The sequence below is a fragment of the Lacticaseibacillus boliensis genome (assembly GCF_054784775.1).
Genome location: NZ_BAAIHN010000026.1, coordinates 1 through 41,575, shown reverse-complemented (window position 1 = coordinate 41,575; position 41,575 = coordinate 1). Strand labels below are relative to the sequence as shown.

Sequence of the window (41,575 nt, the reverse complement as noted above, 5' to 3'; positions counted from 1 at the left end):
ACCTCGTTCGACTTGCATGTATTAGGCACGCCGCCAGCGTTCATCCTGAGCCAGGATCAAACTCTCATATAATGAGTTATTTGAATAGCTCGTTTGTTGTTCTTCACTAAGGCCGAAACCTTAGATCTGAGATTTACTAGCGAAATTGACTTCGCTCATGTTTAATTCTTTTCATTTAAGAAAAGCCCTATCACATTTACGAAACTTTGTTCAGTTTTCAAAGGACTACCTTGTCCAAAAGACAACTTTATAAGTATATCTGATGGATTCAATGTTGTCAACAACTTTTTTCGATTAATTATTCATCAGATGAATAATCTTTCATAAGTTATCCGGTAGGCAACTGCCTTGCCGCTCGACAACAATAGATATCTTACCAGCTTAGCGCCCCCTTCGTCAACACATATTTACACTTTTTTGTTTCAGACGGGCATCTCCGAATTTTATACGTACAGAATGAATATTAACACTATAAAACCCGAACAGCAAAACCGGCACACACGGCCTTTGTTAGTAAAAAAGCAGACTCATTAATGAGTCTGCTTTTCCAAACGTTGTAGATATTCATCGACCCAGCCTTGCAAATGCGTGGCGATCGGTGTGAAACCGGTGTGCACTTTGCGTGTCGTCCAGTAGTGCTTGCGGCGCCGATAGCTTGTCAGCTCTGGTGCCGGCAGCAAAGCCCGCAATGAAAGACTGATCTTGCCGGTGTATTCATCGATGTCGAGAATCACCACCGACAGTGATTGACCGATGTGAAACTGGTCACTGAGCGCTTTGACAAAGCCATGTTGGCACTCAGAAATGTGCACGAGCCCTTGCGTGTGATCATCCAATAGCACAAAGACCCCATACGGTTGAATGCCTGTGACCTTGCCAGTAATGATGTCACCTATGCGATAATTCATCCTGACACTTCATTTCTATAGAGACAACGGGTTATTCTTCAACCGTAACTGAGTTGATCAGGATGTCTTCTGCCGGCTTGTCCCCTGGCAGCGTCTTGACCTTGCTGATCTTATCGACAACGTCTTGGCCTGCCATCACATGGCCGAAAACGGTATGACGATGGTCTAGCCACGGCGTGCCGCCTTGCTTGTAGGCGTCAATGATCGCTTGCGGATAGCCGGCTTGTGGCATCTGCTGGAGCATGTCTTGGTTGAGGTGCTCGTTAGACACGATGAAAAACTGGCTACCGTTGGTGTTAGGACCAGCATTAGCCATCGACAAGGCCCCTTTGAGGTTGAAGACTTCGTTAGAAAACTCGTCTTCAAACGCGTGCCCATAGATGCTTTCGCCACCGGCACCAGTCCCGGTTGGGTCGCCGCCTTGGATCATGAAGTCTGCGATAACCCGGTGGAACGAGACGCCATCGTAATAGCCTTGCTTGGCCAAGCCGATGAAGTTCTCAACGGTCTTGGGTGCTTGGTCCTTGAACAAGGCAAACGTGACATCGCCCATCGTGGTATGCAGGGTCGCTTTAGGACCCTTGAAGTTTGCTAAGTCTAATTGTGGGTACATAATTGCCTCCTATATGATTAATCCTTCCTATTGTACCCGAAGAATGGTCAGATTGCGATGGCACATAGTCGCACAGGCCAAAATGTGATAGGGTAAGGCTATCAGTTTCAGCAGAAATGAGGGATTCTTTTGTCAGCACACACTTATGAAATCACCGTTATTGGCGGCGGCCCTGTCGGCATGTTCTCCGCCTTTTACGCCGGCTTGCACAGCGCAGACGTCTTGTTGCTCGAAAGTCTATCGGAACTCGGCGGCCAACCTGGGAACCTGTATCCCGCCAAGATCTTGTATGATATCGGCGGCTACCCTGCCATCAACGGCCAAGAACTGGTCAAGCGGCTCACCCAACAGGTCACCCACTTCAAACCCACGATCAAAACGGCGACGAATGTCCAGACCATCACCCAGACGCCAGACGGCTTCACCCTTGAAACCACCAATGGCACCTACCAAACCAAAACCATCATCGTCGCCACTGGTGGCGGAGCTTTCACCCCGAGAAAACTCGCCGTGGATTACGACCCGGCGCTAGATGACAAGCAAGTGAACTATTTTGTCAGAGATGTCCAAAGCATGCACGACCTCGACGTCGCCATCGCCGGGGGCGGTGATTCCGCGATCGACTGGGCACTGGCGTTGGAGCCGATCGCCAAAAGCGTGCATCTGATCCACCGGCGCAACCAGTTCCGGGGGCTTGAAGCCAGTGTTGCTTCGCTTAAAGCTAGCAGCGTGAACTTGCACACCCCCTATCTGATCGACAGCGTGACGGCGGCTTCTGGTGATCGAATCGACGTCGGCCTCAAAGAAGTCCGCGGCGACGACACCCAGACGTTGAACGTCGATCGCCTGTTGGTCAACTACGGCTTCATGAGCGAAAACAAGCAACTCCGCCACTGGGGCATCGACTTGGTGCATAACGCCGTGACCGTTGATTCCAAGATGGCGACCAACATCCCCGGCATTTATGCAGTGGGCGACGCCATCACCTACCCTGGCAAGCTCAAGCTGATCGCCAGCGGGTTTGGTGAAGCACCGATCGCGGTGTCTGAAGCCTTGAATTACCTCTACCCTGACCGCCGCCAGGCAACCCACAGCACCCAGTTATATCATTAAGGAGGACGCAATGACCAACGAGGAAAAGCTTTATGAACATACCCATGATCTGCTAGCTGAACGCGGCGTCTCGATCGAGGCGATCGGTGAGTTGGTCATGTTCTTACAATCTAAGTTCATTCCCGACCTCACGCTTGAAACCGCGATGACCAACGTCGACATCGTGTTGAAAAAGCGCGAAGTTCAAAACGCCGTGATGACCGGCGTGCAGCTAGACAAGCTGGCCGAAGCCGGGCAACTCGAGGCCCCGCTGCAAAGCATTATCGCAGAAGACGAAGGGCTTTACGGCGTCGACGAGATCCTGGCGTTTGCCATCGTCAACGTTTACGGCTCGATCGGGTTTACCAACTACGGCTATATCGACCGCGTCAAACCTGGTATCTTGGCTAAGCTCAACGCCCATGAGCCCGGCATCATCCACACGTTTTTGGATGACATTGTCGGGGCGATCGCCGCAGCGGCGGCCAGTCGCCTGGCCCATGCGCATCCGGAGTTGGAAGACGATAATTACTAAGCTTAACCAATTCTTCACCAATCAACGCCGAGGAATACGTATAATAGGGGTACTACAACAAAGGAGTCGGGTATGCAACTGATCGATTTTATTCTGCACATCGATGACCATCTCATCACGATCGTCAACACCTTCGGCAACTGGACCTATCTGATTTTGTTTTTGATGGTGTTCATCGAAACCGGGGTCGTGATCTTTCCGTTCTTGCCGGGGGACTCGCTACTGTTTGCGGCGTGCGCCTTGGCCGCCAACTCGGTTTACCACCTGAACGTCTGGGTCTTCTATGTGATTTTCCTGCTTGCAGCAGTGCTTGGCGACACCGCCAACTACGAGATTGGGAAGCACTTGGGCCTGGCGGCGGAAAACAGTTCGCTGTTTGGACGGCTCATCAACCGAGACAAACTGGCCAGCGCCGAGCATTTTTTCGATAAGCACGGTGGCAAGACGATCGCGATCGCGCGGTTCATCCCGCTGATCCGGACGTTTGCGCCGTTTGTTGCCGGCGGGTCGAACATGCATTATGGCAAGTTCATCCACTACAACTTCTTGGGCGGGTTCTTATGGGTCTCGATGTGTTGCATCGCCGGCTTCTTCTTTGGCAATGTTCCGTTCGTCAAAGCCCACTTCTCCCTGGTCGTTTTGGCGATCATCGCAGTTTCGCTGGTGCCGGTGATCATCACTGCCGTCCGTAGCCGTATCCGCAAACCACAAGAAGCACCGAGTGAAGACTAACGCACCACGCAAAAAGGCCTCGCAGAAAGAAATCTGCGAGGCCTTTTTTAATGGCTGCGGGCATCGCGGCGCCCACGCCAGATGCCGTAAATCATCACGGCTTCAAACAACAGCAAGGCCAGCGCAAAGCAGGCCGAGAAGAAATCTTCGGGCAACACGTTGATGATCGGATCGACCGCGGGGTCAAACAGCCAATCATCATTGCGGAACAATACCTTGTGAAACTGGATGAATACCGCGTTGAAGTTGACCGCCATCAAAGCACCCAACACCAGCGGCACGACCGCCCCAATCTCAAACGGCAACACCAACCGCCAGCGTTCGTGGCGTGCGGCTAAGTGCCGCCAAGCACGCACGCCTGGGATCACCGTCAGGATGAAAACGATAATGTCGAAGATAAACAGCTTCCGCACATCAGCGAAGTGTTGCGCCCCACTAGCAGAACTGGGAAAGTCTTGCATGTGTAGCTTCGGGATCCAAGGGAGCTGCAGGTACGCCATCAGTTGCAGATAGTTGTGATACAGCCGCTCAAACGTCAACCCGCAGGCGCGGGTGAGGCCGTCTTTGAGCACAAATAACGGAAACAACCCGTAAGTCAGCAAGATCGTTGCCCAGACCACCGCGCTGATGATAAACAACCATAAAAGCAGATGCCGCCACCATCTCATGTTCAGACCTCCCAGTCCGCCAGGCTTTCGACTTGATGCGTCGGTTGGATCTTCTGCGCCGCAACGAATTCATGTGTCGAGATCCCAGTGTAAACCAAGAGCTGATCGATGTCGGCGTTGATGCCGGCTTGAATGTCAGTTTTGTAGTTGTCACCGACCATCACCACGTCTTCGCGGCGCAAACCCATCCGTTTCAAACCTTGTTCCATGATGATGGCTTCTGGCTTGCCGATGTAAAACGCCTTTTGTTGAGTGCTACGTTCGACCAAGGCGATCACGGAGCCGGCACCGGGCACGTGGCCACGCTCGTTAGGCAGGTTGGTGTCTGCGTTGGTGCCGATGAACTTTCCTCCACGCTGGATCGCCAGCGTCGCCAGTTCGAACTTGTGGTAGGTGACGTCATAATCCAGGCCGACAACGACATATTCTGGATCGTACTCGTTGAAGGTCAATCCAACGTCGAGCATCGCCTGTTTGAGGCCGATTTCCCCAATGACATACACCGTGTGGCCATGGGCGTCGCCGCCGCAGTCTTGCTGGATCCAAGCCGCCGTCGCCAATGACGGGGTGTAGACCTGGGCCGGCGTCGCGTGCACGTCATGGTTGTCTGCCAAGTTGCGGCACACCGCTTCCGGCGACTTGGTGGTATTGTTCGTTAAGAACAAAAACGGAATGTGTTTGGCCTGAAGGCGGTCGACAAAATCTTTGGCTTCTGGAATGCGCTCCCTGCCACGATACATCGTGCCGTCTAGATCGATCATGTAACCTTTGTAATTGCTTTTCGTCATGTGCTACTCCTGTGGGATTTTTCAGTATAGCTTCTATCCTAACACTAACGCCTGGCCCCGCCTAGAACCCAAACAAGCGTCGAAAGCGCTCAACTTAGAGTTCAAGTCGAGCGCCTCGGCGCTTGTCACTGATCGTTTATTCAGAATCGGTTTCACGCTGGCGGATCGTGAAGTGGCGCTGGCGGGGTTTGGCACCCACCGTTTCCGCCCGGCCGCGTGGTGATGTGGTCGGGCCGGTTTTGCGTTCTTGATACGGCTTGTTCGCGCGCTTACGCCGCCGAGAACGGTTGCCGTCTCGGTGCGGCCGCCGCTTGGGCTTGGTCTCGGGAGCGTCGAGCCGCTGCAGGACAAAGTAGGCACAACCAAAATTGCAGTATTCGTTGAGATAATCCATCAGCGTGTTGATCGTCTGGTCTTTGCTGGCGTGACGGCTGTCAACGTCGTAGAAACCCTTGAGTCGCAACTGGTCATAACCCCAGTCGCCGACGATGTAATCATATTTTTCTAAGATCTCGGTATAACGATTGGCAAACGCCTCGAGATCAAACGGTTGTTTATAGGTGTTGACGACCCGATAGCGCCTGCCGTCGATTGTCAGCAGGTCTTCTGCGACCCGCTCAATGGCAGCCACCGGCTTTGCCGCTGGTTTTTGCACGTCAGTATTCTTCTTAGGCATGGCGTTTTTCCTCCATAGTTGTTCAGTATAACACTACGCCAAGGGGAAATGTTTGGCGAGATAATCGCCAAACACGTCGCGTAAAAACCGCGGGAACAGCAAGTGATTGTCGCCCACGATCTCGATCGTCGGGAAAAACGGAATGAACAAATAATGATCCAAGCCGGTGAGCGTATATGTCTGGGTCAGCTCCAGCGGCTTGCCACAATACAAGACCTGGCGCTTGGGCGTCACCTGCAGCTGGCGCCAGGCGAGCTCACCGAAGACCTTGCCACGAAAGCTCATCCCAATCAGATGGAAATGCTCCAAGAAGCGCCGGTTCTTCTCACCTTCCATCACCAGTCGCCACAGGTCTGCCCCGCGCAACGTGATGGTCATCAAATGCATGGCATGAGGCAACATCGCGTGCAAGTCCGCCTTGGTGACAACGCCTGCTTTCAGCGGTTGCAAGAACAATCCGGCGTTGAGCATCGCCGCTTGGGTGCCGCCGGCTTCAGCGACGGCCTCAAGCCCCAACGTCAACAGCGGTGACGGCCGATCATAGGCGATCGCATAAGCATGCGGGAGCTTGGCCACCGGTTGCGCCGCGAGCTTGGCAATGCCTTTTTCCCGCCAAGCTCGCGTTTGGTCGGCTTCGTCTGCTACCGGCGGTAAGTCTTCAAAAGCTGTCGTCTCTGCCTTGCTGGCCGTGAGATGGTGCATGGCGTCTAGCAAAAGCGTGATTTTGCCCACGTGTTGGCCGTGTTTGCCAGCCGCCGTCAGCAGTGTCTGGTGACACCACTCCCCGTCTGGCAACAGGTGGTGCGTGTGGCCGCCCACGATCACATTGATCTGTGGGTAATGCTCAGCCAGATAGCGGTCTGCCGGCAACCCAAGGTGTGACAGGCAGACTAACACGTCATAGGTGCCACCGATAGTCTGCAGCAAATCTGGCAATACCGCCTCAACCGGCCGCACCTGCCAGCCGTTGGGAGAATAACTCAGAAAATACGGGGCCGTGAAGCCAATGATCGCCACTCGGGTACCATCGTCAGTCGTCTTGTAAACCACCGGCTTGGCCCAAGCCGGCCGCGTACCGTCTTCTTCAAACAAATTGGCCAGCGCCACCGGAAACTGCGCGTCTGCATACAACGCCTCCAGCGCCTGGTGGCTGTTACCAACGCCTTCGTTGTTGCCGATCGTCACCGCGTCATAGCCGGCGGCGTTCAACAAGTCGACGTTGAAGTGCCCGGCGGTCGCCTCTGTCAGCGGATGTTCACGATCCATCGCATCCCCGTCATCCATGATCAAAACCGCTGCCCCGCGAGCAGTCGCCGCCGCCTTTTGCTGGCGCAACCATTGCGCGATCCGCGGCCAGTGCTCGACGTGTGAGTGTAGGTCGTTCGTATGTAGAATCACCAATTCTGCCATTAATCTCCCACCTTCCTACCTTAATAGTAAGGCCCGTCACCAATTCTGACAACTGTAGTCAAAAACACCGCGACACGCCTATAAGGCTGGATCGCGGTGTTAATGCAAAGCGACGCTTGAATTGTCATGATGTTGCTTGCACAAGAGCTTCAAAGCGGGTGGCAAGTTCAGATTGGGCGTCTGGCTGCAACAACGGCATCAACTGCGGCCAAAAGCTCAAGCGAAAATACGCTGACGAAAAGCCGTGGTGTTCCAGTTTGCGAAAGCCTAAGGTAATCAACCCATTGACTTGCCCGAGATTTTCCGGGTCGGTGCTGGCCAAAACATCGCGTCGCAATGATTGAAGCGCGTCGATATCAACTGCTGCCATGATGCCACCTCCAAGCTGGTATAATGACAGTTTATCTAGAATTACATTAAAAATCAATGTGAAATTACTTATTTTTTAACATTTTCTGTTTAGCCTGAAACATTTCGTGGATCTCTGCGGCACTCAGCGGGCTTCCCCAAGGCAGCGGCTGGCCGAGCAACTCCCGCTCTGGCGCATCCACGCCGACGTTGATATTTTCTGCGATTGGGACACTGTTGTGGTGAATATGCCCATGGAGGTTGAGCGTCTGCTTGGTGATGCCCAGCAACAACGGATAATGGGTCATGATGAACTGCGTGTGATCGTCTTTGATGATTGTTCCCACTGAATGAAAGCTGAACTTCGCCTGGCCATGCCAACCCGGGTCGTTTTTGGCTAAAAACTTGAACAGTTGCTGATAGTCATGGTTGCCTTTGATAAAGGCGATGCGGCCGTTGAGTTGCTTCAAGATGGCAAACACCATGGCATCAGTCGGAACGGCTTCTGGGTTCATCGCAATATCGCCAAGGTGATAAACCACGTCGTTGTCATCAACACGGGCATTCCACGCTGTGATCATCGCGTCATTCATTGCGGCTGTCGATGCGAACAGGCGCGGAGCGAAGTCGTTAACCCCGAGCAGATCGTGATGGAAAAAATGTGTGTCTGCGATAAAAAAATTCATGATTGCCTCCTAGCCGCCTGGGCCTGGCGCCTGCGCACGACCCACATCGTGATCGGCACCGTCAACGCGACGGCGATCACGGAAAATAAGACTTGAATTAACTCTCCCACAAAGATCTGATTGTTCAAGATCTGCCACAGCGGATATTTGAGCTGGGTAAACCAGATGAACAAAGCGGAAAAGCCGCCGAAAAAGCCGAAGAACAAGGTGTTTAGTGCTGTGCCGATGATTGTCGTCTCAATTTCACGCAAACCGGCGACCGTCGCCGCATCCCCGAGCTCGATCACGCCAGCGGCAACGGCACACGCCGCTTCTGCGATTGCCCCTAGGGTCCCGAGCAGGCCGGTAGCAACCAGCACCTTCGTGAAGGAAACCCCGATATAAACCGAGAACCCTTCCAACGTCTCCGAGTCTTCAGGCCCAAAACCAGCGGTGGCAGATAGCTTGACACCAACCAGCACGACCACCAACACCCCGGCCATCACCAATAGCGAGGCGACAAACGCCGGTCCGGCGACTTCACTGCGGTCGGTCCCCATGAAGATCGTCGTCGCCAACACCGCCAGTCCGATCACAACAGCGACAGCCACCGGGTCAAAACCTCCGGCCATCAAGACCACCGCGATAATCATCAACAACGTGTTCAGCATCAAGGCGAAGAAATTTTTCAGCCCTTGGCGACCGCCGACCAGAAGCATCAAGACCAACAACACCAAAACCAAAGCCAGCATCGTGCTCATGCTGTCTGCCTCCCTTTACGATCTTGCCACCATGCGGCCGCGGCGGCCAAGCCGCTAGTCAACGGGATCGCCAACACGATGCCAAACGCGGAAATCAGCGATTGGGCAAAGCCCAGCCCCATCACCCAAGACACGGTGGTGCTGATCGCATTGCCGTTGCGCAACCACAACACCGCTTCAGCGAACGTCTCAGCGATAAAAATCATAAATAACACCGCGATCAGCGGCCCCATCACGTTGCGTCCGATCGCCATGCCTGCCTGCATCCGGGCTTTAGCACCGGTTTGCAGCTGCAAGATCGCCACGGCGATGTCAGAACATTCATCGAGCACCGCGCCCAGCGACCCGATGATGATCTGGACGAAAAACAGCAATTGTGGCGCCTGGGTGACGTACTTCACCGTTTCCAGGTGCAGGTCCTTGTACCCGGTCGCGACAAAAATCGCATAGCCTAACAAAACGGCCAGCCCGGTCGCCAAGATCGTCGCCGCGCTGACAATCATCGCCAGTGGCTTGAAGCCTACGACAAACAAGGTCGTAATCACAGCAAACACCACCGCCACGCCGGCAAACAAGGCGAATGCCAGCACCTGATGGCTGGCGATTTCAACGTGCAGCGCCAAGACAAACACCACCGCGTTAGCCGTGATCGAGGCCAAGGTCAGCCACAGGTGTTTGCGCATGATCAGACCTAACAAAACCACCGTCGCCGCCAACAGCCCGAATAACATGGCATCGCGCTTGATGTTTGAAATCGTGTAGTGGCCCGCACTGTTTCTGGTCAAAAACACCTGTGTCCCAACGCCGATACGGGTGTCTTCGGCGCCGCTTCGTGAATATGTGTTCGATAGCGTCAGGCGCTGCCCGCGCGCCTTGGTATTCAACAGATGGGCGGAGAGTTTCTGAGTCGTGGTCCGGTCATGGTTGTTGAAGTTATCGACTTGTGGCGTCGTGCGGGTGACCGTCGCCGCATCGATGCGCGCCAGCGGCTGGGTGTACAGCGGTGCGGTGAACTGCATCCCCAGCCACACGGCCACAAACGCGACCAGCGGCAGAAACCATTTGAGCGCCTTCATCCGATATGATTCTGGCTTAGAATTTCTTCATAAGCCGTCTTGACCGGCCCGTCCGGTTTCTCCCAGACGTCCCATTTGGTCAGGTTCACAGCCGGGATGTCGTAGTGGTCGTTGATATAAGCCTCGTATTTACGCACCGCGTTGGAGCGGGGGATGTTCAACTGGATGATCCGCACCGACTTGATCAAATGCTCCAGCGCCGCTTTTTCCGCGCGTCCATTCATCAAGATGTTGCCTAACTCAAAATAGCGCGTGCCATCGTTCAAGGTGATTTCTTGAACCAGGTCGAACACAAATTTCTCTTCGCTCACAATTGTACCTCCTATGAATTTCGTGATATTGTCAATAGGCAAAGGAGCCTATTATGTCAAAAAGTCTGATCATTGCCGCCTGGTGCGCCTTGTACTTAGCCTTATGTGGCTTCGTTGTCGTTGGCCACCGCGGCGACCCACTGCATGCCCCTGAAGAAACCTTTCAAAGCGATAAAGCCGCCTTCACGGCAGGGGCAAATTATGTTGAACTCGACATTCAAGAATCCAAAGACGGCGTGCTGGTGATCCAACACGACCCGACGCTGTTGCGTACGACCGGTAGCGACGTGACGATTGCCAGCTCAAACTTCGCGCAAATTCAGCAATATCATACCAAAAATGGCGAGTCAATTCACAGTCTCGAGGAACTCTTCAAACATTATCAAGATTCCGACACCAAATTTTTGATCGAAACCAAGATTGAAAAAGGCGTCCCGCATCCTCAATTAGAGAAGAAGCTGGCCGCTTTAGTCATCAAATACCACATGCAAAAACGGGTGATGTTCCATTCGTTTTCACTCAAGTCCCTGAAGCGACTGCAAAAATTGCTGCCAGACGTGCCGCGGATCTTCATTGTCGGTTCGCTAAAGCGGATCACCTTCGCGGTTTTCCCGTATGTCACCGGCATCAATATCTCGAGTAAGTTAGTCACGGCCAAGTTAGTGTCTGATCTCCACCACATCGGCCAGAAAGTCTACGTCTGGGATGAAATGAACGAAAACCGTCAGAAATGGCGCTGGCTGGTCAACATCCCGATCGACGGCGTCGTCACGAACTACCCGCACCTCGCCTACGAATACCAGGCATTGACCAAAGATGCCCAAAGTCATCCGGTGTCTGCCTTGGCAACCAACAACAGTACCCAAAAGCTGGCGGTGTACATGAATCCTTATCAGCCAATCGCGCGGCATGAGCAAGTGGCACCAGGCGCGACGTTCACCGCGCTGAAGGCCGTGACGTCAAAGCATCGCACCTATTATCAAATCGGAGACAACGCCTTTGTCGCCAGCACCACCGTCAACCTCGCACCCTGGGCCGGTTGGGCTAACCTGCTGGTCGGCCAAGCCGCGCGGATCGCCAGCACCCCAGCTTGGCGGGTCCCGCTACGCGCCGCGCCGACTGCAACGAGTGCGCAAGTCGGCTGGGCCCAAACCAACACCCGCGAGTCGATCCAAGCCGTCAAGCTGGTCGGCCACCAAGTCTGGTGTCAGCTTTCCAGTGGCTGGGTCAAGGCCCAACAACTCAAGGTTGCCCCACGTCTGAGTGACGCGACCACCTGGCTGCAGCAATTCAACCAGGCACGAGAACTCACCCATCCGCAGCTCGGCCTCGGCCAGATGCCTGACGATGTCTGCTTGAATCTCGAAGCGCTTGGCATGACACTACCGTAAGCATGTGCTACGCTTAAGTTAATCTTACAATAAAGGCGGGATCATTATGACCATCAATTGGCAGGCAGAAGCAGCCAAATACCAAGATGCCCTGATTACAGACCTCAAGACCCTTGTTGCAATTCCTTCAGTCCGTGACATCGACAACGCCACCTCAGATGCCCCGCTGGGCCCAGGCCCGGCAGCGGCGCTCAACGCGATGCTGGCGCTTGCCAAACGTGACGGGTTTACCACCAAGAACATCGAAAACGTCGCCGGCCGCATTGAATTTGGCACCGGCACTAAGACCTTGGGCATCCTCGCGCACATGGATGTCGTCCCGGCCGGTGACGGGTGGACCAGCGATCCTTTTCGCGTCGAGATCCACGGCGACCGCATCTACGGCCGCGGCACCGCCGACGACAAGGGTCCGAGCTTAGCGGCCTATTACGCCTTGCGCCTGCTCAAAGACCAAGGCTTCGTGCCGAAACAGCAGATTCACTTCATTATTGGCACCGACGAAGAGTCCAACTGGTACGGAATGGATCGCTATCAGGCCAACGCCACGATGCCAGATTACGGCTTCTCGCCTGACGCGGAATTTCCGATCATCAACGGTGAAAAAGGCATCAGCACCTTGACCTTGACCTTCAACGCGACCCCAGAGGCGCCAAGCCAAGTGCAACTGGTGGCTTTTGATGCCGGGTTGCGCGTGAATATGGTACCCGCCAGCGCCGACGCCGTTTTGCTTGGTGAACTACCGGCGGACTGGCAACAACAAGTTGCAGATTACGCCAGCGCCCACCACCTCACCGCCAGCATCGACGACACCGCCGACGGCTGGCATCTGCATCTAAACGGCGTCGGGGCGCATGCGTTAGAACCCAACGCCGGCGTCAACGCCGCCACGCACCTGGCGAACTTAATTGCCCCTTGGGTCGATGATCCGAGTGGGCGCCAATACCTCACGACCATCGCCGATTTCTTACACGAAGACTCCCGCGGCCACAACCTGCACATTGCATACACCGACGCGGTGATGGGCGAACTTACCGCCAGCCCGGATCTGTTCACCTACCAGCCGGAAAGCGAACAGTCGGTCGCCATCAACGTCCGCTATCCGCAAGGCACTGACTTGGCCACCATCCAAAAGCAGATGCAAGAAACGCTTGGGCCCATCGCAGAAGTTACCATCACTGACGCCGGGCACACTCCACATTATGTCGCCGGCGACACGCCGCTGGTCCAAACCTTGTTGCAAGTCTACCAAGACCACACCGGCCACGCCGGCCATGAACAGGTCATCGGCGGCGGCACTTACGGGCGGATCTTACCAAACGGGGTAGCTTTTGGCGCGATGATGCCCGGCCGTGAAAACGTCATGCACCAAGCCAACGAATACATGCCGCTGTCGGATCTCTCGGCCGCCGTTGCGATCTACGCCGATGCCATCTATCGGCTCACCAAATAGGAGCTAGTCATGTTCACTGCTGAAAGTCTCAAGCGCCGGCTGCCATCAAGCCTTGCTGACGTTGCAATCACCACTTATGACGCCATCACTTCAACCAACAAAGTCGCCGCCGACAAGCTCGTTAAAACGCCTGGACGGCTGTGGCTAGTGGCGGATCATCAAACCGCAGGCGTCGGCCGACACGGCAAGGGCTTCTTCTCACCGGCGCACACCGGACTTTACATGACTTACGGCGGCTTCACCACCACCCCGGCGACGTTGTCGTTAATCACCCCTGCCGCAGGCGTCGCCTTGCAGCAAGCCGTGCAAAGCGTGCTGGGTGTGACTACTGCCATCAAGTGGGTGAACGACGTGTTGCTAGACGACAAAAAGGTCGCCGGCATCTTAGCAGAACGGCTGGGCAACGGCCAGGTGCTGGTGGGAATCGGGATCAATGTCGCCCCGAGCACAACCCGGCCTGACGTCCCCATCGATCTGCCGGTGGGTAGTTTGTTGTCGGCGCTCCCAACAAAAGCCTGTCGTGAAGCCCTCGCAGCAGCGTGGCTGGTGACCTTCGACCACTTATTGGCGGCACCTGCAACCATCATGCCGCAGTACCGCCAGCACGCCGCGTGGCTACACCGCACCGTCACGCTCTCCGGCCTGCATACGCCACAAAGCGGCACGATCGCAGGCTTCGGCGATGACGGCGCCTTACTGCTGAAAACCGTCGAGGGCATCCAAGCGTTCACCAGCGGTTCGATCCGCTTAGCATAGTTTGACCATGCAAAAAGGCTGTGACTTTTGTCACGGCCTTTTTGCAATATTCAGCTTACTTTAAGCAACCTGGGTAGCTCGGTTAACGCCGACAACGTGTAGGTCGGTTGATGCGGTCCAACGTTGGGCAAGCGGTGCGGGTTGAACCACGCAGAATCCATGTGGGCGTTGTAACCACCTTGAATATCAGATGTCAGCGAATCTCCGATGATCAAGCTGGTGTGCGGGTCGTAGTCTGGCACCCGCGTCGCCACATGCTTGAAAAAGGCCGGTGACGGCTTGGGCGATCCGATCGTGTCGGAAACGAAGATATCTGTAAAATACCCGATCAAATGACTCTTGCGCAACCGGAAGCGCTGGGCGGACTCGAAGCCGTTGGAGACGATGTAAAGCTTGTAAGCGGCCAATTGTTGCAACATCGTCGACACGCCGGGCAACACCACTGCCTGCTGGTTGACCGTCTTAAAATAATATTGTTCCGCAGCTTGTGGGTCCCCTGACAAGTGCAAGGCGGCAAACGTCTGCGGCATACGCTGGGCAAAAATCGCCTCTCGTGAGATCTCACCGCGTTCATAGCGCCGCCACAATGCGGCGTTGATCTTCAGATACGTTGCTTCCAGCTGCGGCGTGTAAGCAATGTGTTGGCGTGCGAAAGTCAGCTTCAAGCTGGCGAGCTCCCCTGCTTCAAAGTCCAACAGCGTGTCATCAACATCGAAAAATAAATTGCGATACATGCGGTTTCCTCCAATAGTCGTTAACCTTAAGCTAACACACGCGATGAACGTTCGTCTAGATGTAAAAGGACTGTAATCACATGGTGTTGCGGGTTTAATGGCACTCGAGGGCATCTAATGATAAAATGAGCCATATTGCACAAATTCAAAAGGTGGGAAAAATGTGAAGACGCTCAAAACGTGGTTGAAAGCCCGGTGGGACGCATTAATCACTCGGCTAGACACGCGTGTCCGCGCCAATAAAGCGGACCCGGCACTACCGCCGTTGTCCGGTAAGACTTGGTCGTTATATGTCGATATCGTTTTACAATCGATCAAGACGATCGTCTATTATATCGCGGCAGTTGTCGCCATCGGTGGCGTTTTTGGTATCGGGTTGTTAGCCGGCTATTTTGCCGCGATCGTCAACGACACGCCTGTGCCTAGCCGCACGGCGATGCAGCGGACCTTAAGCAATGTTGAACAATCGACAAATCTTTATTTTGCCGACAATGTGGAACTCGCTCACGTGAAATCCGACCTGATCCGCGACACCACCGACTTGAGCAACATATCGCCGTGGGTGCAAAAAGCGATCATCGCAACCGAAGATGACGACTTTTATACCAATTCTGGGGTCTCCCCGAAATCGGTCATCCGAGCCGTGTTCTCTGAATTCTCCGGCGTCGGTAGCCAAACCGGTGGCTCGACGTTGACGCAACAAGTGGTGAAGTTGCAGTTTCTTAATTCTGAAACGACGTTCAAGCGCAAGGTGACTGAAATCATGTACGCCTTGCGGTTGAATCACTTCTTCTCTAAGAAAAACATCTTAGAGTCGTATCTGAACATCGTGACGCTCGGCCGTAACAACAAAGGCCAAAACATCGCCGGGGTGCAAACCGCGGCTGAAGGGTTGTTTGGTAAATCTGCCAAAGACTTGAATATGCCGGAATCTGCGTTTATCGCCGGTTTGCCGCAGAGTCCGAGCGTTTACACACCGTATACCGCAACCGGCAAGCTCAAAGCCGATCTGTCTGCCGGCATTGCTCGCCAGCACACCGTGTTGTTCCGAATGTATCGTGACGGCTCGATCAGCAAGAAACAGTATGACGACGCTTTGGCGTTCGATCTGAAGGCTGACTTTAAAGGCCACGACACGGTCAACGACGACAACACGACCAAGTACGCTTATGTGTATAACATGGTGACGTCTGAAGCCAAGTCGATCTTGGCCTTGCAACTGGCCAAACAAGACGGTCTCACCCAAGCCGATCTCAACAAAGACACGGCTTTGGACAATCAATACCTCTCGGCCGCGGAAGTGTTGCTGACAACCAAGGGTTATCAGATCCACTCGACGATCAACAAGCAGGTCTATGACAGCATGCAGTCGGTCGTCAAGAGTAGCGCCAACACCTTCGGGACGACTTACACCAGCAGCGACATCGATCCGGAAACCGGCGAGTACACCACCACCGAAGAACCGGTCCAAAACGGCTCCGTCTTGTTGGACAACAACACCGGCGCGGTGATTGGCTTCGTCGGTGGCGTGTCTGGCGAGTTGAATCACATCTACACCACCCGCTCGCCTGGGTCGTCGATCAAGCCACTAGCCGTATACGGCCCCGCCGTCGAAAACCAGCTGATCGGTTCACAATCGATGCTGGCCGACTTCAAGACCCACTTCCCCAACAACTATTCTGTGACTGACTACGGCGGTCAGATCCAAAACAAGTTCATCTCCGCCACCGACGCGCTTGCGCAGTCGTACAACATCCCGGCGGTCAACTTGTATGACAAGGTGCGCCAGTCCGTCAACGTCAAGTCCTACATGACCAAGTTAGGCATCCATACGCTGACTGCCAACGACTACTCCCAACTCGGCCTCGCCCTTGGCGGGACCGACTACGGGGTGACGGTCGAAGACCAGGCCAGCGCGTATACCACCTTTGAAAACAGTGGGAACCACACCGACGCGTTTGTCATCGATAAGATTGTCGATCCCGGCGGCAACGTCGTTTATCAACATAAAACCAAGAACACCCGCGTCTTCAGCCCAGCCACGACCTACATCATGCAAAAGATGATGCACCAAGTCGTCGCCAAAGGGACCGCGGCCAGTCTCAACTATCAGTTGAGCTTCAACACCAACAACCTGATCGGTAAAACCGGGACGTCTAACGATTACAAAGACATCTGGTTTGTCGGCGCCACCCCTGGTGTCACCTTAGCCAGCTGGATCGGCTATGATAACGCCAATGGCACCCAGTACAATCTGTCGAGTTCCGCCAGCGACATCAACCTCACTTACTGGGCGAAGTTGGCCAATGCTGCTTACCGGATCATTCCGAACACCTTCAAAGCGGATGACACGGCATCGATGCCATCAACGGTTCGCAGTGAAACCGTCAGCAAGCAAACCGGTCAAAAGACCGGTAACGTCACCTTCGATGGCAGGTCTTATAACACCGCAGGCGACACCACGACCAGCTTGTTCAACGATACTTCTGCAAATTCCGCGAGTCCGGAATTTGCCATCGGTGGTACCAGTGAAAACTATAAGCAATTCTGGGATCATCTCGACGGCACCAGCAACGGTTACGGCAACGTCACCACTACCGGCTCATCGAGCACAAACCAATAGTATTCAAAGAAGCCTCCGCAACGCGGAGGCTTCTTTTTGTTGGTAAGTATAAAAAAACAACCAGTCGCAACATGCGCCTGGTTGTTTGCGCTTAACGCGTTGACTTGCGGCTGGTGATGTCGAAACCGAGGCGAATGGTCTTAGCGTCGATTTCTTCTTTATTCATCATCTTGGTCAACAAGCGCATCGCAACCGCACCGATATCATACAGTGGCTGGTCGATGGAGGTCATCTGCGGACGCGCCATCTCGGTGAGCTTGGTGTTGTTGGAAGTGATCAGCTCAAAGTCGCCCGGCACAGAAACGCCTGCGTCAAGCGCACCGTCTAACACCCCGAAGGCGAGCTCGTCGTCGCCAACCAAAGCGGCGGTAGCACCAGCCTTTTGCAACTGCTTGAAGACCGCCAACCCGGCGTGGTAGCTAGCTTCAGATTCGAAGACCAACGATTCGTCGTAGGCCAAGCCGGCCTTAGACAGCGCCTGCTTGTAGCCTTGCAAACGGTATTGGCCGTTGATCGGCTGGGTCAGCGGGCCGGTGACCAAGGCTACCTGCTTGTTGCCGGAGTCGATCAGCTGGGTCGTTGCGGCTTCAACTGCAGCAACATAGTCGATGTTGACGGAACCGACTTGTTCGTCAGGATCAACCGAGCCAGCCAAAACGATTGGGGTCTTGGAGCGGGAGAATTCTTGGCGGATGCTGTCAGAGATGTCGTGACCCATGTAGATCAAGCCATCAACTTGCTTGGCCAGCAAGGTGTTGAGCACTTGCACTTCTTTTTGTGAGTTCTCATCAGAGTTAGCCAAAATGATGTTGTACTTGTACATTGTGGCCACGTCGTCGATCCCCCGCGCCAGGCTGGAGAAGAACATGTTGGTGACATCAGGGATGATGACCCCAACGGTCGTGGTTTTCTTAGAAGCCAAGCCACGTGCCACGGCGTTAGGCCGGTAATCAAGCTTGTCGATGACTTCCAAGACCTTCTTGCGGGTGGCCGGCTTAACGTTCGGATTGCCGTTAACAACCCGTGAAACTGTAGCCATTGAGACGTTGGCTTCCCGGGCCACGTCATAAATTGTAATTGTTTGTTTTTCCATGATTGTAACTCCCTCGGTTCGTTGAATACACTACATGTGCTTAATTTACAATTCACTCTAGCAGACTATATACGGGAATGCAAGCGGTTTACTGAATTTTTCAAAGAAATTTTCATGTAGGCTTTTCAGAAAGCCGTCATAACAGCTTTCATGCTATACTGGAACAGAATAAGTCACCATTAAAAAGGAGCGCGATCTGTATGAATCAACAACTCACTATGTTGCAGCAATGGGTCCAAGATCAACACTTAGATGTTGCTTACATCTCCAATTTCACCAACATCAACTACTTCACCGGCTTCTTCCAAGATCCCGAAGAACGGGTGACCGGCCTGTTCGTTTTTCCTGATCACGAACCGTTCCTGTTCACCCCGGCCTTGTCGATGGAGGCGGTGCGCAAGGCTGGCTGGCAATATGACGTTTTCGGCTATCTGGACCACGAAGATCCTTTTGCCTTGATTGCGGAACACATCCGCGAGATCAACCCGAACCCACTGCGTTGGGGCATCGAAAAGCTTGACTTGGCGGTCGGCAAATTTGAAGCCATCATGAAGCAGTTCCCGCAGGCGACCTTCCCGGCTGATGCCAGTACCAAGATCCAGCAATTTCAGTTGGTCAAGACGCCAGCAGAGATCAAGCTTATGGAAGAAGCCGGCAAGCAAGCCGACGCCGCTTTTGCCGCTGGGTTTGCCGCACTTGAGGCTGGCCGCTCTGAACAAGCGGTGGTCGCGGAAATCGAATACGCGATGATGAAACAAGGCGTCATGCACATGTCGTTTGACACCATCGTCCAAGCCGGCGTCGACGCCGCAGATCCTCACGGCGGTCCTGAAGCCACACCGGTTCAACCCGGCGAGCTTGTGTTGTTCGATCTGGGCACCAACAACCACGGCTACATGTCAGACGCCACGCGGACGATCGCGTTTGGCGGCGACGTGTCCCCGAAGGCCAAAGAGATCTTCGATGTCTGTTTAGAAGCCCAGCTAACCGCCCAAGCCGCTGTACGCCCCGGCCTCACCGCCGCTGCGCTTGATAAAATTGCCCGCGACGTGATCGAAAAAGCCGGCTATGGTGAATACTTCAACCATCGTCTCGGCCACGGCATCGGGATGTCTACGCACGAATTTCCTTCGATCATGGAAGGCAACGATATGGAACTCGTACCTGGCATGTGCTTCTCCATTGAACCTGGCATCTACATTCCGGGTGTCGCCGGCGTCCGCATCGAAGACTGCGTCCACGTCACCGCCACCGGTTGCGAACCGTTCACGCACACACCTAAGGAATTCCAAGTCATTAAGTAACGTACAAAGAGGCCTGCTAGAGGCCTCTTTTTTTTTGCTGCCGATTTGATTGATTATATCCTGATATTCACCCAGGAGAAGGGCTCTGCGATAGAAGGCTAGCTGGAACGGAAACGATGCGCCTGAGCCCGCCTCCCGTCCCTTACGTTGGCATCTCAAACACCCAAAGTGACAGTTATCAAGATCGTAACATCTATCGTTTACATGAATTTAAGCTATTCTCTATTCGCGTATGATCAATGCATTAATCTGCAATCGCTAAAGCCGGCATGTCCACAAAAATGAAAAACAAGCAGTCTATCGAGTGGGGGCGCATGCAACGGAAGCAGGTCAATCTGACGTGGTGGCATAGTTGTTGGCGACTCGTCGCCACACAACTAGCGCAGGTGAAGATCCACTCGTAGCGTAGCGGAGAGTTAGCTTCACCGAGCACCGCCTCCACGACGGATTGAACCTGCTGGAGTTGCTTGCACCCCCCACGGTCTCTATGCGCCGACAATCAACGCCAAACAAAAACAGGGCAAGCCGCAATGGCCTGTCCTGCTGTTTACATCATTTTAAGCTTAAGCTTCTGGTTCGTCTGGTGTGTCAGTTGTGTCAGCCGCCGGTGTTTCTGGGGTTTGGGCAGGCTTTTGGGCTTCTGGCGTCGGGTCTGGTTGGGCGTCGTCTGTGTCGGCCGGCTTGTCGTCATCAGCGTCTTTGGCTTGGGCGAAGGCGCTCTTGCCGTCTAACACGATGTCGTCAAAATCGTTGTCTGTCGCTACTTCTGGTGCCTTGGTCAGCTCTTCTTTGAGCGCGTCGGTTTGGGCGTCGTAAGTCGCCAAGTCGTCGTCTTTGGTGTGCACCTTGTCTTTAAACGTACCCACCAGATCGGTAGCAGATTCGCGCCAGTCTGCGGTAGCGTCTTTGGCATAATCATAGTAATTCGCCGCGCGGTCAGCCAAATCGTCTTTCTTTTGGCCAAACTTGCGCCGCAATTCGTCTGATGTCTGCGGGGTCAGTAAGTAGGTCGTCGCTAACGCACTGGTTGCGCCAAGAATGAAGCCTAAGAAAAAGTGTCCTTTTTTAGCCATAAAATTGCCTCCCTTAATCGCGTCCGTCTTTCTTCTTCAACATGTTCATTGCTGCCTTACCAACTTTTGCTGCAACGGTCACTTTAGTCGCGTTGGCGGCGCCGGTAGTCACCTTCTCCGCCAGATTACGGCTGGCAGTATTGAGATCCGAAACGCTTTCGCCAAGTTCACCGATCGCATCAAACACCGGGTCGATAGCGGCGACTTTGCCGTTCACATCCGCCAACAAGGTGTTGGACTTCGTGAGCAATGCCTCGACTTCTCCAGTCAGCGCGCCAAGCTCGCCGTTGACAGTGCCTAACGTCGAATTGACCTCAACCACCGTTTGTCGTACCTCTTTGGTCACGCCGGCGATTTTGACCCCGATGACAAGGACTGCCAAGGCGATGATCAAAAATGCGATTGCCGCGATTAACCCGGCAATTCCTCCTAACGTCATGCAACACCCTCCTTATCCGCAATGCGTAAACCGCATACACGGCTTAATACTTTAAGAATATCATCATTGCCAATGGCGTTCAAATCATAGTCGCTTTTTGGTACTATTGTTTATATCAACTTAGCTCCCGAAAGGACCGCCATGTTTCTTCTGACCCAAACCAAAAACCTCAAACAACAAACCAACATTCTCATCCGCTACTTCGATAAAATCGACTGGGACGCGGTTTTCAACCGTCTCGTCACCGTCGTCGGCGAGATCGTCTTCTTCACCGTCTTGTTTCTTGTCATTCGCAGCATCGGCAAGCGGCTGATCACCCGCGGCTTTTTATCTTATAAAAATCGCAGCCGCCTGAGCAGCACTCGCGTCGATACGATGCGGACGTTGATTACCAACATCTATTCCTACACCGTCATCTTCTTTTACTTCTATGCAGTGTTGTCGGTCCTCGGCGTTCCCGTCGGCACCCTGATCGCCGGCGCCGGGGTCGTCGGGATTGCCTTAGGCTTAGGGGCACAAGGCTTTGTTTCCGATGTTGTGACTGGGATCTTCATCATCTTGGAAGGCCAGTTCGACGTCGGCGACGCCGTGAAACTGGGTGCCATCTCCGGCACCGTTACCTCTGTCGGCCTGCGCACCACCATCGTCAAATCCAACGACGGTACCGTCAACTTCATCCCCAACCGCAACATCACCATCGTCTCCAACCTCTCACGCAGCCAGATGCAGGTGCTGATCGACCTGCCGGTTGCGCCTGACGTCGACCTAGAAACTGTGCGTTCGGTACTCAACGACGTCAACGCAGAGCTGACGCCGCAAACGCCCAGCATCGCCGACGGCCCTGACCTGTTGGGCATGTCTGCTGTGGGCGACGGCACGTTCGTTTTCCAAGTCGTCATGCACGTCAACAACGGCGAGCAGTTCGCCGTCCAGCGCAAGTTCTTGGCCGCTTATCTTAAAGCCTTGGCCGAAGCCGGGATCGATATCCCCTCACCAAAGTTGAATCTGTCTAGCGGCAAGGACTAGCCGTCGCAATGGGGCTGTGGCTTTTGTCACGGCCCTATTTGTTTGGGCTTCGGCTAGGACAGCACACGCCGATATGTATAATTATATCATCGTTATGCCACATTATTATGATGTAAAGTATTATGAAAGAGATTTTTAAAGCGTTATTTCCGATTAATTGTTTATTGTATTTTCATGTGATTCACGTTAAAATATGACCAAGTTCTCGACTCATCTTGTCTCAGGTTGGCCAACCGCTCCGCCGTCGAGAACCAAACATCATCACGGGGAAGGACTTTCATTATGAGGGAACAGCAAGATCATCATCCGACCACTGATCCGACACCTAATCCACAGGTGACGATCAATAATCAAGTTGTTGCACCACGCAATTCACTCGGAACTGCAGGTTTCATTCTTGCACTTATTGGGATATTCACGAGTTGGGTCCCGGTTTTAGGCTGGTTGGTCTGGTTGATTGGGGCCATCTTATCAGTCGTCGGCCTTTTCCACTCGCCAAAGGGGATGGCGATCGCCGGTACGATCATTTCATTCTTCGACGTCATAGTCTTGGTTGCCTTAGTTGGGACGTTAGCGGCGCTATTCTAAAGTTCAAAAATCCCGCGCTGCGAAATTAATCGTAGCGCGGGATTTTTGTTTCGTGTGCTCAGTGCGTAACTTTCTCACGCGGTTGGACGCAATAATAGCGGTCGAGGTTGTGACCGATATAATTGATGCCTTTCATCACCTCACGCCGCGTCACGATGCCGGTGAAGGTGTGATCGGCTTGGACGACAGGCAAGAAGGGATGGTCGACGAGCAGGTGCAAGACGTTTTCGATGTCATAAGGGTTGTCGATCGTCGGGACGTCGGTTTCCATCACGTCGCCGACGCAATGCTGATCAAGCGCGTCGATGTTGAGGTCGTCGAGCCCCAGCATCGTGTCGGTGATCATCGCCAGCGACAGCAGGCCTTTGAAATGGTCGTCGTTGTCGAGCACCGGAATCTTAGCGTAGCGCACCTTCGTCAACACCAAGAAGGCGTGGCGCAAGGAATTGTCGCAGTTAACGCTGGCAACCACGTCCCCTGGGATCATGAAGTGGTTGCGGTTTTCTATCATCATATGGTCGATTGCTTGGTTGAGCATGTACACACTCCTTTTTGTTCCTTCTTCATTCTACATCATCGAAGCGTGGTAGCGCATCCATTAGCAAAAAACTTTACAGAGGCTTAATCGTCCTATACTATAATTCTATAAGTTGGTAAAATGTTATCGTATGCTAACTTTTACACGGAGGAAAATAATGACATACGACTTAGGCGTGCGCTTAGCCGCAGAATTCATCGGGACAGCGATCATGGTGGCGCTCGGCAACGGAGCTGTTGCAAATGTTGATTTAAAAGGCACAAAAGGCAACGGCTCGGATTGGATGCTGATCGCCGTCGGGTATGGCGCCGGGGTCATGATTCCAGCGATGATCATCGGCGGAATCTCGGGCAACCACATCAACCCGGCCTTCACCATTGGCTTGGCGATTTCAGGCATGTTCCCGTGGGGCGAGGTCATGCCTTACGTCCTGGTCCAGTTTGCCGGTGCGATGTTCGGCCAGCTCGCCGTGGTGGCGGCTTACAAGCCTCACTACGATTTAACCACCAACCCGCAACATATTCTGGGCACGTTCAGCACGATCAATGCTACCAAGAGCCAGTTCAACGGCTTCATCAACGAATTCATCGGATCGTTCATCTTGTTCTTCGGGGCGCTGGGCATCACCAAGGCGCCATTTTTCGCGGATAACCTGGGCACCGCGCACATGGCGCTGGGCTTTCTGGTGGCAACCTTGGTCGCATCATTTGGCGGTCCCACCGGTCCTGCCTTGAATCCCGCAAGAGATCTCGGCCCCCGTCTGTTGCATCAGCTCCTACCGCTTAAGCACAAAGGTAGCTCGGATTGGAAATACGCCTGGGTACCGGTCGTTGCCCCAACCCTGGCCGGGATCTTAGCCATCGCGTTATACAAGAACGTCTTCATGTAAGCAAAAAATCCTGTCCTCAACCGAAAATTTGAGGACAGGATTTTTTTGAGTGCTAGGCGTCGTTGGCCATGGCCGTCATCGTCTTGCCTTCGATGGTGACACAGTTGCGCCCGCGACGCTTGGATTGATACAAGTAATGATCCGCCCGCTTGAACATCCCCGTCGCATCGCCTGTGCGCTCCGCGGTGGCTTCTGCGAGACCAAAGGACGCCGACAAGTAAAACTCGCCTGAGCTGAAGCGGATCTGCGCTTGGCGCAACTGCTGCTGACAGGCCAAGACGATGCTGGTCGCTTCGGTCAGGTCGGTTTTTGGCAAGATGATCGTGAACTCTTCGCCGCCTGTGCGGTAGATGTGCCCGCTAGGATGGTTGAGCTTCAGGTACTGGCTCAACGTGGTCGCCACAACCATCAGCGCCTGGTTGCCAACGAGATGCCCATACGTGTCATTGATTGCCTTGAAGTGATCGATGTCTAGCGTGATCAAGCCCAGGTCGCTGGGATCTTCAAAAGCGACGTTGAAGTCTTCTTGAAACGTCGTCCAGTTACGGACCTGCGTTAACCCGTCGTATTGGGTCTCATGCGTGAGCTTGGCAAGGACACGCTGATCTTCATGCTGATCTTGATCGTAGCGATCCAACGCAAAATACGCCCAGCAAAAACTAAACAAATTGAGCAACGCCAGCGATAGCGGCACCGTTTTAGCAAACCGCACCGCAATCATCACCCAAAAGATGGCCCCGATCAGCGCCGCCGGCAACATGTACGTCAACTGATAGTGCTTGAAGTGGCGCCCATACCAGCGCTCACCAAAGACGGTGACCCCGGCAACGACATAAAAAAGCCAAGAAAACCAGTCCATCGACCCAGTTGACTCGAAAATAACGGCACCAAAGACCTGCACCACCAAAAAAGCCCGAAACGTTGGCACCAGCAAATTGGAATACAGTAAGATGATGATTTGCAGGTTGATCAACATCCAATAGATCTGCCCCTGAAAGCCGCTACTAGCGATCCGCAACACAAGCAAAATGGCACAAATATAAATCACCACCGGCAGCTCGCGCACGATTGGGCTGAGGCTACGCTTGGCGGCGATGGTTTTTCTAGTACCGTCATCGATTTGGGTATAGGCAGTGATAAATCCTAGTGTGCTGGCGACAACCAAAAAGAAGTCGCCGATGGCTTGCTGTATCATGGAAGTCCCCCCAGACTAGTTCCATCATTATCCTAATGATGGCAAATAGCAATAGCCACGTTAATCACGGCACGATGTAAGCGGATAAGGTATGGGGAAATAAAAAAATGCTGATGATTCCACGCAGACGGTAGTGACAAAAGGCGGTTTTGTTCAGAATTGGTCATCGCGCCGCTTGATTACCTGAGGCGCAGACCCATACTTGGCAATGTGACACGCAATGATCCGATCGGTCAAGACGCGGCGATAAGACGGCAATGCCAAGGCGTCTGGATACCAATCAAAGCAACGCTCGGGATGAGCTTGGCCGGTTGGCGACAGCGGACTTTGGTGGTCAGTAATCACCAGGTCCCCGTCATGGGTGACGACCGTTGCCGTCCACGCCACCGTGTTGAGAAACTCATGCAGCCGTTCATAACCAATGGTGTCAGGAGCAACGCAGACCTCAACCCCGATTCGATCCCCGTTATCTTGATTGCGCAGATGCGGCGTCGCCAACGTTGCCACCTGCAAAGCCAAGCTGGCCTTACCTTCGTGATAGCCCTTGTATTCAGCAGTGTCTGGCAAGGCATCGATCGCATCACGGCACTGACGTTCGACGTTAGCATCATACCCGAACTCGCGGGCCCCATCGATATAATCGTCAGGAATCGGAACCTCGCCTTGGAATAAGGCATAGCCAAAGGTCAGCCGTAAAATATTGGTGGTCAGATCTGCATGTAACGGCACCGGCCACAGGCTATTGTGGCGGATGATGTTGGCAAACGTGGCCGCCAATTCTTGTGCTGGCGCGTAAGCCAACAATGCCGCTTCCGCCTTCACCACAGCCGCGCCGCGCTGAGAGGCATCAAACCGCGGCCGGCTAAGCTCAAAATAGTTATACAATGCCGCAGACGGCACCGGTACGTGTACCGGTAGCGTACCACGACGCAACTGCTTAGCGGCGATCCGGGTTGCCAACGACTCTAAGAGCGCGTTATCTCCAATGCGCTGCACATGACCCAAGCGCACGTGGATGATGGCAAGAAACAGCTGGTCTTGCTTATTTTCAAGCGGCGAGCCGGCGCGAATCGACAGCTGCTTGCGCTCCGTGTCCAGCAGCTGGGGGTCGATTGCGTCAAACGCCCAGTATTCCAGCCGGTGCGCCCACCAGTAAAAGGCATATAAGAAGTAGCGAATGTTCACCTCTGGACCTTCAAAACGCATCGTTGCCAGTTTTAACTTGATATGATAGACCTCCAGCAACACGTTGACCGGCCTGAAGCGGCGCAACAAGGTCGTGCGGCTGACATAGTGCGTCGACGTAAAGATCTGCACCGACGGCTCGCTGTCTTTGGTCGCATAATCGATTGCAGCATAGGTCAACGACCGCCGCGCCAAAATCGAACGGTACGCATCTAAGGACACCGGTAACTCATGTGCGGCCAGTAGTTGCTCACGTAGCTTTTGACGCGGTTTTGCCACCAATGTTTGCAGGTCTTCTAAGATATCATCAAATACGTTATACGTCGCCTGATATTTCCAGTTCAACAGGTGGCTGATGTCGCTGACTGAAACGTCGCGGACGGTGTGCCGCGCCAACACGGCATACACCTGATACTTCAAGGCATCCCCACGCTCCAAAAAAATCGACTCATAGCTCGCCAACCCGGCACCTCTTCTCCAATACGATCGTACTTTACCTCTATAATACTTGCTCAACTGCGGTTATACCATACACATTTTGTCGTTGTCCATCATCCCCGATCATTCGCGCCTGCACACCACTTTATCGAACAATTTTTTACAATGATTGACCAGTGCCAGCGACAAATCCTGCTAAACTAAAAGTGAATCATTTGGGAGGGTGAGCTATGTTTAAACGGATTGTCGCGATCGCATTATTTTTGGGGCTGGGCGTCGGCGCCGGGCACACAGTGCATGCCGCCTCACCAAACTTCGGAGTCGCCGCGGTGTTGCCCAGCAACCAACTCGACCACAGCCTGCACTACTATGATCTGGTGGTGGCGCCCGGCAGCCAGCAAACGATCACGCTGGCGCTACAAAACACCGACACCGGCACCCAGCGCTTCAAGATCTCGACCAACCGCGCGACGACCAGCGCCACCGGCACAATCGACTACGGTCAACACGCGCCGGCCAAGCCCCAAGCGCTTGCCGTCGACATCGAGTCGCTGTTGCCCAAAGCCAAAACATACAGCTTGGCGCCGCACACCACCAAACAGATCCACCTCAAGCTGAAGGCGCCGGCGCAGGCTTGGCAAGGCGTCTTGCTCGGCGGCATCCGCGTTGAAAAGCTGAACGGCACCAGCGCAAACGCAAACGGCGCCGCGCTCACCGTCCACGCCGCCGAAACCATTCCGATCCAGTTACGCGCGACCAACGCCTTGCCAAAACTGACCCCGAAACTCACCTTCAGCGGCGTGGCGCTCACCTCAACTGGCAACGGCACCCAAGTCGGCGTCAAACTTACCAATCCCGTGCCCGCTATCCAATCTGGATTGAGCGTGCACGCCACCGTTTACCACGCCAACGCCACCAAGGCCGTGTTGAAAAAAGACGCCAACGATTTGAAGCTGGCGCCAAGCTCGGTGATGACCATGCCGCTCACCAATGACCCGACACAGCTGGCCGCAGGCAAGTACCGCGTTGAAGTCGCCGCGGACCAAGCCGGGCGGCAATGGCACTTTTTCAAAACCTTCACGATCAAATCTGCCGTCAGCAAAGACACCACGACCAAGGTCAAAAACGCCACCAAAAAGCCCCTACCACTGTGGGTCGGTGGCGCCTTGATCGCCGCTGTGGCAGTGCTCGGCTGGGTCGCCTGGCACCTCAAAAGCCGGCAAGAATAACCGGTCGTTTTTTCCTAATCCCGCTGTGACAATGATAGCGGGTTTTTGCGTAACAGTATCTCGCACAAGAAACTCGACAGTTTACCTACATGTCCAAAAATGACAGCGCTTGCTAGAATAGTGATTAGTCTAACAAAAACATTCGGAGGAAAATGCCATGATGGGGAAGAGGATCGTTCAATTAGGGGTCGCGTTAATGGTGGCGTTGGGGATCGCCGGTCCAAGCGTCGGCGGGACAGTGGCGGTAGTCGCGGCAACCACGAGTGCAACGGCAGATTTTGATGCTGCGCATCTCCAAGATGGCACCTACGAAATCCCGTACACCGTCAACAAAGCCGGCACTGACAAGCCGTCGCTGTCCAGTAGCTTTTTCACGGATCATGCGACGGTAGTGGTGAGCGATAACGCGCAAAAAACCACCGTCACTTTACACCTGCAAAAATATGCCGCGATGGTCAAAGCCTTCAAGATCGGGGATCAAGACGCTAAAATCACCAACGCCACGGCCAACACCGCCGACTTGACCTTCAACGTTGACAAAAGCTTCGCCAAGGCCACCGTCACGGCAACTATGAACGTGTTGAACATGACGCAAAAAGCCGACCTGGTCTTCGCCACGCCGCTGTTTAATGAAGCGTCTGCAACCAACACCTCTTCGACCCCAGACGAAACCACCCCGGCAACAGACGCCACGCCTGCCAAAACTAGCGAGGCGACCTCCGGCCAGCAACCTGCCAACACGGCCGACCCCAAGCCCGACACAACAACGGCTGCAAAAACCACCGACAATCCCGCTACCACCCCGACAACCGACGCCACAACCTACGAAGTCGCCTACAAAATCAACAAGACCGGCACCCAGACGCCATCTCTGTCCAATAGCTTCTTCACCGGCAGCGCCACGGTAGTCGTCCCGGCCGACACCAGTAAGGCAACGGTCACACTGCATCTGCAGAAATACGCCAACATGGTTAAGACTTTCAAGATTGGCGAGCAAGCCGCTAAAGTCACCAACGCCACGGCCAACACCGCGGATCTGACCTTTACGCTCAATAAAGATTTCGCCGACGCCACTGTTTCCGCGTCGATGTCTGTACTGAACATGAATCAAAAGACCGACATCGTTTTCGCCAAGGCCTTGTATCCGGTACAGGCCCAAAAGACGTCGCAACCAGAAAAGACTGACGCCAGCACGACGGCGCCAACGGATGCGGAGACTCCGGACTCAACCACTACACCAGCGGATACCGATGACGACACCACAACGCTGCCAACCACCGATACCACACCAGTAAACACCGACAAGACGCCGGCGAAACCAGCAAACACGAGTGACGCCACGACCTACGAAGTTGCCTACAAAGTCAACAAGGCCGGCACCCAAACGCCTTCCCTATCCAACGGCTTCTTCACGGGCAGCGCCACCGTGGTCGTGCCTGATGACGCCACCCAGGCAACGGTAACGCTACACCTGCAAAAGTTTGCCAACATGATCAAAGCCTTCTCAGTTGGCGACCAACCCGCCAAAATTTCGAATGCCACGGCTAGCACCGCAGATCTGACGTTTACGATCGACAAGGCTTTCGCTGACGCCACCGTTTCGGCTTCGATGTCGGTGCTGAACATGAACCAAAAGGCCGACATCGTTTTCGCCCAAGCGTTATATCCGTTACAAGGCCAGGAAGCCTCGCAACCAGAAAACACCAACGACAACCCAGACACGTCTGCGCCAACGGACACGCCAGACCAAACGACAACACCAGTCGATACTAATACCAGCACTACGACAACGGATAACCCAGACAAAAACACAACACCGGTCGATACCAATACCAGCACGACACCCCCGACTGATACGCCGGTCACCACACCAACAGATACCACAACTGGCACCACAACTCCGGCCAACACCGGCAACACGCCAACCGATACAGACAACACCTCGACAAAGCCGGCAACCACAGGCGATGCCACCACCTACGAAGTCGCCTATAAGGTCAACAAGGCCGGTACCCAAACGCCTTCACTATCCAACAGCTTCTTCACCGGCAAGGCCACAGTGGTTGTGCCAGCGGATGCTACTCAGGCGACGGTAACGTTGCACATTCAAAAGTTCGCCAACATGATCAAGACCTTTTCGATCGGCGACCAACCCGCCAAAATTTCCAATGCCACGGCTAGTACCGCGGATCTGACGTTTACGATCGACAAGGCTTTCGCTGACGCCACCGTTTCTGCTTCGATGTCTGTGCTGAACATGAACCAAAAGGCCGACATTGTTTTCGCCCAAGCATTATATCCGGTTCAGGGCCAGGAAGCCGCACAGCCGGAAGGTACCGACAACAATCCAGATACGTCTGCGCCAACGGACACGCCAGACCAAACGACAACACCAGTCGATACCAATACCAGCACCACGACAACGGATAACCCAGACAACAACACGACACCCCCGACTGATACGCCGACCACCACACCAACAGATACCACAACTCCAGTCGATACCAATACCACGCCAAAGGATACAGACGACACCGCGACGAAACCGGCAACCACAAGCGACGCCACCACCTACGAAGTCGCCTACAAAGTCAACAAAGCCGGCACCCAGACGCCTTCCCTGTCCAACAGTTTCTTCACCGGCAGCGCCACGGTGGTCGTCCCGGCTGATGCGGCCAAAGCAACCGTTACGTTGCACCTGCAGAAATACGCCAGCGTGGTCAAGACCTTCACGATCGGCGACCAAGCGGCTAAAGTTTCTAACGCCACGGCTGACACCGCGGATCTGACCTTCACAATCAACAAAGACTTTGCCAACGCTTCTGTCACCGCGGCCATGTCTGTGCTGAACATGGATCAAAAAGCCGACATTGTTTTTGCCCAGGCGTTATATCCGGTTCAGGGCCAAGAAGCCTCGCAACCTGAAAACACCAGCGACAACCCAGACACGTCTGCACCAACGGATACGCCGGATAAAAACACCACGCCCGGTGATACCAATACTGGTGCGACAACCCCAACGGACACGCCAGACAAAAACACCACGACTGACGATACTAATACCACGCCAAAGGATACAGACGACACGCCGACGAAACCGGCAACCACAGGCGACGCCACCACCTACGAAGTCGCCTACAAAGTCAACAAAGCCGGCACCCAGACGCCATCGCTGTCCAACAGTTTCTTCACCGGCAGCGCCACGGTGGTCGTCCCGGCTGATGCGGCCAAAGCAACCGTCACGCTACACCTGCAGAAATATGCCAGCGTGGTCAAGACCTTCTCGATCGGCGACCAAGCCGCCAAAGTTTCCAACGCCACGGCTGACACCGCGGATCTGACGTTCACAATCAACAAAGATTTTGCCAAAGCTTCCGTTACCGCGGCCATGTCTGTGCTGAACATGGATCAAAAGGCCGACATTGTTTTTGCCCAAGCGCTGTATCCTGTACAAAAGAACGCGCAGCCAGCAACAACAGACACAGAGGCCACCAAGGACACCGACAAACCAGCCGGCACAGATGATTCAGGCAAAGCCACCACTTCAAAAAAGCCAACCACGACCGACGCGACGACCTACGACGTCGCCTACAAAGTCAATAAGGCCGGCACCCAAACCCCGTCGCTGGCCAACAGCTTCTTCACCGGCATGGCGACGGTGGTCGTGCCCGCCGATGCGGCCAAGGCAACAGTCACGTTGCACCTGCAACAGTTTGCCAACACCATCAAGTCCTTCAAGATCGGCAACCAAGACGCCAAGATCACTAACGCCACAGACACCACCGGCGATTTGACCTTCACCATCGACAAAACCTTCGCCAAGGCCACCGTCACCGCGTCGCTGTCTGTGCTCAACATGAACCAAAAAGCCGACATCGTTTTCGCCAAGGCGCTGTATCCTGTCGTCAAAACCGGCAAGCCGGTGACGGATACCACAAGCAAAACCAAGCCGGCGACCACCGATACCAAGACGCCAGCCACCAAACCAACCACCAAGCCTGCCGAGCACGCGGCAACGATCGCAGTTTACCAAGCCCTTGCCGGCAAGCTCAGCAAGCAACCTTCCGCCGCTTCGGCCTTCATCGCCAGCGCCGGCACCGCCGTTGCCACCAAAGACGGCAAGCATGTGCAGGTGACGATCCACACCACCGGGGCCGAATACATCGACGGCATGTGGCTGTTGAATCAACCCGCCAAGGTCGCCAACAAACACGGCAACGACGCGGATCTGATCTTCACGCTACCAGCAGACGCCTTGAAATACGCGCTCCCGGCGACGTTCAATCTGACCATCCCCGGCGGCACCCAGATGACGCAATCTGCGTTTGTCTTAATCAACTTGGCGATTGCCAATGCCCGCCCGTATCCGGGGCAATCCGTAGCGACCGGCTCCGGTAGCGCCACGACCAACAACGCTGCAACCACGACCGTTGCCGGTACTCGCCACATTTTCAATGCTGATGCCGCAGTCCAATACGTTCCGTATAGCGTCTTGAACCAGACTCAAAGTGCGCCGTCGACGGCCAACAACTACTTCACCCACACGGCCAAAGTCGTCAAGGTCGAAAGCGGCTACGACGTCTACCTGACTGTCAAAGAAACTGCCGGCCTGGTCACCTTCACGCCGCTGAGCGTCAACGGCGGTGGCATCTTGCACAACACCCACACCACGGCCAACGGTTTCGACATCTGGACGTATGCCTTCCATATTGACCAGGCGGCCGCGCTCAACCGACCGATCCCGGCCACTATCGAGATGAGCGTCCCGATCGCCGGCATCCACAACGCGACGTTTGCCATCTGGCTGGCGTTCAACCAAACCATCGCTGGCGGCGTCAACTATGAACAAGCGCTCACCGGCGGCACCACCACCGGCCTGGCGCCGATCACCATCGCCACGGCCGCAACCACGACGGCCGCACTGGCGCCGGCAACCTTAGCGGCACCGACAACGATTGCCGCTCGCACCAAGGCGAAAGCTTCAGCCGCCACGAAAAAAACGGCCACGCCTAAAGCCAAAGACGCCCAGTTGCCAGCCACAGCCGGACAAGCCACCAACGGCCAAGCGCTGGCGGAAAAGGCCTTGCCTAAGGTGCAGTCTTATCCGTTTTTGGCCGAGATCGCCGCGTTTGTTGCGATCGGCCTGGCGATCATCGGCTTCGCCTTGTACAAGCGTCACGACAACCCTGAGAAGAAGGCCTAAGTCATGTCAAAAAAAATTGTCGCGTTTTTATTCCTGCCGCTACTGGCATTAGTCATCTTGTTTGCGCCGCAAGTCGTGCACGCAGACGCGATCAACTACCAGGCGTTAAAATACGGCACCAACAGCGAATCCATGGCGTCGGGGTACTACGTCAAACCCGCCAACGTCGTCGCAAATGGCGACCAGTACTTGGTTACGATGACGATCCACACCGGTACCAGCCTCGGCAAGTGGCCGGTGACCGTGCTGAGCATCAACGGCACCGGTCCGGCCAACGTCACCAAGACCCAAAGCGCCAGCGGCTATGATTACAGCTACGCGTTTGCAACCCGCGATCTCACGCAGACGATCAACAGCTCGATCTCGATCGACGTGCCTGATGTCTACGTCGCCAAGCACAACATCAGCTTCAAGTTCGACACCAGCCACCTGCCTGCCTTAGCCAGCGCGGCAACTGCCACCAGCGCAACGAACGCGATCAACAGCACCAGCTCGTCGCAGGCGATTCCTAGCAACAAAACCAGCACGGCTAGCAGCTCGACCAGCAGCGCCAAAGCAGCCAGTTCGGCTTCAACGTCAAGCAAGGCGGCCGCTTCGAGTCGCGTGAAAAAAGCCGCGACCACCAAGGCGGACACCGCGACCAAGAAACAAGCCAAGCTGATCGAATCGCTTAACCGCAAGAACAAGCAGACCCAACAGGCGATCGTGATCGGTGGCGTCGCCGGCGTGTTGATCCTGGGTGTTGCCGCGTACTTCTTCGTTAAGCGTAAGTAAAGGGAGTGGGTTTTTGAATCGCACACGTCAAATCACGATCGGCCTCTTGGTCGCCTTGTTGGTGATCGTCGCCGGCCTCGTCGGCTTCACCCAATTCAACCACCACAAACCCGCCGCCAAGCCGCGCATCGTGGCGACCACCGACGCTTTGGTCGCCATCGCAGACAAGCTCGACTTGCCGCTGGTCGGGGTCCCGACCACCAAAAACCAGCTGCCCAAGCGCTACGCCGACGTCGCCAAGATCGGCAGTCCGATGGCGCCAAGCGTGGAGAAGATCGCCGCGCTCAAGCCAACGGATGTTTATGCCGTCAGCGTTTTGAAAGACCAATACAGCGATGCCTTCAAGCAACAGAAGTTCACGCCTGAGTTTCTCAAGTTAGACACCATCGCCGATCTCAAGCACACGTTGAAAAGCTTGGGCACCAAGTTCGACCGCCAACCCCAAGCCACCAAGCAGATTGGCGCCATCAACGCCGCCGAAGCCGAAGCCGCCAAGCGCGCGCACGGGACCAAGCCGCGCGTGTTGATCTTGATGGGAATGCCGGGTGCCGGCTACATGATCGCGACCGACCATGCCTATGTCGGCGACTTGGTCAAAAAAGCCGGCGGGCAAAACGTCTACGCCAACGAAAAGTCGGAATACCTGTCGCCTAACAACGAATCGCTGGCCACCAAACACCCCGACGTGATCTTGCGGCTCGAACACGCGATGCCGGAGATCGTTAAGCCGCAGTTTGAGCAAGAATTCAAGACCAACCCGCTGTGGGCGCAGACTCCTGCCGTTAAAACCGGGCGCGTCTACGACCTGCAACAGCCGGTGTTTAACGCCACCGCCACCATCCAAGCCGCAACGGCGCTCAAACAAGTCAGCCGCTGGCTTTATCCGTAAATTGGAAGTGTCGCTATGAAACGAAGATCGCACATCGCTTATCTGCTCGTCTTGCTTGCGCTGGTCGCCTTGATCTTGTGGGCGCTGACCACCGGTGCAAGCAACCAAAGCGTCGCCGACACCTGGCAGACGCTGGTTGCGCACCACCAGACCACCTATTATCACACCTTGATGACGATCCGCCTGCCGCGTATCGTCGCCGCCTTGGTTGCCGGTGCCGCCTTGGCCGTCGCCGGGGCGTTCTTCCAGGCGACGCTGCGCAACGCGATTGCAGACCCCAGCATCTTAGGCGTCGCTGCCGGCGCCGACTTGTTTGTCATGCTCGCCGGTCTGCTCCTGCCGAGTCTGGCCTTGCGTAATTTTATCGGGGCGCTTCTCGGCGGGCTCGTCAGCCTGGCACTGCTGGTGCACTTCGATCACCGCGCCAATCCCTACAAGCTGATCTTGATCGGGGTGGCGTTGAACACGATGTTTGTCGGGATCAAGACCCTGTTCGTGCAACCGGGCACCGTCGCGACGAGCCAAAGCCTTGCGACGATCACCTGGCACAACGCGCTGGGGATGATCGGCCTGGGCGTCATCGGGTTGATCGTCGCGCTGTTGCTGGCACCGTGGGCAAACTATCTGAAAATCGGCGACGCCCAGCTGGCCACGATTGGCCTGCCGGTGCGGCGGATCCGCGTCATTTTGCTGGTGCTAGCCGCCTTGTTGACCAGCACCACGACCGCGGCCATCGGGATCATCCCTTTCATCGGGATCATCGTCCCGCACCTCAGCCGCTGGTGTGTCGGCCACGATTACCGCGAAGTCGTGCCGTTTGCTACCTTGCTTGGCGCGGCGGTGTTGCTGGCTGTCGACACGCTTGGACGCACACTAGTCATGCCTAACGAGATTGCTGCGGCGACGATCCTGGCCGTCATCGGCGGCCCGGCGTTGATCGTGATCTTGGCCAAGAAGGGGATCTACAATGGAGATTAACCACCTCACCTATACTTACCGCGGCCAAAATCAGCCGCAACTCGACGACGTCAGCTTCACCTTGACGCCTGGCAAGATCACCAGCCTGATCGGCCCCAACGGCTCCGGCAAATCCACGCTGTTCAACCTATTGACGCGCCAAACCACCCCGACTACCGGCACCATCACCTTAGATGGCAAACCAATCACGACGTTTTCCCCTCGCGCCTATGCCCAACGCGTCGCCGCCGTGCAACAGCACAACCCGCTGTACGATGACATCACCGTCAAAGACCTGATTGCCTTTGGCCAAAGCGCCTATCATTCCAGCCTCAGCGACCACGTCGACGACGCAGCGTTGACCGAGATCATGACCTTCTTGCAGCTGACGGATCTGCAACACCGCTCGATGCTGGCGCTTTCCGGCGGCCAGCAACAACGCGTGTGGCTGGCGCTGGCCTTGGCGCAACAGCCCGACTACCTCTTGTTAGACGAGCCCACAACGTATCTGGATCTACATTTCCAGTTCCGCTTCTTGGCGCTGTTGCAACAACTCAACGAGCGCTTTGGCCTCACCATCTTGATCATCTTGCACGACCTCAACCAGGCCCTCACCTTCAGCGACCGCACCCTGTTGCTCGCCAACGGCCGCCTGGTCGCAGACGACGTGCCGCAAAAGGTCATCACGCCAGCCAACCTGCAACGGTATTTTGATATCAGATCTGAGCTGGTCGCCACCAGCAGCGGGCAGCAGATCGTGCAGTTGCCGGAATAAGGAATCGTTATTTTTACACTTGGCAATTTAAGCATGACTTGAGATGCTGATTGTGAGGGCATTGGCTGCCAGCTTTGTTCTCACACGCCGCGTATGAGCGGTGGCTAACTTAACAATCCAAAGAAAAATCGCGTAGCCGTTGGAAAAGCTTAGCGCGATTTTTTCTTATGTCTTTTTTCGCTTTGTTCGATGTTCACCAAACACCGCGCGCCAAATCGCTCCTACTGCGAACAGTAGTCCAGTTGTGGCGTTGAACAAATTAGTGACTTGATCCAAGTCACCTAAGTGCATTCCCAACCGATGGCACACGGCTGCGAGGGTACTGCCAATAAATAGGCAAATTTCGCAAACAGACATGATAAGGATCCTTTCGTCCGATTGTTGTATGCATAAGCATCAACTCCCTTCGAGCAGAGCGTCACCAGGCACGCTTTTTTGGGAGGCCAAATTAATAGGCAGTGACGGTGTGCCTGTTGGCGCGTTTATGAAGAGCCACCGCGTCTTAAACCTTTACGTGATTTCGTTATTCTAACATGCTGAAATCACCTGTTACAGATGATTTATTGCTATTAATATAGTTATTAAATAGAGTGATTCTGTCACTTCTGCTTCACATCAAAATACAAAATCAGTCATAGTCGATGCATGACCGCACCGCCTTTATTGATGGCCAAATTTCGTTCATGTTTTCACAGATTGCCACGAATCTGTTCCGTTCACCTGCGCATCTGTTATTGTTCCCAATCGATGTAAGCGGTTTAATGTAATCGTATACAAAATGAACTTGTCAGCAAGGGCGCATTGACTGGCAAGCAATGCTCATTGATACACAACTGGCGTTATTCTTCTGCTATGTTTGTGTGTTCGGGCTGTAATCATATTTTGTTGGGTTAATTACCGGCAAAATGTAAACGCTATTATTGGAGGGACACACATGGAAAATCAACAAGTCGCAAAAATGTCTCGTGGCCAAATGGTGCTGGTCGTGATCGCCGGCATCGCGTCTTACCTCGACGCCGCCATCTTAGTCAGTTGCGGGGTCGCGCTGCCACTGTGGACGAAGTTCTTCAACTTCTCCCCACTGGTTTCCGGCTCGATCAACACCGTTTTGACGCTGTCTGTCGCTGTCGGCGCGATGTCCGGCGGGGTCTTGTCTGACAAGCTCGGCCGGGTGGTCGTCTTCAACATCGATATCTTGTTTGTCGCGATCGGCACCGCGCTGATTGCCTTCACGCAAAACGTCGCGGCGCTGTTCATCGGCCTTGTGATCGCCGGCATCGCTAGCGGCGCTGACCTGCCGACAAGCCTGGCCGTCATCTCCGAGCGGATGGACAAGGCCAACTACGGCAAAGCGATCAGCTCCACGCAACTGTATTGGACCGTCGGGATCATTTTGTCCCAGCTGATCGGCTACCTCACCGCCAGCATGGCCGGCATCGACTCCGTGCGCTTCTTGTTCGGGGTGATTGCGCTGGTCGCCTTGCTCAACTGGTACGTCCGCAACTTCTCCAAGAAGTTCCGCCACATCGAAGTCACCGAAGCCGAAGCCGTGCAAGAGGCTGAAGGCACGGAAAAAATCGCCGAGACCAAGCCGAAGTTTTCACAAGTATTCAAGGATAAAAAAGTCCTGGTCCCACTCCTGTTGTTGACTGGCTTCTACTTATTCTGGAACATTCCCGCCAACTCCTTTGGGATGTTTTTGAACTACTTCTTAGTCATCGTCGACAAGCAAGCCGCCGCTACCGCCACGATGGTCGCCATGATCGGCAACATCTTGGGCTTCATCGCCAACTTGATCTTCATGAAGGTCTCTGACACCAAGTACCGCTACCCGATCATGTTCACCGGCCTCGGCCTGGGCGCGATCGCGATGCTCATCGCCGGGTTGTCTGCGACTTACTGGTTCGTCTTCTCGATCTGCTACATCGTCTACATGTTCAGCTACATCTGGATCGGCGAACCAATCTACAAGATCTGGGCGCAATCCTTCTACCCAGTCAACATGCGTGCCAGCATGACCGGCTTCTCGCTGGGCGTGGTCCGCGCGTTCACCGCGGTGTTCGCCTTGATCACCCCGACCTTGATGGCAATCTCCCCAGCCTTGTTCCTGCGCGTTTTGCTCGGCTGTGTCATCGTCTATGGCGCCTTCTCCATGATTATCGTCAAGATGATCGGCCGCTACCACCTGCACGACGTCGCCTTGGAAAAGTTGCACGAAGCTAAGGCCGAAAAACAAGCCGTCGCGCACGAGAAAATCTAATCACCTTGCCCCTGCAGATGCAGGGGTATTTTTTTATCACGTCACGCAAAAAAGCCGGTCACATCATTGATGTGAACCGACTTTTTTTGATGCATCTTGTTAATCACGCTTACGGCGTGGCTTTACCAAACCGAACAGCCCACCGATCAGCATCAGTCCCAACACCGCTAACTTGTTGTTATTCTCGTCACCGGTGTTTGGTAACTTGCGTGAAGTCTCAGTACTTTGTTGCGTCGAGGTTGGTGCGGACGTTGCCGAAGTTGCTGGCAAGCCAACCCGCTTGGAAACCTGAACGTTAGTATGATCATCTCCTGTTGCGTTTGCGCTGCCATTTGGCGTTTGTTCAGCGTCCCCTGACGTTGCTGGTAAGTCAACCCGATTGGGAACTTTAACGTCGGTGGTATCATCTCCCGTTGGGTTTACACCCGGGTTCGTGTTACCGCCTGGATTCGTGTTGCCGCCTGGGTTCGTCTCGCCACCTGGGTTCGTTTCGCCGCCTGGGTTCGTGTTACCGCCTGGGTTCGTTTCGCCACCTGGGTTCGTGTTGCCGCCTGGGTTCGTCTCGCCACCTGGGTTCGTTTCGCCGCCTGGGTTCGTGTTACCGCCTGGGTTCGTTTCGCCACCTGGGTTCGTTTCGCCACCTGGGTTCGTGTTGCCGCCTGGGTTCGTCTCGCTACCCGGGTTCGTGTTGCCGCCTGGATTGGTCTCGCCGCCTGGGTTGGTCTCACCGCCCGGATTCGTTTCGCCACCTGGGTTCGTCTCGCCGCCTGGATTCGTGTCGCCGCCTGGGTTGGTGTCACCACCTGGGTTGGTGACACCACCTGGGTTGGTGTCACCGCCTGGGTTGGTGTCACCACCTGGATTCGTGTCACCACCTGGATTCGTGTCACCACCTGGGTTGGTCGAACCGCCATCATTCGACTTCGTCAACACGATGTCGAAGCGCTGAGTAGCCGTGCTATCGTGATCGAAGTGGGCACCTTGTGCATCGTTGCTTACAACGTAATAGCCATTCGCAATTAATGCCGCTAGTGTCGCCTGATAACTCGAATCTGGAATCAAAGTCCCTGATGCACCGTCTACAGTCACAACATCGTATATGCCTTGACCTTGAACGACAAAAATAATTTCAGCCGTTTGTTGATCAGCGGTATAGGTCACCGTCACAGCAGTATTCTTCAGGTCGGCCGGGTTGGTCGCCGTCAGAATGCCAACCTTCGCCACACTGGCTTGATCTGGTGTGTATCCAGCTACGGCTGGCGCCTGCACGGTAGCATAGCCATTTTGGGCTGTCGCAACGAACTGACCGGTAACAACATCGGTGCTGGTCAGCCAGGTCATCTTTTGAACGACCGGTGCTGGCGTTTCGGTTCCCGCACCAACATAAGTGATTGTCCGCGTGGTTGTCGCAGTGCCGTGATCGATCACGTGCTTCAGATGAATCGTGACATCGCCAGTATTGGCCGTGAACGTGACTGTGCCGTTAGCCGCCTGACCTTTTGCTAGTTCATAGCCAGTCGGTACCTTTACCGTCCAATCAGCGGTGGTACCAGTCTTCCCCGTTAATGGTTCAGCGGTTTCGACTTGAACGCCGTTGTTATCGTCGTCGACATACTTCAACTCAGCGGTTTGATCATCGGCAGTATAGGTGACTGTCACATCTTCCGCGTTCTGTGGCGCTGCAGACGTTGCTGGTAAGCCGACTTGATCCACAGTCAACTTGTCAGCTGTGTAGCCCTCAAGTTCCGGACTAGTTACTTCAGTAAATCCACCTTGTGGTGTGTAAACCGTTTCGCCAGTGACTGTGTCGGTCGTCGTCTTATATTTGACCGTTTGCGTGATATCGTCCGCAGCCTTCGTGCCATCGGCGTAGACATAGTGGATCGTCCGTGTTGTTGTCGCTGTTCCGTACGTGATCGGATGTGCCGTATACGTTACCGTCACATCCTCGGCGTTCACTGGCGTACCAGTCCCGACCTTAGCGCCCACTTGGGCGACCTTGGCTTGGTCTGGCGTGTACCCTGTGATTTCCGGACTCGTCACTTCATTGTAGGCGAGTTGCGGCGTGTAGACTGTTTCGCCAGTCTTACTGTCGGTCGTCGTCTTGTACGGAACCGTCTGCACGACATCTTCTGCGGCTTTCGTGCCATCGGCATAGACATAGTGGATCGTCCGCGTCGTTG

At 54.6% G+C, this 41,575-nt stretch carries 37 protein-coding genes and 1 rRNA gene; 18 read left to right on the top strand and 20 right to left on the bottom strand.

Annotated features, from left to right (window positions below):
- The 3 genes from ACYVRB_RS10630 to ACYVRB_RS10620 form a co-directional block, all read right to left on the bottom strand.
- Positions 1–72, bottom strand: a 16S ribosomal RNA gene (locus tag ACYVRB_RS10630); the annotation flags it as partial.
- 458 nt (positions 73–530) lie between these two features.
- Positions 531–908: a CvfD/Ygs/GSP13 family RNA-binding post-transcriptional regulator gene (locus tag ACYVRB_RS10625; RefSeq protein WP_461215307.1), complete on the bottom strand. Its 378-nt coding sequence runs from the start codon at positions 906–908 to the stop codon at positions 531–533.
- Between the two features lie 31 nt (positions 909–939).
- The gene (locus tag ACYVRB_RS10620; RefSeq protein ID WP_461215308.1) at positions 940–1,524 is read right to left on the bottom strand and encodes a peptidylprolyl isomerase; all 585 of its coding nucleotides are present in this window, start codon (positions 1,522–1,524) and stop codon (positions 940–942) included.
- Between the two features lie 126 nt (positions 1,525–1,650).
- Between ACYVRB_RS10620 and ACYVRB_RS10615 the strand changes: the two genes are divergently transcribed.
- The 3 genes from ACYVRB_RS10615 to ACYVRB_RS10605 all read left to right on the top strand — a co-directional run bounded on the left by ACYVRB_RS10615 (position 1,651) and on the right by ACYVRB_RS10605 (position 3,880).
- Positions 1,651–2,634 carry an NAD(P)/FAD-dependent oxidoreductase gene (locus ACYVRB_RS10615; protein ID WP_461215306.1) on the top strand — a complete coding sequence of 328 codons (984 nt, stop codon included), beginning with the start codon at positions 1,651–1,653 and terminating at the stop codon, positions 2,632–2,634.
- A 10-nt stretch (positions 2,635–2,644) separates the two neighbouring features.
- Positions 2,645–3,148, top strand: coding sequence for a phosphatidylglycerophosphatase A family protein (locus ACYVRB_RS10610; RefSeq protein ID WP_461215304.1), 504 nt, complete (start codon positions 2,645–2,647; stop codon positions 3,146–3,148).
- Positions 3,149–3,220: 72 nt separating this feature from the next.
- Positions 3,221–3,880 carry a VTT domain-containing protein gene (locus ACYVRB_RS10605; protein ID WP_461215303.1) on the top strand — a complete coding sequence of 220 codons (660 nt, stop codon included), beginning with the start codon at positions 3,221–3,223 and terminating at the stop codon, positions 3,878–3,880.
- A gap of 47 nt (positions 3,881–3,927) precedes the next feature.
- On the opposite strand, the gene ACYVRB_RS10600 is transcribed toward ACYVRB_RS10605, so the two are convergent.
- From ACYVRB_RS10600 to ACYVRB_RS10560, 9 genes are all read right to left on the bottom strand, one after another.
- Complete coding sequence (locus ACYVRB_RS10600; RefSeq protein WP_461215302.1) at positions 3,928–4,548, bottom strand: TIGR01906 family membrane protein; 621 nt, start codon at positions 4,546–4,548, stop codon at positions 3,928–3,930.
- A 2-nt stretch (positions 4,549–4,550) separates the two neighbouring features.
- On the bottom strand, positions 4,551–5,336 hold the full coding sequence (locus tag ACYVRB_RS10595; RefSeq protein ID WP_461215300.1) for a TIGR01457 family HAD-type hydrolase: 786 nt from the start codon (positions 5,334–5,336) through the stop codon (positions 4,551–4,553).
- A gap of 136 nt (positions 5,337–5,472) precedes the next feature.
- Positions 5,473–6,012, bottom strand: coding sequence for a YutD family protein (locus tag ACYVRB_RS10590; RefSeq protein ID WP_461215299.1), 540 nt, complete (start codon positions 6,010–6,012; stop codon positions 5,473–5,475).
- Between the two features lie 33 nt (positions 6,013–6,045).
- Positions 6,046–7,422, bottom strand: coding sequence for a bifunctional metallophosphatase/5'-nucleotidase (locus ACYVRB_RS10585; protein WP_461215298.1), 1,377 nt, complete (start codon positions 7,420–7,422; stop codon positions 6,046–6,048).
- A gap of 124 nt (positions 7,423–7,546) precedes the next feature.
- The gene (locus ACYVRB_RS10580) at positions 7,547–7,792 is read right to left on the bottom strand and encodes a hypothetical protein (RefSeq protein ID WP_461215297.1); all 246 of its coding nucleotides are present in this window, start codon (positions 7,790–7,792) and stop codon (positions 7,547–7,549) included.
- 64 nt (positions 7,793–7,856) lie between these two features.
- Positions 7,857–8,456: a metallophosphoesterase gene (locus tag ACYVRB_RS10575; RefSeq protein ID WP_461215296.1), complete on the bottom strand. Its 600-nt coding sequence runs from the start codon at positions 8,454–8,456 to the stop codon at positions 7,857–7,859.
- Positions 8,453–9,196 carry a YibE/F family protein gene (locus ACYVRB_RS10570; RefSeq protein ID WP_461215294.1) on the bottom strand — a complete coding sequence of 248 codons (744 nt, stop codon included), beginning with the start codon at positions 9,194–9,196 and terminating at the stop codon, positions 8,453–8,455. The genes ACYVRB_RS10575 and ACYVRB_RS10570 overlap by 4 nt, the downstream gene beginning before the upstream one ends.
- Positions 9,193–10,272: a YibE/F family protein gene (locus ACYVRB_RS10565; RefSeq protein ID WP_461215292.1), complete on the bottom strand. Its 1,080-nt coding sequence runs from the start codon at positions 10,270–10,272 to the stop codon at positions 9,193–9,195. Before ACYVRB_RS10565 ends, ACYVRB_RS10570 begins: the two co-directional genes overlap by 4 nt.
- Positions 10,269–10,583 (bottom strand): hypothetical protein, encoded by a 315-nt coding sequence (locus ACYVRB_RS10560; protein ID WP_461215291.1) that lies wholly within the window; start codon positions 10,581–10,583, stop codon positions 10,269–10,271. Before ACYVRB_RS10560 ends, ACYVRB_RS10565 begins: the two co-directional genes overlap by 4 nt.
- 53 nt (positions 10,584–10,636) lie before the next feature.
- Here ACYVRB_RS10560 and ACYVRB_RS10555 point away from each other — a divergent pair, with 53 nt between their 5' ends.
- From ACYVRB_RS10555 to ACYVRB_RS10545, 3 genes are read left to right on the top strand one after another with little or no spacing between them, the layout of a single operon-like run.
- Positions 10,637–11,974 carry a glycerophosphodiester phosphodiesterase gene (locus ACYVRB_RS10555; RefSeq protein ID WP_461215289.1) on the top strand — a complete coding sequence of 446 codons (1,338 nt, stop codon included), beginning with the start codon at positions 10,637–10,639 and terminating at the stop codon, positions 11,972–11,974.
- Between the two features lie 46 nt (positions 11,975–12,020).
- Positions 12,021–13,424, top strand: a complete 1,404-nt coding sequence (pepV, locus tag ACYVRB_RS10550; RefSeq protein WP_461215287.1) for a dipeptidase PepV — start codon at positions 12,021–12,023, stop codon at positions 13,422–13,424.
- 9 nt (positions 13,425–13,433) lie between these two features.
- On the top strand, positions 13,434–14,180 hold the full coding sequence (locus ACYVRB_RS10545; protein ID WP_461215285.1) for a biotin--[acetyl-CoA-carboxylase] ligase: 747 nt from the start codon (positions 13,434–13,436) through the stop codon (positions 14,178–14,180).
- Positions 14,181–14,230: 50 nt separating this feature from the next.
- Here the strand turns inward: ACYVRB_RS10545 and ACYVRB_RS10540 are convergent, their stop codons facing one another.
- The gene (locus ACYVRB_RS10540; RefSeq protein WP_461215284.1) at positions 14,231–14,914 is read right to left on the bottom strand and encodes a YjjG family noncanonical pyrimidine nucleotidase; all 684 of its coding nucleotides are present in this window, start codon (positions 14,912–14,914) and stop codon (positions 14,231–14,233) included.
- 163 nt (positions 14,915–15,077) lie between these two features.
- On the opposite strand from ACYVRB_RS10540, the gene ACYVRB_RS10535 reads away from it, so the two are divergent.
- Positions 15,078–17,537: a transglycosylase domain-containing protein gene (locus ACYVRB_RS10535; RefSeq protein ID WP_461215283.1), complete on the top strand. Its 2,460-nt coding sequence runs from the start codon at positions 15,078–15,080 to the stop codon at positions 17,535–17,537.
- Between the two features lie 91 nt (positions 17,538–17,628).
- Here the strand turns inward: ACYVRB_RS10535 and ccpA are convergent, their stop codons facing one another.
- Positions 17,629–18,630, bottom strand: coding sequence for a catabolite control protein A (gene ccpA, locus ACYVRB_RS10530; protein WP_461215282.1), 1,002 nt, complete (start codon positions 18,628–18,630; stop codon positions 17,629–17,631).
- Between the two features lie 200 nt (positions 18,631–18,830).
- Between ccpA and ACYVRB_RS10525 the strand changes: the two genes are divergently transcribed.
- Complete coding sequence (locus tag ACYVRB_RS10525) at positions 18,831–19,934, top strand: M24 family metallopeptidase (protein ID WP_461215281.1); 1,104 nt, start codon at positions 18,831–18,833, stop codon at positions 19,932–19,934.
- Between the two features lie 563 nt (positions 19,935–20,497).
- On the opposite strand, the gene ACYVRB_RS10520 is transcribed toward ACYVRB_RS10525, so the two are convergent.
- Positions 20,498–21,007, bottom strand: coding sequence for a YtxH domain-containing protein (locus ACYVRB_RS10520; protein WP_461215280.1), 510 nt, complete (start codon positions 21,005–21,007; stop codon positions 20,498–20,500).
- A gap of 13 nt (positions 21,008–21,020) precedes the next feature.
- Positions 21,021–21,446: a DUF948 domain-containing protein gene (locus ACYVRB_RS10515; protein ID WP_461215279.1), complete on the bottom strand. Its 426-nt coding sequence runs from the start codon at positions 21,444–21,446 to the stop codon at positions 21,021–21,023.
- A 141-nt stretch (positions 21,447–21,587) separates the two neighbouring features.
- On the opposite strand from ACYVRB_RS10515, the gene ACYVRB_RS10510 reads away from it, so the two are divergent.
- On the top strand, positions 21,588–22,472 hold the full coding sequence (locus tag ACYVRB_RS10510; RefSeq protein WP_461215277.1) for a mechanosensitive ion channel family protein: 885 nt from the start codon (positions 21,588–21,590) through the stop codon (positions 22,470–22,472).
- 282 nt (positions 22,473–22,754) lie between these two features.
- A complete protein-coding gene (locus tag ACYVRB_RS10505) occupies positions 22,755–23,060 on the top strand; it encodes a hypothetical protein (RefSeq protein WP_461215276.1) in 306 nt (101 codons plus the stop codon).
- Between the two features lie 58 nt (positions 23,061–23,118).
- Here the strand turns inward: ACYVRB_RS10505 and cbpB are convergent, their stop codons facing one another.
- A complete protein-coding gene (cbpB, locus tag ACYVRB_RS10500; RefSeq protein WP_461215274.1) occupies positions 23,119–23,598 on the bottom strand; it encodes a cyclic-di-AMP-binding protein CbpB in 480 nt (159 codons plus the stop codon).
- A gap of 157 nt (positions 23,599–23,755) precedes the next feature.
- Between cbpB and ACYVRB_RS10495 the strand changes: the two genes are divergently transcribed.
- Positions 23,756–24,487: an MIP/aquaporin family protein gene (locus ACYVRB_RS10495; RefSeq protein ID WP_461215273.1), complete on the top strand. Its 732-nt coding sequence runs from the start codon at positions 23,756–23,758 to the stop codon at positions 24,485–24,487.
- A 52-nt stretch (positions 24,488–24,539) separates the two neighbouring features.
- On the opposite strand, the gene ACYVRB_RS10490 is transcribed toward ACYVRB_RS10495, so the two are convergent.
- The gene (locus tag ACYVRB_RS10490) at positions 24,540–25,682 is read right to left on the bottom strand and encodes a GGDEF domain-containing protein (RefSeq protein WP_461215271.1); all 1,143 of its coding nucleotides are present in this window, start codon (positions 25,680–25,682) and stop codon (positions 24,540–24,542) included.
- 153 nt (positions 25,683–25,835) lie between these two features.
- Positions 25,836–27,329 (bottom strand): helix-turn-helix domain-containing protein, encoded by a 1,494-nt coding sequence (locus ACYVRB_RS10485; protein ID WP_461215270.1) that lies wholly within the window; start codon positions 27,327–27,329, stop codon positions 25,836–25,838.
- Between the two features lie 206 nt (positions 27,330–27,535).
- Here ACYVRB_RS10485 and ACYVRB_RS10480 point away from each other — a divergent pair, with 206 nt between their 5' ends.
- From ACYVRB_RS10480 to ACYVRB_RS10450, 7 genes are all read left to right on the top strand, one after another.
- Positions 27,536–28,534 carry a DUF916 domain-containing protein gene (locus ACYVRB_RS10480; protein ID WP_461215268.1) on the top strand — a complete coding sequence of 333 codons (999 nt, stop codon included), beginning with the start codon at positions 27,536–27,538 and terminating at the stop codon, positions 28,532–28,534.
- Between the two features lie 157 nt (positions 28,535–28,691).
- Complete coding sequence (locus tag ACYVRB_RS10475) at positions 28,692–33,737, top strand: NEAT domain-containing protein (RefSeq protein WP_461215266.1); 5,046 nt, start codon at positions 28,692–28,694, stop codon at positions 33,735–33,737.
- A gap of 3 nt (positions 33,738–33,740) precedes the next feature.
- Positions 33,741–34,511 carry an NEAT domain-containing protein gene (locus tag ACYVRB_RS10470; RefSeq protein WP_461215265.1) on the top strand — a complete coding sequence of 257 codons (771 nt, stop codon included), beginning with the start codon at positions 33,741–33,743 and terminating at the stop codon, positions 34,509–34,511.
- Positions 34,512–34,524: 13 nt separating this feature from the next.
- Positions 34,525–35,400, top strand: a complete 876-nt coding sequence (isdE, locus tag ACYVRB_RS10465) for a heme ABC transporter substrate-binding protein IsdE (protein ID WP_461215263.1) — start codon at positions 34,525–34,527, stop codon at positions 35,398–35,400.
- Positions 35,401–35,415: 15 nt separating this feature from the next.
- Entirely contained in the window at positions 35,416–36,378 is a 963-nt protein-coding gene (locus tag ACYVRB_RS10460; protein ID WP_461215261.1) for an iron ABC transporter permease, read from the top strand.
- Entirely contained in the window at positions 36,368–37,132 is a 765-nt protein-coding gene (locus ACYVRB_RS10455) for an ABC transporter ATP-binding protein (protein ID WP_461215259.1), read from the top strand. Before ACYVRB_RS10460 ends, ACYVRB_RS10455 begins: the two co-directional genes overlap by 11 nt.
- Before the next feature lie 934 nt (positions 37,133–38,066).
- Complete coding sequence (locus ACYVRB_RS10450) at positions 38,067–39,392, top strand: MFS transporter (RefSeq protein ID WP_461215258.1); 1,326 nt, start codon at positions 38,067–38,069, stop codon at positions 39,390–39,392.
- 99 nt (positions 39,393–39,491) lie between these two features.
- On the opposite strand, the gene ACYVRB_RS10445 is transcribed toward ACYVRB_RS10450, so the two are convergent.
- Positions 39,492–41,575, bottom strand: a 2,084-nt coding sequence (locus ACYVRB_RS10445; RefSeq protein ID WP_461215256.1) for a mucin-binding protein, incomplete at its 5' end; no start/stop codon positions are given.

Excerpts from the sequence above, each read along its gene's own strand:
- ACYVRB_RS10555 (WP_461215289.1), top strand. The coding sequence starts at position 10,637 with ATGTCAAAAAGTCTGATCATTGCCGCCTGGTGCGCCTTGTACTTAGCC.
- ACYVRB_RS10605 (WP_461215303.1), top strand. The coding sequence starts at position 3,221 with ATGCAACTGATCGATTTTATTCTGCACATCGATGACCATCTCATCACG.
- ACYVRB_RS10595 (WP_461215300.1), bottom strand. The coding sequence starts at position 5,336 with ATGACGAAAAGCAATTACAAAGGTTACATGATCGATCTAGACGGCACG.
- ACYVRB_RS10520 (WP_461215280.1), bottom strand. The coding sequence starts at position 21,007 with ATGGCTAAAAAAGGACACTTTTTCTTAGGCTTCATTCTTGGCGCAACC.
- ACYVRB_RS10580 (WP_461215297.1), bottom strand. The coding sequence starts at position 7,792 with ATGGCAGCAGTTGATATCGACGCGCTTCAATCATTGCGACGCGATGTT.
- ACYVRB_RS10610 (WP_461215304.1), top strand. The coding sequence starts at position 2,645 with ATGACCAACGAGGAAAAGCTTTATGAACATACCCATGATCTGCTAGCT.
- ACYVRB_RS10505 (WP_461215276.1), top strand. The coding sequence starts at position 22,755 with ATGAGGGAACAGCAAGATCATCATCCGACCACTGATCCGACACCTAAT.
- pepV (WP_461215287.1), top strand. The coding sequence starts at position 12,021 with ATGACCATCAATTGGCAGGCAGAAGCAGCCAAATACCAAGATGCCCTG.
- ACYVRB_RS10570 (WP_461215294.1), bottom strand. The coding sequence starts at position 9,196 with ATGAGCACGATGCTGGCTTTGGTTTTGGTGTTGTTGGTCTTGATGCTT.
- ACYVRB_RS10600 (WP_461215302.1), bottom strand. The coding sequence starts at position 4,548 with ATGAGATGGTGGCGGCATCTGCTTTTATGGTTGTTTATCATCAGCGCG.
- ACYVRB_RS10585 (WP_461215298.1), bottom strand. The coding sequence starts at position 7,422 with ATGGCAGAATTGGTGATTCTACATACGAACGACCTACACTCACACGTC.
- cbpB (WP_461215274.1), bottom strand. The coding sequence starts at position 23,598 with ATGCTCAACCAAGCAATCGACCATATGATGATAGAAAACCGCAACCAC.
- ACYVRB_RS10515 (WP_461215279.1), bottom strand. The coding sequence starts at position 21,446 with ATGACGTTAGGAGGAATTGCCGGGTTAATCGCGGCAATCGCATTTTTG.
- ACYVRB_RS10525 (WP_461215281.1), top strand. The coding sequence starts at position 18,831 with ATGAATCAACAACTCACTATGTTGCAGCAATGGGTCCAAGATCAACAC.
- ACYVRB_RS10510 (WP_461215277.1), top strand. The coding sequence starts at position 21,588 with ATGTTTCTTCTGACCCAAACCAAAAACCTCAAACAACAAACCAACATT.
- ACYVRB_RS10575 (WP_461215296.1), bottom strand. The coding sequence starts at position 8,456 with ATGAATTTTTTTATCGCAGACACACATTTTTTCCATCACGATCTGCTC.
- ACYVRB_RS10490 (WP_461215271.1), bottom strand. The coding sequence starts at position 25,682 with ATGATACAGCAAGCCATCGGCGACTTCTTTTTGGTTGTCGCCAGCACA.
- ACYVRB_RS10480 (WP_461215268.1), top strand. The coding sequence starts at position 27,536 with ATGTTTAAACGGATTGTCGCGATCGCATTATTTTTGGGGCTGGGCGTC.
- ACYVRB_RS10470 (WP_461215265.1), top strand. The coding sequence starts at position 33,741 with ATGTCAAAAAAAATTGTCGCGTTTTTATTCCTGCCGCTACTGGCATTA.
- ACYVRB_RS10540 (WP_461215284.1), bottom strand. The coding sequence starts at position 14,914 with ATGTATCGCAATTTATTTTTCGATGTTGATGACACGCTGTTGGACTTT.
- ACYVRB_RS10590 (WP_461215299.1), bottom strand. The coding sequence starts at position 6,012 with ATGCCTAAGAAGAATACTGACGTGCAAAAACCAGCGGCAAAGCCGGTG.
- ACYVRB_RS10545 (WP_461215285.1), top strand. The coding sequence starts at position 13,434 with ATGTTCACTGCTGAAAGTCTCAAGCGCCGGCTGCCATCAAGCCTTGCT.
- ACYVRB_RS10475 (WP_461215266.1), top strand. The coding sequence starts at position 28,692 with ATGATGGGGAAGAGGATCGTTCAATTAGGGGTCGCGTTAATGGTGGCG.
- ACYVRB_RS10450 (WP_461215258.1), top strand. The coding sequence starts at position 38,067 with ATGGAAAATCAACAAGTCGCAAAAATGTCTCGTGGCCAAATGGTGCTG.
- ACYVRB_RS10455 (WP_461215259.1), top strand. The coding sequence starts at position 36,368 with ATGGAGATTAACCACCTCACCTATACTTACCGCGGCCAAAATCAGCCG.
- ACYVRB_RS10625 (WP_461215307.1), bottom strand. The coding sequence starts at position 908 with ATGAATTATCGCATAGGTGACATCATTACTGGCAAGGTCACAGGCATT.
- ACYVRB_RS10495 (WP_461215273.1), top strand. The coding sequence starts at position 23,756 with ATGACATACGACTTAGGCGTGCGCTTAGCCGCAGAATTCATCGGGACA.
- ACYVRB_RS10565 (WP_461215292.1), bottom strand. The coding sequence starts at position 10,272 with ATGAAGGCGCTCAAATGGTTTCTGCCGCTGGTCGCGTTTGTGGCCGTG.
- ACYVRB_RS10460 (WP_461215261.1), top strand. The coding sequence starts at position 35,416 with ATGAAACGAAGATCGCACATCGCTTATCTGCTCGTCTTGCTTGCGCTG.
- ccpA (WP_461215282.1), bottom strand. The coding sequence starts at position 18,630 with ATGGAAAAACAAACAATTACAATTTATGACGTGGCCCGGGAAGCCAAC.